This is a genomic window from Brachybacterium hainanense (assembly GCF_042434575.1).
Lineage (GTDB): Bacteria > Actinomycetota > Actinomycetes > Actinomycetales > Dermabacteraceae > Brachybacterium > Brachybacterium hainanense.
Genome location: NZ_JBHLSV010000006.1, coordinates 54193 through 108431 on the forward strand (window position 1 = coordinate 54193; position 54239 = coordinate 108431).

The 54239-nt window shown below is 73.0% G+C and carries 60 protein-coding genes (2 of these 60 only partly in view); 40 read left to right on the plus strand and 20 right to left on the minus strand.

Annotation, left to right across the window (positions count from 1 at the left end; all coding sequences use genetic code 11):
- The 5 genes in view from ACFFF6_RS06870 to ACFFF6_RS06890 are tightly spaced (at most 31 nt apart) and all read left to right on the plus strand, a layout consistent with a single transcriptional unit that may run on beyond the window.
- A protein-coding gene (locus ACFFF6_RS06870) for a DUF1048 domain-containing protein (protein WP_376979431.1) crosses the window boundary here: on the plus strand, positions 1-6 show its final stretch. The gene continues 354 nt to the left of window position 1, outside the view; the window shows 6 of its 360 coding nt (coding positions 355-360); its start codon lies beyond the left edge, outside the window; the stop codon is at positions 4-6.
- Positions 3-779: an ABC transporter ATP-binding protein gene (locus tag ACFFF6_RS06875; protein WP_376979433.1), complete on the plus strand. Its 777-nt coding sequence runs from the start codon at positions 3-5 to the stop codon at positions 777-779. The genes ACFFF6_RS06870 and ACFFF6_RS06875 overlap by 4 nt, the downstream gene beginning before the upstream one ends.
- Positions 776-1600 (plus strand): ABC transporter permease, encoded by an 825-nt coding sequence (locus ACFFF6_RS06880; protein ID WP_376979435.1) that lies wholly within the window; start codon positions 776-778, stop codon positions 1598-1600. Before ACFFF6_RS06875 ends, ACFFF6_RS06880 begins: the two co-directional genes overlap by 4 nt.
- Positions 1601-1631: 31 nt before the next feature.
- Positions 1632-1997 carry a serine/threonine protein phosphatase gene (locus ACFFF6_RS06885; RefSeq protein ID WP_376979437.1) on the plus strand — a complete coding sequence of 122 codons (366 nt, stop codon included), beginning with the start codon at positions 1632-1634 and terminating at the stop codon, positions 1995-1997.
- Between the two features lie 15 nt (positions 1998-2012).
- Positions 2013-2879: a CorA family divalent cation transporter gene (locus ACFFF6_RS06890; protein WP_376979439.1), complete on the plus strand. Its 867-nt coding sequence runs from the start codon at positions 2013-2015 to the stop codon at positions 2877-2879.
- 15 nt (positions 2880-2894) lie between these two features.
- Here the strand turns inward: ACFFF6_RS06890 and ACFFF6_RS06895 are convergent, their stop codons facing one another.
- Positions 2895-3116 carry a hypothetical protein gene (locus ACFFF6_RS06895; RefSeq protein WP_376979440.1) on the minus strand — a complete coding sequence of 74 codons (222 nt, stop codon included), beginning with the start codon at positions 3114-3116 and terminating at the stop codon, positions 2895-2897.
- Between the two features lie 35 nt (positions 3117-3151).
- Here ACFFF6_RS06895 and ACFFF6_RS06900 point away from each other — a divergent pair, with 35 nt between their 5' ends.
- The 4 genes from ACFFF6_RS06900 (at position 3152) to gdhA (ending at position 8497) form a co-directional block, all read left to right on the plus strand.
- Positions 3152-3730, plus strand: coding sequence for a TetR/AcrR family transcriptional regulator (locus ACFFF6_RS06900; RefSeq protein WP_376979441.1), 579 nt, complete (start codon positions 3152-3154; stop codon positions 3728-3730).
- 510 nt (positions 3731-4240) lie between these two features.
- Positions 4241-6550 carry a 13E12 repeat family protein gene (locus ACFFF6_RS06905; protein ID WP_376979442.1) on the plus strand — a complete coding sequence of 770 codons (2310 nt, stop codon included), beginning with the start codon at positions 4241-4243 and terminating at the stop codon, positions 6548-6550.
- A gap of 59 nt (positions 6551-6609) precedes the next feature.
- Positions 6610-6915, plus strand: coding sequence for a hypothetical protein (locus ACFFF6_RS06910; protein ID WP_376979443.1), 306 nt, complete (start codon positions 6610-6612; stop codon positions 6913-6915).
- 238 nt (positions 6916-7153) lie between these two features.
- Positions 7154-8497 (plus strand): NADP-specific glutamate dehydrogenase, encoded by a 1344-nt coding sequence (gene gdhA / locus ACFFF6_RS06915; protein ID WP_376979444.1) that lies wholly within the window; start codon positions 7154-7156, stop codon positions 8495-8497.
- A gap of 58 nt (positions 8498-8555) precedes the next feature.
- Here the strand turns inward: gdhA and ACFFF6_RS06920 are convergent, their stop codons facing one another.
- Positions 8556-9527, minus strand: coding sequence for an aminoglycoside phosphotransferase family protein (locus ACFFF6_RS06920; protein WP_376979445.1), 972 nt, complete (start codon positions 9525-9527; stop codon positions 8556-8558).
- Positions 9524-11242, minus strand: coding sequence for a lipase family protein (locus tag ACFFF6_RS06925; RefSeq protein WP_376979446.1), 1719 nt, complete (start codon positions 11240-11242; stop codon positions 9524-9526). Before ACFFF6_RS06925 ends, ACFFF6_RS06920 begins: the two co-directional genes overlap by 4 nt.
- Before the next feature lie 90 nt (positions 11243-11332).
- Here ACFFF6_RS06925 and ACFFF6_RS06930 point away from each other — a divergent pair, with 90 nt between their 5' ends.
- Positions 11333-12751 (plus strand): hypothetical protein, encoded by a 1419-nt coding sequence (locus ACFFF6_RS06930; RefSeq protein ID WP_376979447.1) that lies wholly within the window; start codon positions 11333-11335, stop codon positions 12749-12751.
- 76 nt (positions 12752-12827) lie between these two features.
- On the opposite strand, the gene ACFFF6_RS06935 is transcribed toward ACFFF6_RS06930, so the two are convergent.
- The 4 genes from ACFFF6_RS06935 to ACFFF6_RS06950 are packed head-to-tail and all read right to left on the minus strand — an operon-like array spanning position 12828 to position 16454.
- Positions 12828-13274: a pyrimidine dimer DNA glycosylase/endonuclease V gene (locus ACFFF6_RS06935; RefSeq protein WP_376979449.1), complete on the minus strand. Its 447-nt coding sequence runs from the start codon at positions 13272-13274 to the stop codon at positions 12828-12830.
- 7 nt (positions 13275-13281) lie between these two features.
- Entirely contained in the window at positions 13282-14784 is a 1503-nt protein-coding gene (locus tag ACFFF6_RS06940; RefSeq protein WP_376979450.1) for an APC family permease, read from the minus strand.
- A 39-nt stretch (positions 14785-14823) separates the two neighbouring features.
- Entirely contained in the window at positions 14824-15675 is an 852-nt protein-coding gene (locus tag ACFFF6_RS06945) for an aminoglycoside phosphotransferase family protein (RefSeq protein WP_376979451.1), read from the minus strand.
- Positions 15675-16454, minus strand: coding sequence for an SDR family oxidoreductase (locus ACFFF6_RS06950; protein WP_376979452.1), 780 nt, complete (start codon positions 16452-16454; stop codon positions 15675-15677). The genes ACFFF6_RS06945 and ACFFF6_RS06950 overlap by 1 nt, the downstream gene beginning before the upstream one ends.
- Positions 16455-16508: 54 nt before the next feature.
- Between ACFFF6_RS06950 and ACFFF6_RS06955 the strand changes: the two genes are divergently transcribed.
- The 4 genes from ACFFF6_RS06955 to ACFFF6_RS06970 all read left to right on the plus strand — a co-directional run bounded on the left by ACFFF6_RS06955 (position 16509) and on the right by ACFFF6_RS06970 (position 20414).
- A complete protein-coding gene (locus tag ACFFF6_RS06955) occupies positions 16509-17801 on the plus strand; it encodes a CoA transferase (RefSeq protein ID WP_376979454.1) in 1293 nt (430 codons plus the stop codon).
- Positions 17802-18015: 214 nt separating this feature from the next.
- The gene (locus tag ACFFF6_RS06960) at positions 18016-19182 is read left to right on the plus strand and encodes a Fic family protein (protein WP_376979455.1); all 1167 of its coding nucleotides are present in this window, start codon (positions 18016-18018) and stop codon (positions 19180-19182) included.
- A gap of 49 nt (positions 19183-19231) precedes the next feature.
- Positions 19232-19780 carry a DinB family protein gene (locus tag ACFFF6_RS06965; RefSeq protein WP_376979457.1) on the plus strand — a complete coding sequence of 183 codons (549 nt, stop codon included), beginning with the start codon at positions 19232-19234 and terminating at the stop codon, positions 19778-19780.
- A 1-nt stretch (position 19781) separates the two neighbouring features.
- The gene (locus ACFFF6_RS06970; RefSeq protein ID WP_376979459.1) at positions 19782-20414 is read left to right on the plus strand and encodes a Type 1 glutamine amidotransferase-like domain-containing protein; all 633 of its coding nucleotides are present in this window, start codon (positions 19782-19784) and stop codon (positions 20412-20414) included.
- A 25-nt stretch (positions 20415-20439) separates the two neighbouring features.
- Here ACFFF6_RS06970 and ACFFF6_RS06975 read toward each other — a convergent pair whose 3' ends face one another.
- The 6 genes from ACFFF6_RS06975 to ACFFF6_RS07000 are packed head-to-tail and all read right to left on the minus strand — an operon-like array spanning position 20440 to position 24483.
- Entirely contained in the window at positions 20440-20997 is a 558-nt protein-coding gene (locus ACFFF6_RS06975; protein ID WP_376979605.1) for a 2'-5' RNA ligase family protein, read from the minus strand.
- Between the two features lie 33 nt (positions 20998-21030).
- Positions 21031-21498 (minus strand): P-loop nucleotide/nucleoside kinase family protein, encoded by a 468-nt coding sequence (locus tag ACFFF6_RS06980; protein ID WP_376979461.1) that lies wholly within the window; start codon positions 21496-21498, stop codon positions 21031-21033.
- Positions 21495-22106 carry a class I SAM-dependent methyltransferase gene (locus ACFFF6_RS06985; protein WP_376979463.1) on the minus strand — a complete coding sequence of 204 codons (612 nt, stop codon included), beginning with the start codon at positions 22104-22106 and terminating at the stop codon, positions 21495-21497. The genes ACFFF6_RS06980 and ACFFF6_RS06985 overlap by 4 nt, the downstream gene beginning before the upstream one ends.
- Before the next feature lie 8 nt (positions 22107-22114).
- Positions 22115-23176 (minus strand): metallophosphoesterase family protein, encoded by a 1062-nt coding sequence (locus tag ACFFF6_RS06990; RefSeq protein WP_376979465.1) that lies wholly within the window; start codon positions 23174-23176, stop codon positions 22115-22117.
- A gap of 43 nt (positions 23177-23219) precedes the next feature.
- A complete protein-coding gene (locus ACFFF6_RS06995) occupies positions 23220-24053 on the minus strand; it encodes a hypothetical protein (RefSeq protein WP_376979467.1) in 834 nt (277 codons plus the stop codon).
- A gap of 7 nt (positions 24054-24060) precedes the next feature.
- Positions 24061-24483: a YccF domain-containing protein gene (locus ACFFF6_RS07000; protein WP_376979469.1), complete on the minus strand. Its 423-nt coding sequence runs from the start codon at positions 24481-24483 to the stop codon at positions 24061-24063.
- Between the two features lie 80 nt (positions 24484-24563).
- Here ACFFF6_RS07000 and ACFFF6_RS07005 point away from each other — a divergent pair, with 80 nt between their 5' ends.
- From ACFFF6_RS07005 to ACFFF6_RS07020, 4 genes are read left to right on the plus strand one after another with little or no spacing between them, the layout of a single operon-like run.
- Complete coding sequence (locus ACFFF6_RS07005) at positions 24564-25097, plus strand: GNAT family N-acetyltransferase (RefSeq protein WP_376979471.1); 534 nt, start codon at positions 24564-24566, stop codon at positions 25095-25097.
- A gap of 57 nt (positions 25098-25154) precedes the next feature.
- Positions 25155-25502 carry a YciI family protein gene (locus tag ACFFF6_RS07010; protein ID WP_376979473.1) on the plus strand — a complete coding sequence of 116 codons (348 nt, stop codon included), beginning with the start codon at positions 25155-25157 and terminating at the stop codon, positions 25500-25502.
- A gap of 7 nt (positions 25503-25509) precedes the next feature.
- Positions 25510-26778 (plus strand): RNA polymerase sigma factor, encoded by a 1269-nt coding sequence (locus ACFFF6_RS07015; protein WP_376979474.1) that lies wholly within the window; start codon positions 25510-25512, stop codon positions 26776-26778.
- A gap of 40 nt (positions 26779-26818) precedes the next feature.
- Positions 26819-27763: an aminoglycoside phosphotransferase family protein gene (locus ACFFF6_RS07020; protein ID WP_376979476.1), complete on the plus strand. Its 945-nt coding sequence runs from the start codon at positions 26819-26821 to the stop codon at positions 27761-27763.
- Positions 27764-27774: 11 nt separating this feature from the next.
- On the opposite strand, the gene ACFFF6_RS07025 is transcribed toward ACFFF6_RS07020, so the two are convergent.
- Together ACFFF6_RS07025 and ACFFF6_RS07030 are read right to left on the minus strand one after the other, a co-directional pair.
- Complete coding sequence (locus ACFFF6_RS07025) at positions 27775-28539, minus strand: ABC transporter ATP-binding protein (RefSeq protein WP_376979477.1); 765 nt, start codon at positions 28537-28539, stop codon at positions 27775-27777.
- A 102-nt stretch (positions 28540-28641) separates the two neighbouring features.
- A complete protein-coding gene (locus ACFFF6_RS07030; protein WP_376979479.1) occupies positions 28642-29469 on the minus strand; it encodes an HAD hydrolase family protein in 828 nt (275 codons plus the stop codon).
- Positions 29470-29531: 62 nt separating this feature from the next.
- Between ACFFF6_RS07030 and ACFFF6_RS07035 the strand changes: the two genes are divergently transcribed.
- Together ACFFF6_RS07035 and ACFFF6_RS07040 are read left to right on the plus strand one after the other, a co-directional pair.
- Positions 29532-30542, plus strand: a complete 1011-nt coding sequence (locus tag ACFFF6_RS07035; protein WP_376979481.1) for a GNAT family N-acetyltransferase — start codon at positions 29532-29534, stop codon at positions 30540-30542.
- A 355-nt stretch (positions 30543-30897) separates the two neighbouring features.
- Positions 30898-31668 carry an SDR family oxidoreductase gene (locus tag ACFFF6_RS07040; RefSeq protein ID WP_376979483.1) on the plus strand — a complete coding sequence of 257 codons (771 nt, stop codon included), beginning with the start codon at positions 30898-30900 and terminating at the stop codon, positions 31666-31668.
- On the opposite strand, the gene hutG is transcribed toward ACFFF6_RS07040, so the two are convergent.
- Positions 31637-32644: a formimidoylglutamase gene (gene hutG, locus ACFFF6_RS07045; protein WP_376979484.1), complete on the minus strand. Its 1008-nt coding sequence runs from the start codon at positions 32642-32644 to the stop codon at positions 31637-31639. The genes ACFFF6_RS07040 and hutG overlap by 32 nt on opposite strands.
- Positions 32645-32715: 71 nt before the next feature.
- Between hutG and ACFFF6_RS07050 the strand changes: the two genes are divergently transcribed.
- The 10 genes from ACFFF6_RS07050 (at position 32716) to ACFFF6_RS07095 (ending at position 44035) form a co-directional block, all read left to right on the plus strand.
- Positions 32716-33486 carry an IclR family transcriptional regulator gene (locus tag ACFFF6_RS07050; RefSeq protein ID WP_376979486.1) on the plus strand — a complete coding sequence of 257 codons (771 nt, stop codon included), beginning with the start codon at positions 32716-32718 and terminating at the stop codon, positions 33484-33486.
- Positions 33487-33509: 23 nt separating this feature from the next.
- Positions 33510-34376: an alpha/beta fold hydrolase gene (locus tag ACFFF6_RS07055; protein ID WP_376979487.1), complete on the plus strand. Its 867-nt coding sequence runs from the start codon at positions 33510-33512 to the stop codon at positions 34374-34376.
- Positions 34377-34567: 191 nt separating this feature from the next.
- The gene (gene hutU / locus ACFFF6_RS07060; protein WP_376979489.1) at positions 34568-36262 is read left to right on the plus strand and encodes a urocanate hydratase; all 1695 of its coding nucleotides are present in this window, start codon (positions 34568-34570) and stop codon (positions 36260-36262) included.
- 2 nt (positions 36263-36264) lie between these two features.
- The gene (locus ACFFF6_RS07065; protein WP_376979491.1) at positions 36265-37539 is read left to right on the plus strand and encodes an amidohydrolase family protein; all 1275 of its coding nucleotides are present in this window, start codon (positions 36265-36267) and stop codon (positions 37537-37539) included.
- Between the two features lie 47 nt (positions 37540-37586).
- Positions 37587-38303, plus strand: a complete 717-nt coding sequence (locus ACFFF6_RS07070; RefSeq protein ID WP_376979493.1) for a hypothetical protein — start codon at positions 37587-37589, stop codon at positions 38301-38303.
- Between the two features lie 115 nt (positions 38304-38418).
- Complete coding sequence (gene hutH / locus ACFFF6_RS07075) at positions 38419-39960, plus strand: histidine ammonia-lyase (protein WP_376979495.1); 1542 nt, start codon at positions 38419-38421, stop codon at positions 39958-39960.
- 170 nt (positions 39961-40130) lie between these two features.
- Entirely contained in the window at positions 40131-40808 is a 678-nt protein-coding gene (locus ACFFF6_RS07080; RefSeq protein ID WP_376979496.1) for a response regulator transcription factor, read from the plus strand.
- A 94-nt stretch (positions 40809-40902) separates the two neighbouring features.
- The gene (locus tag ACFFF6_RS07085; RefSeq protein ID WP_376979498.1) at positions 40903-42168 is read left to right on the plus strand and encodes a sensor histidine kinase; all 1266 of its coding nucleotides are present in this window, start codon (positions 40903-40905) and stop codon (positions 42166-42168) included.
- Positions 42169-42229: 61 nt separating this feature from the next.
- A complete protein-coding gene (locus tag ACFFF6_RS07090) occupies positions 42230-43039 on the plus strand; it encodes a hypothetical protein (RefSeq protein WP_376979500.1) in 810 nt (269 codons plus the stop codon).
- A 117-nt stretch (positions 43040-43156) separates the two neighbouring features.
- The gene (locus ACFFF6_RS07095) at positions 43157-44035 is read left to right on the plus strand and encodes a hypothetical protein (RefSeq protein ID WP_376979502.1); all 879 of its coding nucleotides are present in this window, start codon (positions 43157-43159) and stop codon (positions 44033-44035) included.
- Positions 44036-44073: 38 nt separating this feature from the next.
- Here ACFFF6_RS07095 and ACFFF6_RS07100 read toward each other — a convergent pair whose 3' ends face one another.
- On the minus strand, positions 44074-44736 hold the full coding sequence (locus ACFFF6_RS07100; protein WP_376979504.1) for a hypothetical protein: 663 nt from the start codon (positions 44734-44736) through the stop codon (positions 44074-44076).
- 233 nt (positions 44737-44969) lie between these two features.
- Here ACFFF6_RS07100 and ACFFF6_RS07105 point away from each other — a divergent pair, with 233 nt between their 5' ends.
- From ACFFF6_RS07105 to ACFFF6_RS07115, 3 genes are read left to right on the plus strand one after another with little or no spacing between them, the layout of a single operon-like run.
- Positions 44970-45242, plus strand: coding sequence for a hypothetical protein (locus tag ACFFF6_RS07105; protein ID WP_376979506.1), 273 nt, complete (start codon positions 44970-44972; stop codon positions 45240-45242).
- A gap of 41 nt (positions 45243-45283) precedes the next feature.
- Complete coding sequence (locus tag ACFFF6_RS07110) at positions 45284-46516, plus strand: sensor histidine kinase (protein WP_376979507.1); 1233 nt, start codon at positions 45284-45286, stop codon at positions 46514-46516.
- Entirely contained in the window at positions 46516-47151 is a 636-nt protein-coding gene (locus ACFFF6_RS07115; protein WP_376979509.1) for a response regulator transcription factor, read from the plus strand. The genes ACFFF6_RS07110 and ACFFF6_RS07115 overlap by 1 nt, the downstream gene beginning before the upstream one ends.
- Before the next feature lie 16 nt (positions 47152-47167).
- Here the strand turns inward: ACFFF6_RS07115 and fdxA are convergent, their stop codons facing one another.
- Complete coding sequence (gene fdxA, locus ACFFF6_RS07120; RefSeq protein WP_376979510.1) at positions 47168-47488, minus strand: ferredoxin; 321 nt, start codon at positions 47486-47488, stop codon at positions 47168-47170.
- Between the two features lie 139 nt (positions 47489-47627).
- Between fdxA and ACFFF6_RS07125 the strand changes: the two genes are divergently transcribed.
- The 3 genes from ACFFF6_RS07125 (at position 47628) to ACFFF6_RS07135 (ending at position 49670) form a co-directional block, all read left to right on the plus strand.
- Complete coding sequence (locus ACFFF6_RS07125; RefSeq protein WP_376979512.1) at positions 47628-48227, plus strand: superoxide dismutase; 600 nt, start codon at positions 47628-47630, stop codon at positions 48225-48227.
- Positions 48224-48748, plus strand: coding sequence for a flavin reductase family protein (locus ACFFF6_RS07130; protein WP_376979513.1), 525 nt, complete (start codon positions 48224-48226; stop codon positions 48746-48748). The genes ACFFF6_RS07125 and ACFFF6_RS07130 overlap by 4 nt, the downstream gene beginning before the upstream one ends.
- 88 nt (positions 48749-48836) lie before the next feature.
- A complete protein-coding gene (locus ACFFF6_RS07135; RefSeq protein WP_376979515.1) occupies positions 48837-49670 on the plus strand; it encodes a sulfurtransferase in 834 nt (277 codons plus the stop codon).
- 105 nt (positions 49671-49775) lie between these two features.
- On the opposite strand, the gene ACFFF6_RS07140 is transcribed toward ACFFF6_RS07135, so the two are convergent.
- Positions 49776-50207, minus strand: coding sequence for an Hsp20/alpha crystallin family protein (locus ACFFF6_RS07140; RefSeq protein WP_376979517.1), 432 nt, complete (start codon positions 50205-50207; stop codon positions 49776-49778).
- Positions 50208-50380: 173 nt separating this feature from the next.
- On the opposite strand from ACFFF6_RS07140, the gene ACFFF6_RS07145 reads away from it, so the two are divergent.
- The gene (locus ACFFF6_RS07145) at positions 50381-51358 is read left to right on the plus strand and encodes a phosphotransferase family protein (protein WP_376979519.1); all 978 of its coding nucleotides are present in this window, start codon (positions 50381-50383) and stop codon (positions 51356-51358) included.
- Between the two features lie 72 nt (positions 51359-51430).
- Here ACFFF6_RS07145 and ACFFF6_RS07150 read toward each other — a convergent pair whose 3' ends face one another.
- Complete coding sequence (locus ACFFF6_RS07150; RefSeq protein ID WP_376979607.1) at positions 51431-52444, minus strand: sugar-binding transcriptional regulator; 1014 nt, start codon at positions 52442-52444, stop codon at positions 51431-51433.
- 294 nt (positions 52445-52738) lie between these two features.
- On the opposite strand from ACFFF6_RS07150, the gene ACFFF6_RS07155 reads away from it, so the two are divergent.
- The 3 genes in view from ACFFF6_RS07155 to ACFFF6_RS07165 are tightly spaced (at most 31 nt apart) and all read left to right on the plus strand, a layout consistent with a single transcriptional unit that may run on beyond the window.
- Positions 52739-53200 (plus strand): PTS sugar transporter subunit IIA, encoded by a 462-nt coding sequence (locus tag ACFFF6_RS07155; RefSeq protein ID WP_376979521.1) that lies wholly within the window; start codon positions 52739-52741, stop codon positions 53198-53200.
- A 31-nt stretch (positions 53201-53231) separates the two neighbouring features.
- Complete coding sequence (locus ACFFF6_RS07160; RefSeq protein WP_376979523.1) at positions 53232-53522, plus strand: PTS sugar transporter subunit IIB; 291 nt, start codon at positions 53232-53234, stop codon at positions 53520-53522.
- A 27-nt stretch (positions 53523-53549) separates the two neighbouring features.
- Positions 53550-54239, plus strand: partial view of a PTS galactitol transporter subunit IIC gene (locus ACFFF6_RS07165; RefSeq protein ID WP_376979525.1) — the 5' portion only. Its footprint extends 687 nt past the window's final position; the window shows 690 of its 1377 coding nt (coding positions 1-690); its start codon is at positions 53550-53552; its stop codon lies beyond the right edge, outside the window.

Sequence of the window (54239 nt, forward strand, 5' to 3'; positions counted from 1 at the left end):
TCATGAGCGCCGCACCCGTCCTCGCCCCGCCCGCGGTCCGGGTCCGGGGCATCGCCAGGTCCTTCGGCGACCTCGAGGTCCTGCGGGGCGTCGACCTCGATGTCGCTCCCGGGACCGTGCTCGCCCTGCTCGGCTCCAACGGGGCCGGCAAGACCACGCTCGTGCGCATCCTCGCGACCCTCCTCGCCCCCGATGCCGGAACCGCTCAGGTCGGCGGCCACGACGTGGTCTCCCAGGGTCGTGAGGTCCGCGAGACGCTGAGCCTGACCGGTCAGTTCACCGCGGTCGACGACGTCCTCACGGGCCGCGAGAACCTCGTGCTCATGGCGCGGCTGCGCCACCTGCCCCGCCCGGGGGACGTGGCCGATGCGATGCTCGCCCGCTTCTCGCTCGCCGATGCCGGCCGCCGTCGCGTCGGCACCTGGTCCGGCGGCATGCGACGACGCCTCGACATCGCCATGAGCCTCGTGGGGGACCCGGCCGTCATCATCCTCGACGAGCCGACCACGGGCCTGGACCCCCAGTCGCGGATCGAGGTCTGGGCGTGCATCCGCGAGCTCGTCGCGGGCGGCACGACCGTCCTGCTCACCACGCAGTACCTCGACGAGGCCGAGCAGCTCGCCGACCGCATCGCGATCCTGCACGAGGGCCGGATCCTGCACGAGGGCACCCTCGCCGAGCTGCAGGCCCTGCTGCCCGCCGCCCAGGTCGAGATGGTCGCCAAGCAGCCCACCCTCGAGGACGTGTTCCTCACCCTGATCGGAGAACCGGTCCGATGACCGCCGCAGCCCACGCCACCTCCCATGCCTCCGCCCCCATCTCCCACGCCTCCGCCCCCACCTCCCGCCCTGTCGTCGACACCGCGGTGCTCACCGGCCGCTCCCTGCGCCACATCCTGCGCAGCCCCGACACCATCATCACCACGGCGATCACGCCGATCGCGATGATGCTCCTGTTCGTGTACGTGCTGGGCGGGGCGATCCGCACCGGCGCCGAGGGCTCCTACCTCGCCTACATGCTGCCGGGGATCCTGCTCATCACGATCGCCTCCGGCATCGCCTACACCTCCTACCGCCTGTTCACCGACAAGCAGGGCGGGGTCTTCGAACGTCTGCGGTCCCTGCCGATCGCCCGCTCCTCCGTGCTGTGGGCGCACGTGGTCACCTCGGTCCTCGCGAACCTCGTCTCCGTCGGAGTCGTCGTCGCGGTCGCCCTGCTGATGGGCTTCCGCAGCGGCGCGGGGATCGGCGCCTGGCTCGCCGTGACCGGGATCCTCGCCCTTTTCACCCTGGCCCTGACCTGGGTCGCGGTCATCGCCGGCCTCACGGCGGGCAGCGTCGAGGGTGCGAGCGCCTTCAGCTACCCGCTCATCTTCCTGCCCTTCATCAGCTCCGCCTTCGTGCCCACCGACACGATGCCCGGCCCCGTCGCCTGGTTCGCGCAGCACCAGCCGGTCACCGCGATCGTCGATGCGATCCGCGCCCTCCTCACCCGGCAGGACCCGGGCACGGACGTCTGGATCGCGCTCGCCTGGATGCTCGGCCTGCTGGTCCTCGCCTGGAGCGGTGCGGCCCTCGTGCAGCGGCGCGGCGTCCGCTGATCCGATGGAGACAGGGCGGTACCGTCGGGACATGACCACGATCTTCGATCACCTGCGCAGCGACGACGGCGAGCACGTCGGCTACCTCGAGATCACCGAGGACGACCAGTTCATCCCCTACGACCTGCTGCGCGAGCGACGCGGAGAGCCGATGGACCTCGACGAGGCGGAGGCCGTGCTGGACGCCATCGGCCTGCGCATGCTCGCCGAGGACTGGCTGCTCACGACCCCCGGCGAGGAGTCGGTGCGCGTCCGCATCCAGGAGGTCACGCGCGAGGCCGTCACCGTCGCCCCCACCCTCGACGGAGGCTCGATCCACGTGGCGAAGACGGTCGACCTCACCGCCACCCTCCGCCTGTCCTTGCCGACCGACCGGCTGCAGCCCCTGCCCCGCTGAACGAGGCGGACACCGATGCTGATCGCCGAACGGAGCGAGGACGTGCAGCAGCCCGTGGACGGGCCGCTGTGCGTCCTCGCCGCATCGCTCGAGGACCCGCAGGCCGTCGCCGCCGCGGCGCTGCTGGCTCTCGAGCTGCCCCGCCACCCCTCGGCGCCCCGGCGGCCGAGCGCCGCCGTGCTCGGCGAGCAGATCGACCTCGCCCTGTTCGTGCTCGGCCCGGATCAGAGGGTTCAGGGCCTGCAGCTGTTCGCCCGACCAGCAGGCCTCCTGGTCGTCGGTCCGGCGGAGGCGGTCGACCAGATCCGCGCGCCGCTCGGCCTCGAGCACGAGGACGCGATGTCCGCCCTGGTCGCGGTGACCCTCGCGGTCGCCCGCCGCGGCGAGCAGGCGCTGGACCAGCTCGACGACGAATGCCGCGTGCTCCAGGAGGGCACGGCGGGCTACACCTCCTCGCCCGAGCGCCGCACCATGGGCCGCATGCGCGCCCATCTGTTCCACCTCGAGCAGATCCAGGCGGCCCAGGCGGCTCTCCTCGCCCCGGACGAGGAGCTCGCGCAGTCCCTCGGGGCGCCGCATCGGCGCCTGCTGCGGCGCGCGGCGACGGTCTTCGACGCGAACCGCGCGCTCGTCGCCCGGCTGTACGCGATGCTCGGGGACGTGCTGGCGGAGCAGGACACGATCGTCTCCGAGCGTCTCACCCTCGTCGCGACGATCTTCCTGCCGCTGACGCTCGCGACCGGCTTCTTCGGCATGAACTTCGGCTGGCTGACGGAGCGGATCGGCGGCACCTGGGCGTTCCTCGGCCTCGGGGTCGTGGGGCCGGGCCTGCTCACGCTGCTGACGCTCCTCCTGGTCCGGCGCCTGACCCGTTCCTCGTGACCGCGACGCAGGGGATCAGCGGTGCTGGTTGCGGGGATGATGCCGGGCCGTCCGCTCGTTCCCGCGCCGATAGTTCCCCGTCATCCGGGCCATGATCTCCTGGGGATCGCCGTCCTCGACGTCCTCGAGGAAGTCGGCCGCCCGCCGCCCCCGCAGAGTCCCTGCGGGCCGGCCATGATGCGTGATCACGACCTCGTCGCCGCGGACGGTGTAGTCGAAGCCCTGGGGTGCCGGCATGCGGTGAGGATACGGGATCCCGCTACCCTCGCAGGGTGAGCACTCCCCGGACCCGACGCCACGACCCCGATCGCCGAGGCCGCATCATCGACGCCTGCCTCGACGTCATCGCCGAACGCGGGGTCGCGGGCACCTCGCACCGCCGGGTCGCGGCCGCGGCCGATGTCCCGCTGGGCTCGATGACCTACCACTTCGCGGGGATGGACGAGCTGCTGCGCGAGGCGTTCACCCGCTTCGCCGACGAGGGCGCGGCCCGTGCGGAGCGCCGCATGGCCGCGGCCCGCACCCCGGAGGAGGCGATGGACGCCTTCGCCGCGAACATCGACGAGGATGTGTTCGGCACCCAGCGCGACCTGGTGATCTCCCTCGAGCTGTACACGCTCGCCGCCCGCCGTCCCGAGTACAGGGACATCACGAGCAGGTGGATGGCACGGACCCGCGCGACCCTCGCGCATGTGGCCGACGAGCGCACCGCGGCCATGCTCGATGCGATGAACGAAGGGCTCAGCATCCACCGGGCTCTGCATCAGGAGCCGCCCGGTCCGGGCCTCGCGCGCGAGGCGATCGACCGGCTCGTCCCCGCGTCGCGCCGGAACCGCCCGCCGGCGGACTGAGCGGAAGAGCGGCTCGGCCTGCGATCCGTGGTTCCGATGCTGCGCAGAGGGGGCGGGGGATCGGCGGCACCCCCGGGTGGTCGTCGGGAGATTCCCGGGTGGCGACGGGGTGATTCCCGGATGGTCGCGGATGGATCCCCGCTGCGCTAGCGGCGCCCATCACTGTCCCCTTCCCCGACCCCTTTTCCGGCCTCTTCTCTCGGGTCCCCTTTCGGCCCCTTCCTCGTGCGTTGCGATGATGGAGGGGAGCCCCCCTTCCGTGCCGGCTGCGAGCGCGAGAATGCGAGGTCGCGGCGCTATCACGAGGGTCTGACATGCGAGGGGAGTCCTCCACATATCCACAGGGAGGGGCGGATCTCGTAGGGGAGGGGCGTGATCGTCGTGTCTTGGCGGACATATTGCGCCCTGTTCTCGAGGCGCTTGTCCTCCCCATGTGCACGTTGTCCACATATCGGCATGGATATCCTGAGGGGTCTGGTTGTTCGGGTGTTCTGGGGGTATTCTTGGGGTATGGATTTCGTCGGGGATGAGCAGTGGACCGGCGGTGGCGAGGAGGCCTCCGCCGGAGCTGACGCGCCCACGGGGCCCGCACGGGGCGAGGGTGCTCCTGGCGACACCTCCAGAGACAGCCGCGGAGACGGCAGCGGGGATGGCTGGGGGATGGGGGCGGAGGCGTCCACCGCAGTACGTGCCGGGCAGGAGCCGCTCGCGGTACGGGAGCTGCGGGCTCGCCTCGACGCGGTCTCGAGCGTGCTCGGATCCTCGAAGCCCGTGCTGGGAGTCCTGGTCGAGCTGGCGGAGGCGTTCAAGGCCTCGATCCTCCAGCCGCCCGGGGCCGCGACGAGCGTTCTGGACGCGCCCGCGGACACGCCGGAGCAGGCGCTGGGCCTCCTCGCGGCCCTGGGGCGGACCCGTGTCATGCTCGGCGCCCTCGAGGACCAGGTCATGCTCGAGGCGGAGTCGAGGATCCGCGCAGCCCGCGCGCAGCGGCTCGACGCGGACAGCGAGCGACCCGGGAACGACCGGTCTGCCGACCACCCCGTCGTCGCGGACATCGCGCTCGCGCGGAGGACCTCGCGGGAGAAGACCAGCCGGGATCTCGCCGCCGCGCGGAGGATGGCACGGCACCTGCCGCGGCTTCGCGAGGCCAAGCGGACCGGTCGGCTCCCCGAGGTCAGCGCCGCCGCGATCGCGAGCAGCCTGGGCGCGGAGGCCGCGGAGGTGTGCGAGAGGGTGGACCGGATCCTCGCGGAGGACGACTACGCGAGCATTGAGGGTGCAGGCAGCATCCGTGTGAAGGTGCGTGTGCGCGAGGTCATCGCGCAGAGCACGCCGCGATCCGTCGCCATCGACCGGGCCCTCCGCGCCGTCCGCGACCGGTACGTGAAGCTGACGCCGATGAAGGACGGGATGGCGCGCCTCACCGCCGTCCTCCCCGCCTACCAGGGCGCACAGATCCATCAGGTCGTCCAGGCCGCCGCAGAGTCCGCACGCGCGGCCGGGGCCCGGATCCCGATGGGTGCGGCACGAGCGGACGCCCTGGTCGAGGCCGTGAACACGTTCTGCGACCTCGCCTGCTATCAGCCGTCCGAGGACGACGACACCTTCGTCCAGGCCGCCATGCGCGGTCTCGTCGACCAGGACGGGATCACCCTTCGGCCGGTGATCCCCACCGGCTACGGCATCACCACCGCTCGTCGGCCGGGGTCCGGCATCTCCGACGTGCGACCCGTCGCGGACGCGCCACCCGTCGTGGACGTCCGTCCTGGCCTCGTGCCCCCGCCCCCTCGGATCATCATGCGCGAGGAGCGTGCCCGCGACCTCCAGCTCGGGTGTCACGGGCAGGAGGGCGAAGAGTTCCTCGAAGAGCCCGAGGAGCAGGTGCAGAAACACGGCCTCCACCGCGAGCCCTCGGCCAGGGCTCCCGCGGAGGCCGTGCGCCTCCTCGCGATCCCGCCGGAGGTCACCGGGCCCGTCCGGGATCGGCTCGCCGAGGTCCTCGCCCACCTCGCCCAGGTCGCTCGGGGCGCCACGTCGGCCCAGGGGTGCGGCGACCGGGGTATTGAGGCGGTGCAGGCGCAGGCAGCGCTCGCCGCGGTCCGTGCGATCCACACCGCCGCTCCACCCGGGAAGTTCGGGGCCCTCTGCTCCGCGAGCGGCCCCGACCCCACAGGGCCGCAGCCCCGGCTCCGCCCGCTGCGGCGACGCGCGCACGGGCCCCGGGTCATGGTCCACGTCATCGCGACCGACTCCGCCCTCCTCTGTCCCGACGAGCGGACCGAGCTCGCCTCCCTGTCCGGGTACGGGACCCTGCCCGCCCACGGAATCCGCGACGTCCTCATGGGCGAGGACCCTCGTTTCCCGGGGCCCGCATCGGAGCGTGAGGCCCAGCAGCGGGCCGTCGAGGCGGTCGCGACCGCGGAGCTGCGTCGCCTGTTCACCTACCCCGCGTCGGGGCAGATCCAGGCGGTCGAGTCGAGCTCCCGGGCGTTCCCCGTCTCGCTGCGGGAGCTGGCGCTCACCCGCCAGGCCATCAGCGCCGCCCCCTACTCCAACGCGAGCGCGAACCAGGTCGACCACATCCGTCGCTCGGCCGACGGCGGTCCCTCCATCCTCGACAACGCCCAGGGCCTCGACGCCGCCGCGAACTACACCAAGGAAGCCGGGGGCTGGGTCACGACCGTGCAGGGCGACCCCACCAGCGAGGCCGGCACCTCCGTCCGCTGGACGAACCCCTGGGGGTTCAGCATCGACATCCGCGCACCGCGCCACCACCCGCCCCGGCCTGCCTCCGGCGAGGGGGAGCGGTCGTGCCCGTGACGCAGCCGTACCATCGGACAGCGTCACGCCCGTTCGCGCCCGAGGGAGGAGAGCTCGCGATGAGGACCTCGCCCCGCGGCCGCGCCGCCGATCGCGACCGACGCGCGGCGGAGGCGCGCTCGGCGCGGATCGGGCGGGAGGCGCTCGCCGTGGGCGTCCTCGCGAACCTGTGCGCCGTGGTCCCGGTGATCGGCGACCTGATCACGATCCCGCTGGCCCTGCTCGCGATCGGCCTCGGCGCCTGGGGGCTCGGGCGCGAGAGCCGGGGTCTGGCCGCGGGCGCCGGGCTCGCGACCGCCGGTCTCGTGCTCGGTGTGCTCGCGGTCTTCGTGGTCGTCGCGCTGTACCTCGTCGTCCACGTGTAGGCCCGCGGGGGACGGGAGCGGCCCCCTCTGCGTGCCGTCCCTGCCCTCGGGGCCCTGTGCGCCGCTGACCGCTGTTTCGCGCCGCGGCCCGCTGTGTGAGACGCTCGGGGAGCGGTGCCGCGCCGATGCGTGCGCGCACGCTCCTGCGCGCCCTGGCGACCACATGGTGGGCTCTCCTGTCCCGAAAGACGGACGCCCCGCTACCGTGCAGAGGTACCGCATACAGAAAGGGCGTCATATGTCCGCATCGACCCTCAAGGACACCTACGACCAGGTGCTCCGCCGCAACCAGGGAGAGCCTGAGTTCCACCAGGCCGTGCGCGAGGTCTTCGACTCGCTCGAGGTCCTCGAGGAGGCAGGCAGCGAGTACGCCGACCTGAGCATCCTGTCCCGCCTGTGCGAGCCGGAGCGTCAGATCATCTTCCGCGTCCCGTGGGTCGACGACCAGGGCAACGTCCAGGTCAACCGCGGCTTCCGCGTCGAGTACAACTCCGCCCTCGGCCCGTACAAGGGCGGTCTGCGCTTCCACCCGAGCGTCAACCTCGGCATCGTGAAGTTCCTCGGCTTCGAGCAGATCTTCAAGAACTCCCTGACCGGTCTGCCCATCGGGGGCGGCAAGGGCGGCTCCGACTTCGATCCGCACGGCCGCAGCGACGGCGAGGTCATGCGCTTCTGCCAGTCCTTCATGACCGAGCTGCACCGCCACATCGGCGAGTACACCGACGTCCCCGCGGGCGACATCGGTGTGGGCGGCCGCGAGATCGGCTACCTGTTCGGCCAGTACAAGCGCCTGACCAACCGCTACGAGGCGGGCGTCCTCACCGGCAAGGGCCTGACCTGGGGCGGCTCGCTCGTCCGCACCGAGGCCACCGGCTACGGCGCCACGATCTTCGCCGATGAGATGCTGAAGGCCCGCGGCTCCGGCCTCGAGGGCCGCACGGTCTCCGTGTCCGGCTCCGGCAACGTCGCGATCTACGCGATCGAGAAGATCCAGCAGCTGGGCGGCACCCCCGTGACCGCCTCCGACTCGAGCGGCTACGTCGTCGACGAGGCCGGCATCGACCTCGCCCTGCTCAAGCAGATCAAGGAGGTCGAGCGCGGTCGCATCGCCGAGTACGCCGAGCGTCGCGGCGGCTCCGCGACCTTCGTCGCCGGCGGCAGCGTCTGGGACGTCCCCGTGCAGGTGGCCCTGCCCTCCGCCACCCAGAACGAGCTCGACGAGAACGCGGCGCGCACCCTCGTCAAGAACGGCGTCCTGGCCGTCTCCGAGGGCGCGAACATGCCCGCGACCCCCGAGGCGACCTCCGTGTTCCGCGAGGCCGGCGTCGCCTTCGGCCCCGGCAAGGCCGCGAACGCCGGCGGCGTCGCGACCTCCGCGCTCGAGATGCAGCAGAACGCCGCGCGCGATGCCTGGAGCTTCGAGCACACCGAGGAGCGCCTCACGCAGATCATGCGCGACATCCACGCGACGTGCCTGCAGACCGCGGAGGAGGTCGGCCGCCCCGGCGACTACATCGTCGGCGCGAACGTCGCCGGCTTCAAGAAGGTCGCCGATGCGATGAGCGCCTTCGGCGTCATCTGATCGAGTCCCCAGCACAGGCGGAGGGCCGCCGACCACGAGGTCGGCGGCCCTCCGCTCATCAGCGCACCCCGCCGCCCTCGAGCTCCGCCGTCAGACGATCCCGCAGGCCCGGCAGCACCCCGGCATGGAACGCGCTCTCCCCGGCTCGCTCCGCGAGATGCATGAGCATCGCGCTGCGCTCATAGGCGGTCCACGCCCGCATGCGCCCGCGCAGACCGTCCTCGTCCTCCGCCGATCCGCCGAGCGCACGCAGGTGCTCGCGCACGAAGCCGATGGTGCGGTCCTCGTCCATCGGCACGTACCAGGGGCCGCCGTGCACGCGCCCGCCGATGATCGCGAGGTCCCGCGCGGGATCGTCCACCATGGCCCACTCGAAGTCGATGTAGGCGCAGCGCTCGCCGTCCCACACGATGTTCGTGGCGCACAGGTCTCCGTGGCACAGCGCCCGGCGGGGCGCGGCGTCGATCATCGGCGCGGCCCGCGCGCAGATCTCCTGCGCGAGGGTGAGGACCGGCGCGAGAGCGTGCGGGTCCTCAGCGGCGAGCTGCGCAGACCAGCCCGCGAACAGGGAGGACGTCTCCTCGGACCAGGATGGGCTGCGCGGCGCCGCCTGCGGCTCCCGATGCAGCCGGGCGAGCAGCCGCGCGTGGGTGTGCAGATGCTCCTCGGACCAGTCCCTCGGGGCGAGGACGCGACCCGGGACGTGCGTGGTGACCAGGCACGGCGCGCCGATCGGACTGCGTGCGGCCTCCGCGTGCAGGGCGAGCGCACGCGGCCCGATCCCTGCGGGGACGTATCGCAGCATCTGCTGCTCGCGGGCCATCGCGGCGACCTGCTGCTGCGGATCCCGCCATGGGACGCGCACGGTCAGCGCGGGCCCGTGCTCGGGCCGGATCTCCCAGGCCTCGAAGGACTCCCCGCGTCCGAGCCGGCCGATGCGGACCCGCGCCTGCGCCCCGGGAGCGGCGGCGCCGGGGATCAGGACGCCGCTGCGCCAGGCCTGCTCGAGCGCCTGGGCCGATGTGCTCATCGGGCGCCGCAGGTCGGCGTCGCGGCGTCACCGTCCCACCGATCGAGCGTCCAGGCGACGAGCGGGTCGTTGATCGGGGAATCCGCGGCGACCCGCTCGACGTGGCCGCGCCCGGGCACGGCCCGGTAGTCGATCGGGATCCCGTCGGCGCAGCGCCGCATGACCCAGTCCTCCTGCATGCGGGGCCGCACGAGCGGGTCCGCGTCCCCCTGGGCGACGAGGACCGGGGCGGGGAAGGGGCCGGTCGGCGTGTTCTCGCGCAGCAGGTCGCCGAGCGGGCCCTGCAGCTGCGCATCGGGCAGGACCTGCACGGGGATCTGACTGCCGCGTAGCAGCGCCGCGATCGCATCGTGATCGGTGAAGCACAGCTGAGCGATCCGGTCGACGTCGCCGGCGGTCCCCGGCGTGAGCCGGTCGCGCAGCCCGAGCTCCGGATGGACGGCGTCCCAGGAGCTCGCGATGTAGGGGGCGATGGTCCGGCCCCCCATGTCGTTCTTCGACGCCTCCGCGAGCGCTTCCAGATCGGTCGCGGGGGCGAGCGCGGCGATCCCGGCGATCTGCAGGTCCGGGGCGTACTCCGGCGCGATCTGCCCTGCCCAGAGGGCGGCGTGGCCTCCCTGCGAGTGCCCCCAGAGGACGGTGGTGCTGCTGAGGTCGAGATGCGTGAGCTCGCGGGCGGCGCGGGAGGCGTCCAGCACGCTGCGGCCCTCGGCCGGGCCGATCAGGTAGGGGTGGGGTCCTGCGGTGCCGAGGCCGACGTAGTCGGTGAGCACTCCCGCCCAGCCGTGCTCGGTCACCATCGCGAACAGCGCCTCCTGGGCACCGTCGCCGAAGGGAGCGGTGCTCAGCGACGGGGCGCATCGGGAAGAGACGCCCGTCGTTCCGTGGGCGATGCTGAGCAGGGGCAGCGGCTGCGCGCCGCGGTCCTCCGGAGCGAGGACGAGGCCGGTCGCGAGCGCCGGGGCGCCGTCCTGCGTCGTGGTCGTGTACAGGATCCGCCAGGCCTCGGCTCCTGCGGGCACCGCGGTCGTGAACGGCTCGACCCGCAGGAGCCGCCCGGGCTCGGCGGGGACGTCCTGGGGCGCGGCGGCGAAGGCGTCGGGGGCGGGACGCGGCCCGGCCCCCAGCAACGCGGTGCTGGTGACGGCGAGGCCGACGGCGCAGAGCAGGGCCGTGCAGGCCGCGGTCAGGCGCAGCCGTCCCCTGGCCGCGTTCGGCTGTTCCCGGGATGTGCGCTTGCTCCGCAGCGCGAGCAGGCCCAGGACCGCGAGCCCCGCGCCGATGACCAGGCGGCCCGCGGCGACCGCGAGAACCGGCCAGCTGTCGATCGCGAGCAGGCCGAGGATCCCGCACGCCGCCAGGAGCAGCAGATCCGAGGCGCGGCGGAGCCGGGTTCCGCCGCGCCAGCGACGTCGGGCCGTATCGGCGCCGAGGAGCAGGAGCCCGGCGGCGACGATCCCGACGAGGACACGTATGCCGATTCCGGGGCCCAGGAGGGCCGCCCCGCCGCCGAGGAGGACCGTGAGCCCGGCGCCGATCCGGATGCCGATGCGGCCGGATGCTCCCGGCACGGTCACGACGCCCAGCAGCACGAGCGCTCCGAGCAGGACGAGCCCCGTCCCGCCGAGCATGACCGTGGTCGCGGTCGAGAACCCTCCGAGGAGGAGGGTCAGACCCAGGGCGATCGTCGCGATCGCGGTGATCACAGGGAGCATGGGCTCCTCCTCTCGACCCGCTCACGCTACCTGGTGAGACGACCCCTCCCGATGATGAGAAAGGTTCTCAGGCTGTGCTAGGTTCTCTCCATGCATACGATGAGAACCATTCTCGTGAAGAAGTCGGCACTCGCCCTGCTCGGCGTCCTCGCCCTCGCCGCATGCGGCGGGACCTCCGCCCCCGACGAGGCCGGCGCCGGGGACGCCACGGCGGCCGATGCGACGCAGAAGGCGGAGCCCGTCGAGGTCGGAGCGCTCACGCCGCGGATCACCCTCGCCCACGACGGCGGGATCACCACCATCGACTCCGCAGACGGCGCCGTCCTCGGCTCCGCGGAGCTCGAGGGGTACACGCGTCTGGGCCCGGCCGGGGACGGACGCCACGTCGTCACCGCCGGGGCAGGCGGCTTCCGGATCTACGACACCGGCCTGTACGCGCAGGCCCACGGCGACCACTCCCACTACTTCACCGTCGACCCCGCCCTCACCGGCCTCCAGGTCGAGGCCTCCGAGCCCGGACACATCGTCCCCCACGGCGCGCGGACCTCTCTGTTCGCTGACGGCACCGGCGAGATCACGACCTTCGACCCGGCGGGTCTCGCCGAGGGCACGCTCGGCGAGGTCCAGACCACCGCCTCCGACGCCCCGCACCACGGGGTCGCGGTGCCCCTCGAGGACGGCGGCATGCTCCGCACGGAAGGCACCGCCGACTCCCGCACGACCGTCCTCGTCGAGGACGCCGAGGGGAACGAGATCGCCCGCACCGACGACTGCCCGGGCGTCCACGGGGAGGCCGCCGCCCAGCCCACCGAGTCCGGGGACGTCGTCACGCTGGGCTGCGAGAACGGTCCGGTCGTCTACCGCGACGGCGCTTTCCACAAGGTCGCCGTCGACGGCGACTACCAGCGCTCCGGCAACCAGAAGGGCTCCGAGGCATCGCCCGTCGTGCTGGCCGACAACAAGGTCGAGGCCGAGCCCGCGGGCGGGACCGAGCACCCCACCTCGATCGCGCTGATCGACACGCGGGCCGACACGATGCGGACCGTCGAGCTCGGTTCGACCTACTGGTTCCGTTCCCTGGATCGCGGGCCCGCCGGGGAGGCGCTCGTCCTCACCGCTGACGGCGAGCTGAACATCATCGATCCCGACACCGGCGCCATCATCCACGAGGTCCCCGTCATGGGCGCGTGGGAGGAGCCGGAGGAGTGGCAGACCCCGGGGCCGATGCTCGCCGTCGCCGACGGCACCGCCTTCGTCGTCGACCCCGCGACGAAGAAGCTGTCCATGGTCGACGTGGCCAGCGGCGAGATCTACCGCGAGCTCGACCTCCCCGTCGTCCCCCATGAGATCCAGGTGACCACCGGGACCGCCTCCGGGGAGTACGACGTCGCCGGGGAGCATGCGGAGGGCGAGGGGCATGACCACGAGGGTCACGACCACGCGTCCGATGCCGGCGGCGCCGAGGAGCATGACCACGAGGGCCACGACCACGAGGGTCACGACCACTGACCCGCAGCCGAGGGGCAGGACGCGCCGCATCGATGCTCGTGATGCGGCGCGATCCTGCCCCGCGCCGCATCCGGGTTCAGGGAGCCACGACCTCCCAGTCCTCGACGGGGCCGGGCACGGTCTCCAGCAGCGGATGAGCCGGGACGGGCGCACCGTCCGCCGGCAGGCGCGGCAGCCAGCCCGGCTCGCGCACGCTCACCTTGGCGCGCAGATGCTCCCGCTCGTAGGCGAGCTGCCCTGCGGTGACCGGGATCCTCGGGACGTCGTCGGCGTGCTCCGGGCGCAGGATCCGCGTCGCGTCGAAGCGGTACCCGCGGGCTGTCGCCGCCCGCTGCAGCCCCACGAGGTAGGCGCCGACCGATGCGAGCGGATCGTCCTGCTCCTGGAAGCGGCGCAGCTGGGGATGATGCCGGTAGCCGCGGGTGCCCCCGGCCAGCACCTTCTGCGCGAGCAGCGCCTCGCGCCAGCCCGCGACGAGCGCGGCGCGGTCGAGGATCGCAGGGTCGAGGCTCCACAGGCGCATGCGGCGATCATCCCACCCGGTCCGTCGGGGAGGCCATGTCCCCCCGCAGCCGTCGCCCGGCGACATAGCCGATGAGCGCGATCGCGATGATGAAGCCGAGCGTGCCCAGGGTGAGCGCCTCGAACGCGGCGTACGGCACCCCCATCGCGGTCGAGAAGTCGACCGGCAGGCCCAGCAGCGCCTCGAGGGTTCCCGGGAAGATCGACACCCAGGACCCGAGCGCCACGAAACCGGTCGTGACCACGCCGAAGGCGACGAACACCGCATTCGGGCCGGGCACGCGGAAGGGCCGCGGCACCTCCGGATGACGCAGCCGCAGCCGGACCGCGGCCGGGATGACGATCAGATAGCTGAACAGGTACGTCGTGATCGCGACGGACAGGACCACGTCGAACAGCGCCGCGCTCGATCCGGTCAGCTGCATCGCCGCGATCATGAACACCGTCGAGATGACCCCCGACAGCAGGTTCACGCGGATCGGCGTGCCCAGCGTCCGATGGAACTTCCCGAAGAAGCCGCCGAAGAAGGAGCCGTCCGCCGCGGCGATCGCCTGCATGCGGTCGGACATGATCATCCACGCCGCGCCCTGGCCGATGTTCGCCAGCAGGAACAGCACCACGGCGGCGGTGAGCACCGCCGGTGCCGCGCCCCCGTACACCGAGAACACGGTCGCGACGGCCGTGATCAGGCCGGAGACCCCGTCGATATCCGAATGCGGGATGACCAGCAGGATCGTGAACACCGGGATCAGGTAGAGCACGCCGGCCATCGCAGAGGAGCGCAGCACCGAGAAGGCGACGTCCCTCGTCGCGTCCTTCATCTCCCCCGAGGCGCTGGACCCGGACTCGAAGCCCAGGAACGCGAACAGCAGCAGCGGGATGAGGGTGATGAAGCCCGTCAGCGTCGGCGCGAAGCCGCCCAGCGGCAGGTCCTGGATGCCATGGCGGGCCGCGTACACCACGGCCGTGAGCACGAACAGCAGCAGGAACACGATCTTGCAGACCGCGCCCATCGTCGGGATCCATTTCGCACGGCGCAGCGAGAGCACGGCCGCGAGCACCGTCAGCCAGATGAACAGGATCTTGAAGGCGTAGTCGGTCGCCGAGCCCTCCGCGAAGGGCACCAGATGCTCGCGCGCCGCCTCCGCGTTCAGGAACGCCATCGAGCCGCCCACCCACACCGGCTGCGTGATCCAGGTGAACGCCGAGGCCACGGCTGCCGCGGGGCGTCCGAAGGCCTGCCGCACCCACAGGTACACGCCGCCTTCGCCGATGAACGCCGACCCGGTCTCCGCGAAGATCAGCGCATACGGGACGAGGAACACGATGATCAGGAAGACCAGCCACGTGAACGTCTCGGCGCCCTGCGCCGAGACCGAGCCGAGCATCTCGAGCCCCACCACGGCGGAGACGACGATGAAGATGATGTCGAAGCGCCCCAGGGTCCTGTGGAGCACCGCGTTCTGCTGCTGCGCGTACTGCGTGCTTCCGGAAGCGCCGGGATCGGGCATGCGGGAACTCTTCTCGAGGAGGTGCGGGACCCCAGGATCCTAGTCCCCGACGGCCGCGAGGGTCTCCGCCATCCACGTCAGCGCCCCCGTGAGGGCGGCGGGGCCGTGCACGGCCTCGTGCAGCGCGGAGCTGACCGCCCGCGCCTGGCACAGCCGGCGCGCGAGCGCGGCGTCGACCCCGGCGACCTCCGCGAACAGGTCCAGCCGCCGCCGCAGCTCCGCGGGCCCGGCGGAGATCAGCTCCTCGAAGCGGTCCCGCTCGAGGACCACCGTATGGCTCTCGTGGGCGATCGTGCCCCGGCGCGGTGTCGGATCGAGCGCTCGCCAGCATCCGTCGTCGTCGAGGTGGACGTTGCGGGCATGCAGGTCGCCGTGGGTCATCGTCGGGCAGGGCTCCTCGTCCAGGCTCGTGATCGCCTCGCGGGCGGCCCCGAGAGCGCGAGCGGAGAGGACCCGAGGGGCTTCTGCGCGCTGCGACGCGAGATGCGCGAGCCAGGCATCGGCGCTCAGCGGCGGGATCTCCTCGGCGCCGGGCACAGCAGGGGCGGCGACCGCGAGGCGCCGTGCGAGATCGGCCTGCACGGTGATCGACAGGTCCGTCGCCTCCCCGGCGAGGGAGCGGGCGGAGAGCCGCTCGAGCAGCAGGGCGCCGAGCTCGGCATCGTGCGCGAGGCACTCCACCGCGGCGTCCCGAGGGAACGCCGCCAGGGCGAGGGCCTCGAGGCGCGCCGCCTCCGCGGGGAGGAGCTTCAGCATGAGGGGCTCGTCGCCGCGGCGCACCGGCAGCACGACGGACATGCCGCCGCGCAGCAGATCGCCATCGGCCCGGCAGTCCCAGCGGAGCAGGGCCTCCGCCGCCCCGGCAGGGAGCTGCGCGGCAGGGCCGGGCATCAGAGCGCGGGCGTCGCGAAGCCGCCGTTGGAGTAGAGCAGCTGCCCGCGCATCCAGGACCCCTGCTCGGAGAGGAGGAAGCGCACCAGGTCCGCGACCGTGGAGGTCTCCCCGAGGCGCCCGGCGGGCGTCTGCGCCGTCCCGGCGGCCCGGACCTCATCGCTCATCCAGCCGGTGTCGATGGGACCGGGGTTGATGACGTTGGTGCGGATCCCGCGATCGGCGAGCTCATGCGTGCCGGCGAGCACCAGGCGGTCCAGCGCCCCCTTCGTCGCCCCGTAGGGCAGGTTGTGGACGGTGTGGTCGCTGGTCAGCGCGATGGCGGCGCCGCCAGGGGTGTCGCGGCCAGATGCGACCTGCTCCGCGAAGGCCTTCAGCAGCAGCCACGTCGCGCGCACGTTCACGGCGTAGTGCCGGTCGAAGCTCTCCACGCTCGTGTCGAGGATCGAGGAGTTCACCGACTCGCAGTGCGCCATGACGAGCGCTCCCAGCGGTCCCAGCTCCGCCCTCGCGCGGTCCACGGCGTCCGCAGGATGCGCGGGATCCGACAGGTCCCCGGGGATGAGGACGACGCGGCGGCCCAGGTCGCGCAGCTCCGCGGCGAGCTCCTCGACATCGGAGGGCTCGTCGTTGACGCGCACGTCATAGGCGGGGGAGTACGACAGGGCGAGGTCGACGCCGTCCTCGGCGAGACCGCGCGCGATCGCGGCGCCGATCCCTCGGCGGCGTCCCACGCCGGTCAGGAGGGCGGCGGGCGGCAGAGCAGGATCCAGGTGCATGGCCCCGACGCTAGGAGCCGGGCGGGGCTCGGGGCAACGGAATATCCTGCCGGGATGGGAGCGACGACGGATCGGCTCTGGGACGGGCCCCTCGATGTGGACGGCCTCGCGCTCGGCGCCGTGCATGAGGCGGCCCGGGCGGTGCGGGCGCTTGCGGCGGTGCGCGGAGCCGACCTCGACGTGGCCGTGCCGCCGGAGGCCGTGGGCCGGTCCTTTGCGGCGATCGACCATCTGCGCATCGACGGCGAACCGGCGCAGGCATGGGCGCCGCTGTCCGGATTCCTGCCCGCACGGGACGGGTGGGTGCGGCTGCACGGCAACTATCCCCACCACGCCGCGGCGATCCGTACGGCCCTCGGCCTGGGGGCGGCGGCGGGACGGGACGTGGTGGCACGGGTGATCTCCCGCCTGCCCGCGCTCGAGACGGAGGAGCGCGTGATCGCGGCCGGAGGCGTGGCCGCCGCCGTCCGCACGCCGGAGCAGTGGCGGGTGCATCCACAGGCCCGGGCGATGGCCGACGAGCACTGGGTGCAGGTCACCGCGGGCGCTGCTGCGGCTCGACCGGCGCAGCCGCTCCGCCGCGGCCCCGACGGCTCCCGCGCCGCGACCCCGCTCGCGGGCATCCGCGTCCTCGACCTGACCCGGGTGATCGCCGGCCCCACCGCGTCCCAGCTGCTCGGATGCCTCGGGGCGGAGGTGCTGCGGATCGATCCCCCGCACCGCCCCGAGATCCTCGACCAGCACCTGTCCACCGGGATGGGCAAGCGCTCCGCGCTCCTCGACCTCCGCGTCGATGCCGCGCTCCTGCACGAGCAGCTGCTGCCGGACGCCGATGTCGTGCTGCTCGGGTACAGGCCCGGGACGCTCGACCGGTTCGGCCTCGCCCCGGACGCGCTCGCCGCCGCGCACCCCGGCCTCGTGGTCGGGACGCTGTCCGCCTGGGGGAGCCGCGGTCCGTGGGGCGGGCATGCCGGCTTCGACTCGATCGTGCAGGCCGCGACCGGGATCGCGGTGATCTGCGGCGAGGACGGCAGGCCGGGAGCGCTTCCCGTGCAGGCCCTCGACCACGCCACCGGGTTCCGCCTCGCCGCCGCCGTCCTGGACCTGCTCGCCGCCGGCCGCGGCGGGATCATCCGGGCGAGCCTGCTGGGCGCCGCGACCGATCTGCTGGGCCGGGGCGGCGCGGGTGGCGCCGCCCCGGAGACCGCCGGGACCGGCGCGGGGCTGATCGAGCTCGAGACCCCGCACGGCCGCGTGCGGGCGGTCCCGCCGCCGATCCTGATCGACGGCGCGCAGGTCAGCGGGCCCATCGGCCGATACGGGGCGTCCTCGCCCCGCTGGCGCTGATCTCTCCTAAGGTGTGAAGCCTCTCGATTGATCCCACTACAGAGCTTATAGTGGGCGCACTTGAAGGAACGAGCCACTCTAGGAGCTTGCGATGGGTCGTTGGGATCAGCGCTACTGGTCGAACCCTCACGAGTCCGGCATCCCTCGACGTGAGCGGCGTTCCGGGGAGTACCGGACGTACACGCCGACGCTTCTCGGAGACGTCGCCCTGTCTGTGAGCCCGGAGACCGATGCGACCGTCGCGAGCGCTGAGCGCGCCGTACTCGCGCTCAACCGCAGCGCGCACAAGGATCTCGGACTCGTCGCACGATTCCTCCTCCGCTCCGAAGCGATCGCATCCTCGTACATCGAAGGCATCGCTCCGAGCCCCCGCAACGTCGCCCTTGCCGAGCTGGGCCAGGACGAGGAGGTGCGGGGATTGTCGGAGGCGGCCCAGGAGGTCGCGCGGAATATGACCATCGTCCGGGAGGCATCGGACTCGATGGCGGGCGAGGAGATCGTGAGCGTCGCCGACGTCGAACGGCTCCAACGGACGCTGGTGGCGGTCCCGGATCTCCAAGGAATCCGGGGGATGCAGAACTGGATCGGCGGATCTGCCTACCACCCTTTGGAAGCCGCGCATGTCCCCCCGGCCCCGGAGGACGTCCCAGAGCTCCTCGATGATCTCGTCCGCTACATGAACGGCGCCGCGCACTCGCCGATCATCCAAGCTGCCCTGGTGCACGCTCAGTTCGAGACGATCCATCCGTTCCCGGACGGAAACGGGAGAGTCGGACGTGCGCTGATCCATACCGTGCTCACGCGCAGAGGGCTCACGGCGGACGCGATCCTCCCCGTCAGCCTCGTGCTCGCGACGCTCCACGAGAGGTACATCGAGGGCCTCACAGCGTTTCGGTGGGACGGAACTGCGAATGTCCCCGAGGCACAGGTCGGGCTCGATGCATGGATCCGCGTCTTCGCAGAAGCGGTGACCATCGCCGCGCAGCAGGCGGCGAAGCTGGAGCAGCGGCTCGGAGAGCTCCGCAGCGATTGGGAGGCGACGGTCACAACCGGCCGACAGCGCGATGGAAAGGTGCGAGCGACGCGGAGGGACTCCGCGCTGTCGATGATCCTCGATGCCCTTCCGGGGACGCCTGTGCTCACCACGGCGACCGTCACCCGTATGCACGGTGTGAACACGACAGCCGCGCAGAACGCGCTCCAGCAGTTGACGGACTACGGATTGCTCGAGACGCTCTCCATCGGGAGGAATCGCCGCGCCTATGTGTCGCTCGACGTGCTGGATCTGATCACGATGGGCGAGCGGGCCATGGCCAGCAAGGACTTCGACACCGCAGTCTCGCTGCCGAGCCGACCGGTGCCGGTGAGACCGGCGCGCTGACCGGGAATTCCCCTCGCCCGCGGCCTCCCCGCCATGGCACCCTCGAGGCATGGACACCACCGCACCCGTGCTTCCCGTCTACGAGGACACCCGCCCGATGAGCGCGACCATGCCGCTGCTGGGAGGGGAGCGGGAGCTCCTCGACGCCTGGCTCGACATGTACCGCGAGACGGCCCTGATCAAGGTCGCGGGCCTCACCGCCGAGCAGCTGTGCCGGCGCGCCGTCCCGCCCTCGAACCTCAGCCTGATGGGGATCCTCCGCCACCTCACCGAGGTCGAGGCGTACTGGCTGCGGGAGGTCCTGCACGGCGAGGACGTGGCGGACCTGTACAGCACGCGGGAGGACCCCGACGGCGACATCGAGCAGGCCTCCGCGCAGACCGCCGCCGAGGACCTCGCCGCCTACCGCGCGGAGGTCGCCCGCTCCCGCGAGGCGGCCGCCTCCTGGGGCGACCTCGCCGGCCCCGTCCGCGGCCTGCGCCGCGGCGAGCAGCTGAACCTCCGCTGGATCCTCACCCACCTCATCGAGGAGTACGCCCGCCACCTGGGTCATATGGACCTGCTGCGCGAGGCGACCGATGGGAGCACGGGGTACTGAGATGCGCCTGCACCTGTCCTCGTACCAGCTCGGGAACCGCCCGGACCTGCTCGCGGGGGCCGTGGGCGGCGAGCGGCGCGGATTCGTCATCGCGAACGCCCTCGACGGCGGGGACCAGGAGCGGCGCGCCGCGGACACGGTGCGGCAGATCGCCGCGCTCGCGGAGCTGGGGTTGCACGCGGTCGAGCTCGACCTGCGCGAGCACGACCCCACCACGATCGGCGAGGCCCTCGGGCAGCCCGACTTCCTGTGGGTCCGCGGCGGGAACGTGTTCACTCTGCGCATGGCGCTCGCCCGATCCGGGCTGGACGCCCTGATCGTCGAGGGCCTGCGGCGCGACGCATTCCTCTACGGCGGGTTCAGCGCAGGACCCTGCGTGCTCGCCCCGTCGCTGCGCGGCCTCGAGCACTGCGACCCGATCGAGGATGCCCTCGAGGTCCACGGCGAGGTGCGCCGCGACGGCCTCGGCGTGCTCGACCGGCCCGTCGTCCCGCACCTCGACTCCCCGGGTCATCCCGAGACCGCGCTGCTCGGCGAGGTCGCCGCCCGCTACGCCGAGGCGGGCCAGCCGTTCTGGGCCCTGCGCGACGGCGAGACGCTCATCCACGACGAGGACGGCTTCCGGGTCGTGTGACCCGCGGGGCGGTGCCGAGGATTGATCAGCGGCCCAGACTGTAGCTCTGCTGCACGGACCATGCCGCTGGAGCAGTGCGACCCGCGACAGGCGGGCCCGCCCAGAGCTCGACGCGGTCGAGGACCTGGGACCAGGGGAGCTGAGTTTCCACGTCGTGGGCCGCCCGCTCCAGCTCCTCGAGAGGTCGATCCTGGCCGATGGTCACGTGCGGCACGATGTCTTCGACCGCTATGCGCCCGGCGAATGGTGGAGCGTCGGGGAACGCGTCAGCCAGGCGGGTGATCAGCGCATGTACCGGTCCTGGCCGGTCGAGTTCCAGGTAGAGGACCTGGTCTCCGAACCAGGCCGTCCGTGCGTCCGAGATGGGAATGGTCGGGACGGCGCCGATTACGTGTTCCAGCTCTGCGTGGTCCCGCGCGGTGATGCGCTCCAGGGGAATGAAAGGGTAGAGCGCCGTGACATGCGCAGGAATCCCATCGGCTGCGGCCGGATCGAGGGCGCGGCGATGCTCCCCGACGATGGGGTCGACATGCGGGACAGGGATGAGGAGCGCCGTCTCGGTCCACGGCAGGGAGGGGGGAATCCATGCCGGTACGGTACCGAGCCGAAGCGCCGCTCACCCCGTCCGCACCACCACGACCGGGCCCTCATCGGGTTCGGGCGGCTCGAAGCCGTCGTAGTAGGCGGCCGCGAGGGCGGGTGCGAGCGGGAAGTCGTCGGCGTGCCCGGTGGAGCGCGCCGCGACCCGGGCGAGGGCCGTCGAGCGCTCCGCGACGAGGTGGACGAGCTCGGGGACCGTCCCCGTCGGGGCGAGCAGGGCGCGCCACTCATCCCGCATCGCCCGCGACCAGAAGGACATGTCCAGCACCGCGTCCCGACCCTCGCGGATCAGCGCCAGCAGCCGATCCTGCAGGTCGGCGACGATCTCCGCCTGCGCCTCCGGAGGGATCGGCATGCCCCGGTGCCCCCGCGCCCAGGCCTCCGCATCGATCGAGAGCCGCACGCAGCCCTCCGCCTCGAGCTGCCGCGCGAGCGTCGACTTCCCGGCGCCCGCCGGCCCGCACAGCATCACGACCCGGCTCATCGGCCCATGCGCCGGGCGCGGATCGCGGCATGCGGGCGCACGCCCGGATCGGTGCGGCGCTCGACATGTTCGACGGCGAGACCGGCCTGCGCGAGCAGCTCCGCCATCATCGCCGCAGGCCAGCGGTGGGCGGTCGTGATCGCATGGTCGAAGGGCTCCGACTCCCCGCATCCCGCCTCCGCGGCGTCGAAGAAGCCGATCAGGAGCTCGCCGCTCGGCCTCAGACATGCCCGCAGGAGCGCGAGGTCGCCCGGCAGCTGCCCCGGATCCCGGTGGATGAGCGAGTACCAGGCGAGGATCCCGCCCCATCGGCGCCGCCCCGGATCGAGATCCTCGAGCCCGCCGTCCTCGAAGCGCACCTGCGGGTGGGCCTGCCGGGCATGGGCGAGGAAGGCCGGCGCCGGATCCATGCCGAGGATGTCATGCCCCCGGCCCGCCAGATGCGCGGTCCAGTGGCCCGGCCCGCAGCCCAGATCCAGCAGCGGCCCCTCGGCCTCCGCGGCCCAGGCCTCCACGAGCCGGCGGTCCTCCGGCGAGGTCGCCTCCATCGTCCCCAGCAGCTGCGCGTACTCCGCGGCGCGGGCGTCATAGGCTGCGGCCGCCCGCACCGCGGAGCTCATCGGACCCCGGCGGGGAAGGGCGCGGGCTGCGAGGGTTGGTAGCCGGCCGTGAGATCGATGCCGTAGGAGCTCGCGAACACCGCCTCCGTGTCGATCGCGACGTCTGCGGCGTCCCCGGCGGACTGCGTCAGGCGGAACACGCGGGCGCCGCGCAGCCGATGATCGTCCTCGCCGCCCAGGCCGTAGGTGCCGAAGCCGGTCCCCGGCCCGTAGCCCAGGGTGACCCCGTAGTAGTCCGCGCTGTACGTGTTCGTGTGGTCGTGGCCCACGAAGACCCCGCGCACGTCGCCGCGGTGCAGCAGCGCGCTGAACAGGCCCGAGTTGAAGGGGCCCGGGCACTCCTCCTCGTTGCGCTCGCCGATGATCCCGTGCCGCCGCCGCGCCCGCGCATGGTCCTCCTCGGTGCGGCGGTCCACCCCGCCGAACCACGCGAAGCGGTGCTCCCACAGCGCGATGTGCTGGAAGATCAGACCCGGCACGAGGGCGCCGTTGCGCTGCTCGAGCTCCCGGGAGGTCCGTGCGTACCACTCGACCTGGTCGAATCGGAGCCAGTCCCAGGACGGGTAGCCCTCCAGGTCCTGGCCCGCGATCCGCTCCGGGGCGTACCGTCCCGAGTCCAGCAGCCAGACGGCGAAGGCATCGCGGTCCCCGGCCGCGGAGCGGACCGGCAGCACCTGGTTGCCGGTGCCGGTGACCGCGGCCCCCGGAGCGTTCGCGCAGCAGGAGTACTGGGACAGGAACTCGAGGTAGGCGGTCTCGTCGAGGCCGGTCAGCGGCGTCGAGTCCTCGTCGTGGTTGCCGAAGGTGACCGCGAAGGGGATGCCGCGCTCCTGCATCGGCAGCACCACGTTGTTGAGGGCCTGCTTGACCTCGAGCTCCGTCGTGGGACCACCGCTGATGACGTCCCCGTTGATGACCACGAGGTCCGGGTCGGCGTCCTCGAGCACCGCGTGCATCAGCGCGATCGTGCGGCGGTCGGTGGTGTGGGTGTCCTGGGTGTCGTTGAACTGCACGATGGTGAAGGTGCCATCGGCGTCGAAGGCGAGCTGATTCGTCACCGGTCCATCCTGGTGCATCGGGAGCGGCCGATGGGGGAACGGCTCACCGGGGCGGGTTGACCGTGTCTCCTTCCCAGGTCAGGTCCGCATCGGGCGGGACCTCGACCGCCTCGAGGCGTGGATCGGCGAGGACCGCGTCGACGAGCGCGCGGGGCCCGGCCACGATCGTGGAGTCCCAGTCGATCTCCGAGGCGAGCACCCATTCGCGGCCCTGCGGCCACAGCATCTGCGGGGTGATCCCCTCGAGGTGCGCCGCATGCCCCATGAGCTCGGCGGAGCTCGTGGCGAACAGGAGCATCTCCCGGCCGGGCCAGGCGAACCAGGGTCCGCGCCGCAGGCGGCGGCGCAGCCTCTTCCGCTCCGCTCCGGTCTCCCGCTCCTCGCGGGTCATGGCGGCGGCGCGGATGTGCGCCCAGGCCCGCTGCCCCGGCACTCGCGGGGGCCAGCCGGTGGAGGCCTGCACATACGGACGGGCCGAGCCGTGCAGCTCTCCGTGCCCCACCCAGATCGCGGCGATCAGCTCCTGCGGCGTGCGCGTCGCGGCCGCGAGGTGCTCGCCGATCGCGGCCAGCACGTCCAGGGGCAGGCGCCCCTCCTCGAGCTGGTCGATCCGCCAGCCGTCCTCGAACTCGAGGAGCGTCTCGTCCTCGGTCAGGCGTCGCCACTGCACGAGCGGATGCATCGTCCGCCTGTTCCGGCGGGCGACCTCCGCCCACGTCCAGCGGGCCTCCTCATGGTCCCCTCGCTCGGCCCGGACGGGGTGGAGGACCCGGGCGTAGGCCTCGAAGCCGGTCCCGGCCGCGCCGTCCACCCGCGCCCAGTCCCCGGCGCGGGCCAGGAGCCAGGTGCCGGCGGAGGTGCCGTCGAGCAGCCGCATCGGCCGCTCAGGAATGCGCGGTCGGGAACATGGCGGCGCGGGCGTCGTCGGAGGAGACGACCTCCTTGCCGAAGGGGAAGCAGGTCACGGGGATGAGCTTCAGGTTCGCCCAGGCCAGCGGGATGCCGATGATCGTGACGGCCTGTGCGACTGCGGTCAGCACATGGCCGAGCGCCAGCCACCAGCCGGCCACGACGAACCAGATCACGTTGCCGATGGTGCCCACGGCGCTGGGGCGGTGGCGGTCCACGACCTCGCGGCCGAAGGGCCACAGCACGAAGCCGGCGATGCGGAAGGACGCGACGCCGAAGGGGATCGTGACGATGAAGATGCAGGCGAGGACGCCGGCGATGACGTAGGCCAGGAACAGCGACCAGCCCGCGGTCACCAGCCAGATGATGTTCAGGATCAGGGTGATGAGGGAGCGCATGCCCCGATGCTAGGCGCCTGGTCCGACGGTCCGCCATGCAGGAATCCCCCGGATCCGGGGCTGTCACGTACCGTCGGGTCATGGAGATCTCCCTGGCCCCGCTGCGTCCCGCGGACGCGCCCGCGATCGTCGAGGCGGAGGACGCGCTGACGGTGCGCTGGCTCAGCGGCGGCGAGAGCACCGTCGAGGGCACCGCCGCCTATATCGACCGGCTCGCGCGGGACGCCGAGGCCGGCCGGGCCAAGCGGGCCTTCGGGATCTGGGCCGAGGGGTGCTGCGTCGGCACCATCGACTACGACCCCGAGGTCGCCGACGGCCTCGATGCGGGGGACGTCAACATCGCCTACGGCGTCGCGCCCTGGATGCGCGGACGCGGCGTGGCCGTCCGGGCGGTCGAGCTGATCTGCGCGGTCATCCGCGAGCGCGGCATCGGCACGCGGGCCGTGATCCGCGCCGATGCGCGCAACCCGGCCTCGGCGCGGGTCGCGGAGAAGGCCGGCTTCGTGCATCTGCGGGATGTGGAGAGCACCGAGGAGACCCGCGAGGACGGATCCCCGGTCGTGCTGAAGATCTTCGGGCGGCCTGTCGATCCGGAGTCGGCTGCTTCGTCATAGTGGTGATCGAGGCATCCGGCCCGGTCGCCGATGAAGGACCGATGAAGGAGATGGACCATGAAGTACGTGCTGCTGATGATGGGGAACCTGGACGGGCCCAGCTGCGGGGAGGACGACGCCCCGGGCCCTGAGGAGTTCATGGCCTTCGACGCCGAGCTGCAGAGGGCCGGTGTGCTCGCCGGCGGCGACGCGCTCGACGGCCCCGAGACCGGCACGAGCGTCACCCGCGCCTCCCGGGACGCGGAGCCGGTCGTGACGGCCGGCCCCTATGCGGAGAGCCGGGAGTTCGTGGGCGGGACGTTCGTGCTCGACGTCGCTGATCTCGACGAGGCCCTGCGCTGGGCGCGCCGCTGCCCCGGCGCGATCGGCGGCCGCGTCGAGGTCCGGCCCGTCGTGGAGTTCTGAGCCGCCGATGGACGCGGCGGCGCCCCCGGATGCCGTCCTCGTCGGCCTCCACCGCGAGGAGCACACCCGGCTGCTCGCCCTGCTGGTGCGGCGCTTCGGCGATCTCGACCTCGCCGAGGACGCCGCCCAGGAGGCGATGGAGGCGGCGCTGCGCACCTGGCCCCGCGACGGGGTGCCCGCGAGCCCTCTCGCCTGGCTGACCCGGACGGCGCAGAACCGGGCGCTGGACCGGGTGCGCAGCGATGCCGCGGCCGCGCGCCGCCTCGCGCGGCTGCGGATCGAGCACGGGGAGCGGGCCGCTCCGCCGGCCGATGCGGCGATGCTCGCGGCGGGAGACCTGCCCGATGACCGCCTCGCGATGCTCATGGGGTCCTGCCATCCGGCGCTCGCCCCCGCGGACCGGATCGCGCTCATGCTGCGGTTCGTCGGCGGCCTGACCACGGCCGAGGTCGCCGAGGCGCTGCTCATCCCGGTGCCGACGCTCCAGGCGCGCATCACGAGGGCCAAGGCGCGGATCCGCCGGGCCGGGATCCCGCTGCGCGTGCCCGAGGACCCGGCGGAGCGGGCGGGCCGTCTGCCGCTGGTGCTCACCGCGATCTCGCTCGTGTTCACCGAGGGCTATGCCGCGAGCTCCGGCGATTCCCCGCTGCGGGCGGAGCTGACCGGGGAGGCGATCCGGCTCGCCCGGATCCTCCACCGCCTCGAGCCCGGATCGGCGGAGGCGACGGGTCTGCTCGCCCTGCTGCTGCTCACCGAGGCGCGGGCGCCGGCGCGGCTCGCGGACGGCCTCCCGGTCCCGCTCGAGGAGCAGGACCGCAGCCGATGGGACCGCGACCTGCTCGCCGAGGGCATCGGCCTCGCCGAGCGGGCAGCCGCCGCTCCCGGCGCCGGCCGCTGGACGATCCAGGCGGCGATCGCCGCCGTCCACGGCGAGGCCGCCGACTTCGCGCAGACGGACTGGGCGCAGATCGTCGCCCTCTACGACCTGCTGCTGCACCACGATTCCGGGCCCGTCGTGCGCATGAACCGTGCTGTCGCCGTGGGGCGGCGCGACGGGATGGCGGCCGGGCTCGTGCTGCTGGACGGGCTCGGCCGGGAGCCCGAGCTCGCCCGCCACCACCCCTACCATCTGGCGCGGGCGATCACGCTCGAGGAGCTGGGGCGGAGGGCGGATGCGGCGGAGGCGTACCGAGCGGCCCTCGCCCTGGTCGGGAACGCGGGGGAGCGGGAGCTCATCCGGCGTCGCCTCGGAGGGGTCGAGGACGAGCTCGAGTGAGCTGCTGGTCACAGCGGCGCCGGGGTGGGACCATGGGGCCATGAGCACACGGCTGCGATGGAGCGACCTTCCCGAGACCGTCCGCGGACGCATCGAGCATCGCCTGGGCGGCGAGGTCGCCTGGACCGTGCCCTGCAGCGGCGGCTTCTCCCCGTCGACGGCGGAGGTCGTCGGCGCCGACAACGGCAGGCGCCTGTTCGTGAAGGCCGTCCGCGCCGAGGACAATCCGGCATCGGTGACGATGAACCGTCGCGAGGCCGCGACCCTCGCCCGGATCCCCAGCGCCGCCCCCGTCCCCGCTTATGTCGACGCGTTCGAGGACGGCGACTGGTTCGTGCTGGTCACCGAGGTGGGGGCGGGGGCCACGCCCTCGCTGCCCTGGGACGTGCAGGACCTCGAGCACGTCCTCGAGGCGCTCGACGTGCTCCGTTCGGAGGCGACGCCCTGTCCCGTCCCGGGGCTGGGGACGGCCTCCGAGTCGCTGGCCCATGACTTCCACGGCTTCGCACGCGTGGATGCGGACCCGCCGGCGGGCCTGGACCCGTGGCTCGCGGAGCACCTGCCGCAGCTGGTCGAGGCGGAGCGCCGCGCGATCGCCGCCGTCGACGGCGAGACCCTCTGCCACCTGGACCTGCGCTCCGACAACCTGCTCATCGCGCCCGGCGGCGGCGTGAGCGTCATCGACTGGGCGCACGCCTGCCGCGGTGCGGCCTGGCTCGACGCGCTGCTGCTGCTGGGCACCGTCGACGACCGCGACGGGGCGCTCGGAGTCTCCGGCCGCATCGACGAGCTGATGGACCACCACGGCGTGCCGCGCTCCGTCGCGACCGACGTGCTCACCGCATTCCTCGGCTTCTTCGTCGACGGCGCCCGCCGCCCCGACCCGCCGCAGGTGCCGGGCCTTGCGGCGCACCGGGCCCGCTACGCGGGATGGCTGGTGCCGCTGCTGCGCCTGCGCCGCTACGAGCACGCCCACCACCGCTGAGCGGGCCTGCGTCAGCGGAAGCGGGAGACGGCCAGGGGCGCGGCGGCGGCGAGCTCGGCGAGGTCGGGGTGCTCGGGATCGCGCAGCACCTCGCGCAGCGGGGCGGCCGGCAGCAGCTGACCGCCCACGAGGGCGTGCACGGTGGGGCACAGGCGCTCGACCAGCTCGAGGTCGTGGGAGGCGATGAGCACGCCGATGCCCAGGCGCTCGATCAGCTCTCGCAGATGCGTGGTCATCGAGGTCCGGCTGTGCGGGTCCAGCGCCGTCAGCGGCTCGTCCAGCAGCAGGATCTCGGGCCGGGTCGCGAGCGCCGCGGCGAGGGCGACGCGCTGGCGCTCCCCGCCGGACAGCGTCGACATCGGCCGGCGTGCGGCGCTCATGTCCAGCCCGACGGCGGCGAGCATGTCCTCGATGCTGGTGCCGTGGGTGCGTCCGCCCTTGCGGGCCGTCTTGAGCGCCTGACGCAGACGGATCTCCGCGGTCTCCCGCGGATCGGTGATCGTCATCGAGTACTGCGAGACGGCGCGCACCCGGGCGGAGAACTCGCTCTTGGAGCGCAGACGCAGCTTCGCGACCGAGCGGCCCTCGAAGGTGACGGAGCCGCGGATCAGCTTCTGCGTGCCCGCGAGGATGTGCAGCAGCGTCGTCTTCCCGCCGCCCGAGGGGCCGATCAGCCCGACCGGCGCAGCGCCGCTGGTCACCTCGATGCTCACGTTCTCGAGGACGTCAGGTCCTCCGAAGCCGAGGGAGACGCCGGTGGCCTTCAGGACTGACACGTGTGCTCCTCGCGGACGTGCGGCGGCCGGGCGGCCGCCGGGGTGCGGCACCACGGTACCCGCGGCGGCTGAGGGACCGCGGGGCCGCTCGGATGCCGTCCCTCAGATGAGACCCAGACGCGAGAAGGCCGCGACGATGCCGTGCTCGCGCGGCCCGGGGACCAGCAGGTCCGCGGCCGCGAGGACCGCGGGCGCGGAGCCCCCGATCCCGACGCCGGTGCCGGCCGCACGCAGCATGCCCACGTCGTTCATGCCGTCGCCGATCCCGACCGTCGCCGCCATGTCGACGCCCAGATGCGCGGCGACCTGGCGGATCCCATCGGCCTTGTCGATCGCGAGCAGGTGCAGCTCCCCGGAGTGCATGCCGTCGTCGGAGATCGAGTTCGGCAGTGCGCCGACCAGCTCTCCCGCGCGATCCGCGATCTCGGAGACCGGCACGGGGGAGCCCCATACGGAGATCTTCGCGTAGGAGCACGAGGTGAGGTCATCGGGCAGGACGACGGCGTCGAGGATGTCCCGCGGACCGCGCCCGAACCCGCCCCGCGGCTCCTGCACACCGCCGTCCACGCGCTCCTGGATCTCCGCGGCGATGTCCGGCGTGCAGTAGATCGCCTCCGGGGCCTCGAGCGCGAAGGTCGCCCCGGCCTCGAGCAGAAGCTGCGTCGTCGTCCGTGCGAGCTCCGCGGGGAAGCGGTCGTCGCGCAGCAGCTCCGCTCCGACGCGTACATGCGCCCCCGCGGAGGCGACGAGCCCGTCGAAGAGCTCCTGCACATCGGCCGCGACGATCGAGGCGGGCCGGCCCGTGCACAGCAGCACCGTGTGCCCGTTCGCGCGGGCCCGCAGCACGGCCTCGCCGTGCTCGCGCGGGGCGACGCCGTGCTCGGCGAACGTCCCGTCGAAGTCGATGAACACGCAAGCCCGCTCGGACACGGCAGCTCCAGATCTGTCGGGGACGGTCCTGCCAGCCTATCGGCCGGTGGCACGATGGGCAGGTGACCTCGCCCGCCGATCGCTCCGATCCCACCGTCCGCCTGCGGCCCCTTGAGCTCGCCGATGCCCCGCGGCTGGTCGATCTCGAGCGCCGCAACCGTGCGGAGCTCCTGGTCGGGGCCCCGGTGCGCGGCGAGGACTGGTTCACCGAGACCGGCCAGCGCACCATGATCGCCGGGGCCCTCTCCGCCGCGGAAGCCGGGCAGGGCGCGCCGCTGGGAATCCTGCTCGAGGAGGCCGGCGAGGAGGTGCTCGTCGGGCGGCTCAGCATCAACGGGGTGGTCCGCGGCGCCTTCTCCTCCGCCTCCCTCGGGTACTGGGTCGACCGCGCGCACACCGGTCGCGGCGTCGCGACGGCGGCGGTGCGTGCCGCCGTCGGCATCGCCTTCGGCGGGTTCGGCCTGCATCGTCTGCAGGCGGAGGTGCAGGTCGGCAACACGGCGAGCGTGCGCGTGCTCGAGCGCTGCGGCTTCGCGGAGTACGGCCTCGCCCCGCAGTACCTGCGCCTGGGCGGCCGGTGGGCGGACTGCCGCCTCTTCCAGCTCGTGAACGCCGACTGGCGCGAGAGCGCACCGGCCGCGGCACCGACGGGCGACGGCGCATCGGTCCGGATCAGCGCGGAGATCCCGGCGCTCCCGGACGTGCTCGCCCTCTACGACGCGGTCGGCTGGAGCAGCTACACGCAGGAGCCGCAGACCCTCGACGCGGCGCTCGCCGGCAGCACCCGCGTGGTCACCGCACGTCGGGACGGGCAGCTGATCGGCCTCGCCCGCGTCCTCAGCGACCGCGCCACGATCGCCTACCTGCAGGACGTGCTCGTGCGTCCCTCCGAACAGGGCCGGGGCGTCGGACGCGATCTCGTGGAGGCGGCCCTCGCCCCCTTCGCGCAGCTGCGCCAGCACGTCCTGCTGACCGATGCCGAGCCCGGCCAGCGCGCCTTCTACGAGGCCCTCGGCCTCACGGAGGTCCACGACCATCCCGCAGGGCTCCGCGCCTTCGTGCGCCTGGGGTGAGGGACGGGACTCGGAGCTCGCCCCGGCATTCGGAGGCGTGCTCCGGCAGCGATGAGCAGCGGAGACGGTGAGGGGCCGGTACGCTCGGGAGGTGGATCGACAGCTGTGCGGTGAGCGCATGGGGGAGGGTTCGACGCCATGGATATCGAACGTGCCATCATGCTCGCCATCCTGTTCATCGGGGTACCGATCGCCGCGTACTGGGGAAAGCGGAAGCGCGCCCGGCGAAGCGAGACGCCGGACCGAGGCATCGGAGGCGAGGTCGGGCTCGGAGGGGAGCTTTCAGCTCCCCCGCCGCCCGATGATACGGCGGGGCCCCCTGGCCCTCGCACGGGAACCGGCCTACGGTGAAGCCATGGACATCGCTGTGCTCGGAGCCACGGGAACCATCGGACGCCTGATCGTCCAGGAGCTCGAGCGGGCCGGGCACACGGTCCGCCGCCTGAGCCGTGCCGCTGGGGTCGACGCCCGCAGCGGAGAGGGCCTCGACGTCGCGCTCACGGGCGCGCAGATCGTGGTCGACGCGATGAACATCGCCACCATGAACGGGGACGCGGCGGTCTCCTACTTCACGCGCACCGCGCAGAACGTCGCCCGGGCCGCGGAGCGCGCCGGGGTGCGTCGCATCGTCTGCGTGTCCATCCACGGGGTCACCGATCCCGCCGTGTCCCGCGGCCACGGCTACTACCGTGGCAAGGGCGCGCAGGAGCGTGCCTACCTCGCGGCACGGGTGCCCGTGACCGTGATCCGCTCCGCCCAGTGGTTCGAGCTCGCCGAGGCGATCGTGCCGCGCGGCGGGATCGGTCCGGTCGCCGTCGTGCCGAACATGCGCATGGCGCCGCTCGCCGCCTCCTCCGCCGCCCGGCTGATCGGCGAGGAGATCGGACGTGAGGACGGAGCCGATGCGCACGGCGACGAGGTCCTCTCCCTGCGCGGGCCCGAGGAGATGACCATGGTGCAGCTCGCCCGGCGGACCGTCGCCCGCCGCGGTGGTATCGGAGGCCGCCGTCCTCGCCTCTACCTGCAGCTCCCCCTGTTCGGGAGGGCGATCGCCCGTGGCGGCCTGATCCCGCGCGAGGGCGCCGTCGACCCGCTCACCCTCGAGGAGTGGCTCGAGCGGAGCTGAGCGGCATCGTGCGCACCGCCGTGTCGATCAACCGCGCCGCCGCCTTCGCCGTGCGCCCGTCCACGTCCAGCGACGGGTTCAGCTCCACCACATCGAGCAGGGCGAGCTTCCCGGTGCCGGCGGCGGCCCGCACCGCCGCCTCGATCAGCGGCAGCGGCACCCCGAAGGCCGCGGGGGCGGAGACCCCGGGCGCCGTCTGGGCCGGCAGCACGTCCAGGTCGATGGTCAGGTAGAGGACGTCCAGGTCCGCGGCGAAGTCCGCGACCGTGCGACGCATCCCCTCGGCGCCCGCCTCGAGGCACTGCACATCGGTCCACCAGGACACCCCCAGCTCCCGGGCCCGGTCGAACAGGACGCCCGTGTTGGAGGGCTCCGCGATCCCGAGCACCCGGTAGTGCAGCTCGCGTCCCGCGGCGGCCTCCGCCGCGGCCATCTGCGCGAAGGGCGTGCCCGATGTCGGGCGCGGCTCCTCGCGCAGGTCGAAGTGCGCGTCGAGGTTCAGCACGCCCCAGCGCGGCGGCTCCTCCGACGAGCTCATCGCGGTGGAGTCCTGGAGCCCCAGGTAGGAGGCCCAGGCGGTCTCGTGCCCGCCGCCGAGCACGACCGTCAGCACGCTCCCCGGCCGGTCCAGGGCCGAGGCGATCAGATGCCCGGCCGCGGCCTGCCCGGTCTCCAGGGCCTCGCCGACGGTGCGGGCGTCGCCCAGGTCGTGGATGCCGGTCTCGCCGCGGGCGATCGCCCCGTGCACCGCCATCGGCGCGAGCGCGCGGCGCAGGGCATCGGGAGCCTCCGCGGCGCCGACGCGCCCGCGGTTGCGGCGCACCCCCTCGTCCGAGCGGAAGCCGAGGACCGCCACGTGCGGGTCGGCAGGATCCCCGGGCGTCGCCGCGGTGCGGACCACCTGGTGCCAGCGGGCGTGCTCGGGGCCCTCGCCGTCGATGCGGCCGGACCAGGGGCTGGGTGCGGGATCGGTCATGGGGCACCTCCTCCCCTCCCATGATGCCCCCTGCCCGGGCCGGTGCGGACGGGCACGGATAGGATCCGCGCATGGGAACGCCCGCATCCCCCAAGGTCCCGGCGGCCGATGCGACGCTGCGTCTGCTCACGTTCCTGGCGGCGCAGCGGGCACCGGTCCCGGCGGCGCGCATCGCCGAAGTCCTCGAGCTTCCGCGCTCGAGCGTCTACGACCTGCTGGCCGCCCTGGTCGCCCACGGCTACGCCCTGCACCTCGTCGAGGAGCGGCGCTACGCCCTGGGGCCGGCGGCCTATGAGCTCGCCGCCGGCTATGCGCGGCACGACCCGCTCGCCCGCATCGGCCGCCGCGCGGTCGCCCGGATGGTCGACGCGGCCGGGGAGTCCGGGCACCTCGCGGTGCTGCGGGGACGCGACGCCCTGTACCTCGTCGAGGAGCGGGCGCGCATGCGACCCAGCCTCGTCACCGACACGGGCGTGCGCCTGCCCGCGCATCTCGCCGCGAGCGGGAGGGCGATGCTCGCCGCGCTCAGCCCCACGCAGCTGAGAAGCCTCTATCCGCGGGGAACCCCCTTCGAGAGCCGCACGGGCGCCCGGACCATCGGCAGCCGGCCCGAGCTCGTCGCGGCCCTCGGGCAGGTGCGGGGCGAAGGCGTCGCCTGGGAGGACGGCGAGGTCACCGAGGGCTTCGCCTCCGTCGCCGCCGCGGTCCTGGACGCCGCGGGCTGGCCGATCGCGGCGGTCGCGCTGACCTGGGAGTCCGCCCGGGCGGATCGGGGCCTGGCCGCCAGCTGCGAGGCCGCGGTCCGGGCGACCGCCGCGGAGCTGGAGAAGGCGCTGCGGTGAGCGGGGCGCGATAGCGTCGGGCCATGGACTTCGTGGAGATGAGCGACGGCGCGCGCCTGGCGACCTGGACGGAGCCGGGACCGGCGGGCGCTCCGGCCGTGATCCTCGTGCACGGCGGGCCGGGCCTGTGGGACTACCTCGAGCCTCTGGGGGCCCTGCTCGCCGGGCGCGCGACCGTGCACCGCTACGACCAGCGCGGCTGCGGCTCCTCGACGCGCGCACCCGGAGTGCCGGACGCGGAGCAGCTGAGCATGGACCGCTTCGTCGCCGACCTGGAGGAGCTGCGGATCGCCTTCGGGCACGAGCGGATCGTGCTGGTGGGTCACTCCTTCGGCGCGACCCTCGCCCTCGCCCATGCCGGTGCGCATCCGGAGCGGGTGCGCGGCCTCGCCTATGTCGACGGCGTCGGCATCGGGGACTGGCGCGCCCAGTACCGGCCCGAGCGTGCCCGCCGCCTCGCCCCCTGGGCGCAGGAGCGCGCGCTGCTGGACGCCCTCGGCGCGGAGGGGCGCAGCCGTGCGCAGGAGACGCAGTGGCGGCGCATCCAGTGGGCCGCGGACTACGCCGACCCGGTTGCCGGCTACGACCTCGCCCTGCCGATGGCGCAGTCCCCGCACCGCATCGACCAGCAGGTCAACCGGGCTCTCATGGGCTGGTCCGATGCGGATCAGATCGGCTGGGCAGCTGCCGTGACCTGCCCGATCTTCTTCGTCCACGGCACCGCCGATCCGCGGCCCGTCGGCCCCGTGATGGAGCTCGCCGCCCGCGCCCGCCTGCCGCGCAAGCGCGCGGTCACCGGTGCCGGCCACCTGCCGTGGATCGAGCAGCCCGAGCAGGTCCGCGAGATCCTCGCCGAGCTGGTGGTCGCGGCGGGGGCGCGGCCTGTCTGATCCCTGCTCGCGGACCCGTCCGGCCCGCTCCTCCCCAGGCTGTCCGGGATCCCGGACGGGATCGGCGCCGGGGCCGGGACGCGCCCGCCCGGGGCGTGGTGTGCTGGCACGGACGGCCTCGCAGGAGAGGCCACGTCCCGTGAACCGCCGCAGCCCGCGCCCCGAGCGCCCCACCTCGACCAGGAGACACCATGGCCCTCCCCGGAGCCCGTCCCGTCCGCGCCCCCCGCGGCACCGACCTCAGCGCCAAGTCCTGGCAGACCGAGGCGCCGCTGCGCATGCTCATGAACAACCTCGACCCCGAGGTCGCCGAGCGCCCCGACGACCTCGTCGTCTACGGCGGCACCGGCCGCGCCGCCCGCTCCTGGGAGGCCTTCGACGCGATCGTCGAGACCTTGCGCGACCTCGAGGAGGACGAGACGCTGCTGGTGCAGTCCGGCAAGCCCGTCGGCGTGCTGCGCACCAACCGCTGGGCCCCGCGCGTGCTGCTGGCGAACTCCAACCTCGTGGGCGACTGGGCGACCTGGCCCGAGTTCCGCCGCCTCGAGGCCGAGGGCCTCATGATGTACGGGCAGATGACCGCCGGCTCCTGGATCTACATCGCCACCCAGGGCATCCTCCAGGGCACCTTCGAGACCTTCGCGGCCGTGGCCCGCAAGCGCTTCGGCGGCACCCTGAAGGGCACCATCACCCTCACCGGCGGCTGCGGCGGCATGGGCGGCGCCCAGCCGCTCGCCGTCACCCTGAACGACGGCGTGTGCCTGATCGCGGACGTGGACCGCAGCCGCCTCGAGCGCCGCGTCGCCAAGCGCTATCTCACCGAGATCGCCGATGACCTTGAGGACGCGATCGCCCGCGCGAACGCCGCGAAGGCCGAGGGCCGCGCCGTCTCCATCGGCATCGTCGGCAACGCCGCCGAGGTCTTCCCGGCGCTGCTCGCGCGCCACCGCGCCGGCGACATCACCATCGACGTCGTCACCGACCAGACCAGCGCTCACGACCCGCTGTCCTACCTCCCGCTCGAGCACACCATGGAGGACTGGAGCGCCGAGGCGGAGGCCGATCCCGAGGGCTTCACCAAGAAGTCCCGCGAGTCCATGGCCGCGCAGGTGAGGGCCATGGTCGAGTTCCAGGACGAGGGCGCCGAGGTCTTCGACTACGGCAACTCGATCCGGGACGAGGCCCGCCACGCCGGCTACGACCGCGCCTTCGCGTTCCCCGGCTTCGTACCCGCCTACATCCGCCCCCTGTTCTGCGAGGGCCTCGGCCCGTTCCGCTGGGTCGCGCTCTCGGGCGACCCGGAGGACATCGCCGTCACCGACGCCGCGCTGAAGGAGCTCTTCCCCGAGAACGAGCACCTGCACCGCTGGCTGGACGCCGCCGGCGAGCACGTCGAGTTCGAGGGCCTGCCCGCGCGCATCTGCTGGCTCGGCTACGGCGAGCGCCACCAGGCCGGGCTCCTGCTGAACCGCCTCGTCGCCGAGGGCAGGGTCAAGGCCCCCATCGTCATCGGCCGCGACCACCTCGACTCCGGCTCCGTGGCCTCGCCCTACCGCGAGACCGAGGCGATGCTCGACGGCTCCGACGCGATCGCCGACTGGCCGCTGCTGAACGCCCTGACCGCGACCTCCTCCGGCGCCACCTGGGTGTCCATCCACCACGGCGGCGGCGTGGGCATCGGCCGCTCGATCCACGCCGGGCAGGTGGGCCTCGCCGACGGCACCGAGCTCGCGGCCGCGAAGCTCGAGGCGCTGCTGACCAACGACCCGGCGATGGGCGTGATCCGCCACGTCGACGCCGGCTACTCCCGGGCCGCCCAGGTCGCCGCCGAGCGCGGCGTCCGCGTGCCCATGGCCCCGGTGATCCGCGACGGCGAGCAGGCGTGAGCATGCCCGCGAGCACCCTGATCACGAACATCGGGGAGCTGTGGACCCTGGACCCGGCCCTCGACGACGCCCCGCAGCAGCAGGTGCTGCGGGGCGCCGCCCTGCTCCTGGAGGGGGAGCGCGTGGCCTGGTACGGGCCGATGAGCCAGACGCCCGCGGCCGACGTCCAGGTCGACGCGGGCGGCCGCGCCGTCCTGCCCGGATGGGTCGACTCCCACTCCCACCTGCTGTTCGACGGCGACCGCTCGGCCGAGTTCGAGGCCCGCATGGCCGGGCGCGCCTACGCAGCCGGCGGCATCCAGGTGACGACCGATGCCACCCGCTCCGCCCTCGCAGGCGACCTGCTCGAGCCGCTCGTGCGGGCCCGCATCGCCGAGGCCTGGGCAGGCGGCACCACCTGCCTGGAGACCAAGACCGGCTACGGCCTCAGCCTCGAGGGCGAGGCGCTCTCCGCGCGGCTCGCCGGGCGCCTCGTCGCCGACGGCACCCTCGAGGAGGCCACCTACCTGGGCGCGCACCTCGTGCCGCGCGAGTACGCGCAGGACCCCGACGCCTACGTCGACCTCGCCGCCGGGGCGATGCTCGAGGCCGCGCTCGCCGCCGCGGGCGGGCGGATGCGATGGGCCGATGTGTTCTGCGAGGACGGCGCCTTCGACGAGGACGCCTCCCGGCGCGTCCTCGAGGCGGCACGGCAGGCGGGCCTGGGCCTGCGGGTCCACGGCCACCAGCTGGGCCGCAGCGGGGGAGTGGCGCTCGCCTGTGAGCTCGGCGCCGCGAGCGTCGACCACGTCAACCACATGAGCGCCGCGGACATCGAGGCGCTCGCCGCGACGGCGGACCGTCCTGTGCGGGACGCGGGAGCGGGGACGCTCGCCGTCGACGCCGGCCCCACGGTCGCGACCGTCCTCCCGGCCTGCGATCTGTCCACCCGCGCCCCGCTCGCCCCCGCGCGTGCCCTGCTCGACGCGGGTGCGCGCATCGCGCTCGCGAGCAACTGCAACCCGGGCACCAGCTACACGAGCGCCATGGGCTTCTGCGTCGCGACCGCTGTGCTGCAGATGCACCTCACCCTCGACGAGGCCATCCGCGCCGCGACCCGCGGCGGCGCCCTCGCCCTGCGCCGCCGCGACGTGGGCCACCTCGGCGTGGGCGCCCGCGCGGACGTGCACCTGCTCGAGGCGCCCACCGCCATCCATCTGGCCTATCGGCCGGGCATGCCCCTGACCCGCGCCGTCTGGCGGCGCGGGCGGCCGATCATCACCGCTCGACGCCCTTGACCAGGCGCTTCAGCACCGCTTCAGCGCCTCGTGCCTACGGTGGGAGCATGATCGATCCGGTGAATCCCCGCACTCCTCAGATCCTCCTCCCGACCCCGTCCCGCGGCTCGCATCGCCTGCGCGGCGCGCTCCTGGCAGGCGTCGCGGCCGCCCTCCTCGCCGCGTGCGGAAGCGGCGCCCCCGGCGACGAGGGCGACATCCCCGCCGAGGGCCCGCAGACGACCGTCTCGAGCCCGGCCGCCTCGGACGGCGGGGGCGAGGACGCGACCGCATCGGCCCAGGCCTCGGACGGCGGCGGGACGGAGACCGCCGCGCCGGGCGCCGGCACGGCCGCGCCCGCTGCCGGCGACATCGAGGCTCTGCGCACCGCCGCGGAGACCGCGACCGCTGAGGCCGGCGGCGAGGGCGCCCTCTCGATCGACGTCGAGCGCGACGGCATCGAGGTCGAGGTGCTTCTGGCCGACGGCTCCGACGTCGACGTGCGCATCGCCTCCGACGGTACCGCCACGGTCGGCACCCCCGACGCGCCCGATGCCGACGACGTGCCCCGCGCCCCGCTGGACCTCGCGACGCTCCCCGACATCGCCGCCGCCGCCCAGGAGGCCGTCACCGCGGAGACGGGGCAGGAGGGCACGATCGATGCGATCTCGTCCTCCGACGACACGGGCGTCGCCTACGAGGTCGGCCTCCAGGTGCCCGGCGGGGACGACGTCGACGTCGATCTCGCCGAGGACCTGAGCGTCGTGCGCGTCGACCTCAGCTGACCCCTCCGCACCGCCCCTCCTTCTCCCGCGGCGCCGCCGTCCCCGTCCGGAATCCCGGACACGGACTGCGGCGCCGCCCCGTGCCGAGGGCCCGCCCGCGCCTAGCCTCGGTCGTATGACCACCACCATCGTCCTGTCCACCTCCGGCCTCACCCCCGCGGACGTGCTCGCGGTCGCCCGTCACGGCGCGGAGCTGCGCCTGGACCCCGCGGCGCGCGAGGAGATCGCCCGCGTCCGCGCCCACATCGACGCGCTCGCCGGCGGCACCGTCCCCGTCTACGGCGTGTCCACCGGCTTCGGCGCCCTCGCCGACACCTCCATCCCGCCCAGCATGCGCCACGCCCTGCAGCGCTCCCTCATCCGCTCCCACGCCGCCGGCACCGGTCCCGAGGTCGAGACCGAGGTCGTCCGCGCCCTCATGCTGCTGCGCGCCAAGACCCTCGCCTCCGGGCGCACCGGAGTGCGCCCCCTCGTCGTGGAGACGATGATCGCCCTGCTCAACGCAGGGATCACGCCCATCGTCCACGAGTACGGCTCGCTGGGCTGCTCGGGCGACCTCGCGCCGCTCGCGCACTGCGCGATCGTCCTCATGGGCGAGGGCCGCGCCCGCGACCGCCACGGCGTCGAGCGCCCCGTGCCCGAGCTGCTCGCCGAGGCCGGCATCGCCCCCGTCCTGCTCGAGGAGAAGGAGGGCCTGGCCCTCATCAACGGCACCGACGGCATGCTCGGCATGCTGCTGATGGCGCTCGCCGACCTCGAGGACCTGGTACGGACCGCGGACCTCACGACGTCCCTGTCGGTGCAGGGCCTGCGCGGCCGCGACACCGTCTTCCGCCCCGAGCTGCATGCCCCGCTGCGGCCGCATCCCGGCCAGGCCGCATCGGCCGGGAACATCCTCGCGCTCCTCGAGGGGTCGGGGATCATCGCCGATGTCGCCGCGGAGGGCTCCCGCGTGCAGGACGCGTACTCGCTGCGCTGCGCCCCCCAGGTCGCCGGCGGCGTCCGCGACACCATCGCCCACGCCCGCACCGTCGCCGAGCGCGAGCTCGCGAGCGCGATCGACAACCCCGTCGTCCTCGAGGACGGCACCGTCACCTCCAACGGCAACTTCCACGGCGCCCCGGTCGCCTACGTCCTCGACTTCCTCGCCGTGGTCGCCGCGGACCTCGCCTCGATCGCGGAGCGCCGCACCGACCGGATGCTCGACAAGTCCCGCTCCCACGGCCTGCCGCCCTTCCTGGCCGATGACCCGGGCGTCGACTCCGGCTTCATGATCGTGCAGTACACGCAGGCCGGCCTCGTCTCCGAGATGAAGCGCCTGGCCGCCCCCGCGAGCGTCGACTCCATCCCGTCCTCCGCGATGCAGGAGGACCATGTGTCGATGGGGTGGCATGCGGCACGGAAGCTGCGCACCGCCGTCGACTGCCTGCGCCGCGTCCTCGCGATCGAGCTGATCACCGCCGCCCGGGCGATCGACCTGCGCGCCCCGCTCGCGCCCTCGCCCGCCGCGTCCGCCGTGCTCGCGGTGCTGCGCGAGCGCGTCGAGGGCCCCGGCCCCGATCGCTTCCTCGCACCCGAGATCGCCGCCGCCGAGGAGCTCCTGAAGGACGGCAGCATCCTCGCGGCCGCACAGGAGGTCAGCGGCCGCCTCGCCTGATCCGGCCCGAAGCGCCGGGGCTGGCGGCCGCGACCGGAGACTTCTGGAGCCCCAGGGCGGGACAGCGCTTCCTCGTCCGCGCCATGTCTCCCAGGCTCCAGAAGTCTTCGCTCCTCCGCCGCCCGCACCGCTTCAGCCCCGCTTCAGCGCGGTGCGGGCACACTGGGGACATGCGGATCCTGATCGTGGACGACGAGGTGCGCCTCGCGGACGGCGTGCGCCGCGGCCTCGAGGCCGAGGGCATGGCCGTGGATGTCGCGCACGACGGCCTGGGCGGCCTCGACCTCGCCGCAGACCACGACTACGACGCGATCGTGCTGGACGTGATGATGCCCGGCATGAACGGCTACCGGGTGTGCCGGGAGCTGCGCGCCGCCGGGGACTGGACGCCGGTGCTGTTCCTCACCGCCAAGGACGGCGAGTGGGACGAGGTCGAGGGGCTCGACACCGGCGGCGACGACTGGCTGACCAAGCCGTTCTCCTATCCCGTGCTCGTGGCGCGGCTGCGCGCCCTCGTCCGTCGCGGAGCCCGCGACCGGCCCGCCGCCCTCGAAGCCGGCGACCTCCGCCTGGACCCCGCGGCACGTCAGGTGTTCCGCGGCGAGACCGAGGTGACGCTCACCGCCCGCGAGATCGCGGTCCTCGACTTCCTGCTGCGCCGCCGCGGCGAGGTCGTCACCAAGGCGGAGGTCATCGCCAACGTCTGGGGCGCCGACTTCGTCGGCGACCCGAACATCGTCGAGGTGTACATCGGCCACCTGCGCCGCAAGATCGACCGACCCTTCGGGCGGGAGGCCATCGAGACCGTGCGCGGCGCCGGTTACCGCCTCTCCGCGACGGGCGGCTGAGATGCCGGAGGCCCGCCCGCGCTCTGCCTCTCCCGCCCGCCCGCGCTCTGCGTCTCCCGCCCGCCCGCGCCTGTCCCGCTCGATCCGGGCCCGGGTGACCGCCTGGGCGCTCCTCGTCGTGGCGCTCGTGCTGGCGGTCGGCTCCTTCGCCGCCGTGAGCATCCTCGCCCGCGCGCTGGCCGACGGGGTCGCCGTCGCCGCGGAACAGGATCTCGAGACCCTGGGCGACCAGGCCGAGTCGGCCCCGGCCGCGCTCGCGGAGATCGACGACGACCTGCTGGTGCGGCTGGCCGGGACCGAGGGCGGCGCCGGCACGATCAACGACGACGCCGCGGCACGGCTGCCCGAGCTCGCCCCGGGAGAGAGCCGCCGCGTCGTCATCGACGGCGAGCCCTATCTGGTGCTCGCCGAGGACACCGATGCAGGGATGCTCACCGTCGGGCGCTCCCTCGAGCACGTCGACGAGGCCGTCGCCACCTCGCGCACCCTCCTGATCATCGCCGTGCCGCTCATGGTCCTGCTCGTGGGCGGGGTGGTGTGGGTCGTGACCGGCCGCGCGCTCGCCCCTGTCGAGGAGCTGCGGCGCCAGGTCGACGCGATCGACGCGGCAGAACCCTCCGCCCGGGTCGATGCCGGCGGCAACGACGAGCTCGGCGCCCTCGCCGCGACCATGAACCGGATGCTCGAGCGGATCGAGCGGGCTCAGGCCACGCAGCGCCGCTTCGTCAGCGACGCCTCCCACGAGCTGCGCTCGCCGCTCGCGACGATCCGCCAGCACGCCGAGCTCGCCCGCGCCCACCCCGAGGCGATGGACGCCCGCGCCCTCGGGGACGTGGTCCTCGCCGAAGGCGCTCGCATGCAGGACCTCGTCGAGGGCATGCTGCTGCTCGCCCGTCTCGACGAGCGCCGCGAGCGCGCCGCGACGGAGGTCGACCTGGACGATCTCGCGCTCGCCGAGGCCGAGCGGCTGCGGCCGATGGGCGTGCAGGTCGATGCCCGCGGGATCGGACCGGGCCGCGTCATCGGAGACCCCGTGCTGCTGGGCCGCCTGCTGCGGAACCTCGTCGACAACGCCGCGCGGCACGCCGACGGCACGGTCGCGCTGCGGGTCCGCGGCGAGGGGAGCCGGGTGCTGCTCGAGGTCGAGGACGACGGATCCGGCATCCCCGAAGATGAACGTGCCGCCGTGTTCGACCGCTTCGCGCGCCTCGACGAGGGACGCGCCCGCGACGAAGGCGGCAGCGGCCTGGGCCTCGCGATCGTCCGCGAGGTCGCGACCTCCCATGGCGGCAGCGTCACCGCAGGCCAGGGCACTCTCGGCGGGGCCCTCCTGCGGGTCGAGCTGCCCGCGGCACCCTGACCTGAAACGAGCTTCAGCTCGCTTCAGAACGGCTTCAGCGCCCGCTGGGCACAGTGGAGCCATGACCACGAACAAGAAGACCACCGCCCCCTCCGAGACCACCGCCGCGCCCGCGGCCCGCCCCACCCGTCGCCTGCGCACCGTGCTCACCGGCGGCATCGCCGCAGCCGCCGCGCTCCTCGTGATCGGCGGGAGCGCCTACGCCCTCGGCGGCTCCGACGACGGCGGCGACGAGAGCGGTGACGGCACCATGACCACCACCCCCGCCGGCTCCGGCTCCGACGCGGGCTCCGATGCGGATGACGAGGACCGCGACGACGAGGACGACCGGGATGACGAGGATGATCGAGATGACGAGGAAGACGCGGACGATCAGGGCGACGCAGACGATGACGCGGACGATCAGGGCGGGGCCGCGGACCAGGGCGCGGAGCGCCCCGCCGCCGATCTCGCCTCCCTGCGCTCCGCCGCGGAGGCCGCGCAGTCCGAGGCCTCCGGCACCGGGGTGAGCAGCATCGACGTCGAGAACGGCGGCTATGAGGTCGAGGTCGTCCTGGCCGACGGGACCTCCGTCGACGTCTTCATCGCCCAGGACGGCACCGCCTCGCAGGATCGTGAGGACACCGACGACGAGGATGATGCCGACGGGGCCGATCCCGTCCTCGACCTGTCCCAGCTCGAGGCGCTCGAATCCGCGGCGGTCACCGCCTCGACCGACGCCGGCCACGACGCGGGCACCATCGGCGCGATCGAGACCTCCGACCACCGCGGCACCGCCTTCGAGGTGACGCTGCTGCAGGAGGGCGGCTCCGAGGTCGAGGTCGCGCTCGATGCCGACCTGGCCGTGACGGACGTCGAGCTGGACCGCTGACGCCGCGACCCGGCCCGGAGGACGGCGCATGATCATGACCGTCGTCATGGGACGGGTCGCGTGCCCCGCCCCTACCCTCGTGCCGTTGCCGTGCGAGCACCGACGAGGGGGAGCATCATGCCGCAGCCGGCCGGAGAGTTCTCCGCACGACTTCGCAGAGCGCTGGATTCTCGGGGCCGCAGCCTGTCGTGGGTCCATGAGCAGCTGCATGCGATGGGGCACCCCATCGGGCGGACCACGCTGACCTACTGGAAGAACGGGGAGCGCACGCCGCACGGCGGACGATCCCTGCAGATCGTCGACGTGCTGGAGGATCTCCTCGATCTCACCCCGGGGACCCTGGCCGAGGCGCTCGCCCCGGTCCCGCGGCTGGGACGCGTATCGGACATCGCGAAGCCGTACCAGGACGAGGAGCTCTGCGCGCTGGTGGAGTCCGTCGTGGCCCGTCACCAGCCCGGCGCGCTCGAGAACCTTCGACAGATCCAGTTCCACGCGGCGGCGGAGGCGGGGCCGTCCGGGGAGGTCCGTCGCCTCCGCGTGGACACCGTGATCCAGGTGCTCCGCACCCCGACCGACGCCTCGATCGGACTGAGCCTGCCGCCGGTGCCGACGGAGGTCGTGCCCGAGCTGACGGTGCTCGCCGGGGCCGCGGACATGTGGCTCGAGCCCGTCCTGGGAGGGCGGGTGCACGTCATCCGGGCGAGGCTGGAGCGGACCTACGACCCGGGCGAGGAGTTCGCCGTCTCCTTCCTGCGCACGTTCCCTGCTGCGCATCCCCGGGACATGAAGATCGAGCAGAGCTTCGTGCGACGGGTGAGGAGCGTCAGCCTGATGGCGACCTTCGCCGAGGCGCCCGTCCCCGACTGGATCGAGTCCTACGAGACGGGCGGTGGTCCCGATCGGGTCACGGACATCCGTGCGCAGCGCACCGTCCATGTCGCCCGCGGTTCGTTCGGTCCGGGAGTCATCGGGCTGCGATGGGGATCCGACCTGTGATCGCCCCCGTCCGCACACGGCTGACCGGCCGGGGCCGGTCAGAGGGCGGTGACGGCGGGGGCCTGCACCCCGATGTCGTTCGTCGCGCCGACGCTCCCGGCCGGGAAGCCGATGACGTAGCGGACGGCGATCGCGGCGGTCCGCGGGAGGGTGATCCGGAAGCTCCGGGTCCCGGAGACGTGCGCGCTCCGCGCCGGGACCGTGACCTGGTCCTTCGCTGCGAGTCCGCCGATGTTCGCCCCGGTCTCCGCGTCCAGGACCGCTGCTGTGAGCCAGATGCCGCGATTGTTCCGGCCGAACGCCGTCCAGCGGAAGCTGAGCTCGTAGGTGCCGGCGGCCAGGCAGACGCTCTCCCGCGTCAGCTGCACCGTGACCGCGCCGGAGGTGACCGGGTCGAGGCTGAGCACGGCGACATCGCCGAGCTCGTTCGCTCCGCCGGGGGCGTAGCGCGCGGAGAACTGCACCGGCGTCGAGGTGCGGAAGGATCCGGGCGTGGCCACCTGCGTCCAGGCGGAGAGGCTCCCGTCGTAGGCGAGAGCGGCCGTGGGATCGGGTTCGGGAGAGCAGGTGGGGGAGGCGGCCACCGCCGGCATCGCGACCGAGGCCACGGCCACGGGAGCCGCCCAGACCGTGCTGCGGATCAGGGCTCGGCGGGTGCTCGGCGATGCGGGCGGCGCACCGCGGTCGGTCCGGTCTCTCATCATGCTCCCTCGGGTGCGACAGGTCTGCCGACGGATCGGCATGGTGAACGATAGGGCCGCCCTGTCACACGCCAGAAGCGGCTCGTGACGGTCCCCTGCCACGCTCGCGGTCAGGGGCGGAGAGCCGTGCTGCTGCCCGCGCCCACGCTATTGTTGGACTGTTGTCGGAAAAACACGCTCCTCGTACGTCGTCGGTCCGGGTCGCTCGTGCGGGTGTGGGGCAGGGGAGTGGCATGACGCGGCTTTTCGAGCTCGGGACGGGAGACGGGCCGGAACCCGCCGGGGTGTATCGCGCCGTGCGCATCGACGACGCCGCCTTCGCGTCCGGCCTTCCCGCGGGAACGGTCGCGCAGCTCTCGGGCGGAGACGGCAGCCTCTTCACGGCCGCGCTGTCCCTGCGACGCGGTGAGCGGGTCTGGGAGTCGGTGGACGCAGGGGACCGGACCGATGCCCAGATGATCGGCTGGACGGCGCTCGTGCCCGTCATCCAGCAGGCGTCCCCGTGACGGGTGCCGCTCCGCCGCCGAGTGGGAACTACGCTGTGCCCATGTCCGACTCCCTCGCGAGCTCGTCCTTCTCGAGCACGGTCACGGGAGGTCCCGCCGGGCACCGGCGGATCCTCCCCGCCCTGCAGCTGCTCGTCCTGCTCAGCCTCGGGTTCTCGGCCTACGGACTGGTCCCTCGGGTGCGCACGGACGCATCGCATGCGGCTCTCCTGGTGGGCTGGGCGCTGCTCGTCGTGCTGCTCGCCGCGGCGTGGGCGGTCCGTGCCCGGGCCCGCCGGCCTCAGGTGCGCGCGGCCGTCTCCCTCCTCGTGATCGCCCTGGCCACCCCGGTGGCGCTGCTCGGGACAGTCGGCTTCACCGCGCCCGTGCTCATCCTCGCGGTCGCGCTCACCGTCCTGGACATCAACGCGAGCGCGGGATACGTGGCGACCGCGTGCATCAGCGTGCTGGGCCTCGTCCTCGTGCTGGTCAGCGGTGCCCCGGCTCCGGACGTCGTCGACGCCGTCCTCATGGTCGCCCCGCTCGCGGTCCTGCTCCTCTTCGGCGTGGCGCTGGGTCTGGCGCTGCGCGGCTACGAGGAGCGTCTCGCCCAGGACGCCGAGGTCATCGCCCGGCTGCGCCACGCCGCGGAGACGGAGAAGGAGCTCCTGCTGGCCGACGAGCGGACCCGCAGCGCCCGTGACCTGCACGACGGCCTCGGGCATCGGCTCACGCTCGTGTCCATGAGCCTCGAGTACGCCGAGCGGATCCGCGTGCGCGATCCGCAGGCGGCCTGGACGGAGATCGGGGAGGCGCGTGACGCCGCGCACGGCGCCCTCACGGAGATGCGCACCTGGGTGCGGGCCCTCAGCCCGGTGCGGGACCCCTCGGCCCGCGGTGCCGCGGCCCTCGAGGCGATCGCGGAGTCATTCCGGGGGACGGGTCTCGCGGTCCAGGTGACGGTGGCCGACTGCGCCGATGCACGGCTCACGGCGGACGAGGTTCTGTCCCTGCAGGTCTACCGCACCGTCCAGGAGGGGCTGACCAACGCCCTGCGGCACTCCCGTGCGCGCACGGTCGACATCCGCGCGGATCTCGCCGACGGCGACGTCATCCTCTCGATGAGCAACGACATGGACGAGCTGGCGCGGGCCCGGGTGCCGCAGGGGCCGGCGGAGCCCGGCTTCGGGCTGCGGAGCATCGCCGACCGCGCCGAGCTGTGCGGCGGGAGCTTGCGCGCCGACCGCGAAGGGGACCGCTTCGTCCTCGAGCTGCGGCTGCGGGGGGTGTGCTGATGGACGTGCTGACGGTGCTCGTGGTCGATGACCAGCAGCTGCTGCGGCGCGGCCTCGCGATGCTGCTGTCCACCGTCGAGGGCATCGAGATCGGCGCCTCGGCGGTGGACGGCGCCGAGGCGCTCGCCGTCCTCCGCCGGGGCGGGATCGACGTGGTCGTCACCGATGCGCGGATGCCGGGCATGGACGGGGTGGAGCTGGTCGCGCGCTGCGCCGCGGAGCATCCGGGCCTGCCCGTCCTGCTGCTCACCACCTTCGACGAGGATGCGCTCGTGCAGAGCGCGCTGGCCGCCGGAGCCGCGGGATTCCTGCTCAAGGACACCTCGACGGATGCGCTCGCGGCGGCGATCCGCACGGCCGCGCAGGGCGGACGGGTCGTGGATCCTCGGGTGGCGCGGGCGGCGGTCGGGGAGCGCGCGTCGGCTCCGCAGGACGATCCGCTCGGCGTGCTCACCCGCACGGAGCGCCTGGTCGCGGAGCAGGTGGCCCAGGGCCGGACGAACACCGAGATCGCGGAGGAGCTGGTGCTGGCCGAGGGCACGGTGAAGAACCACGTGAGCGCCCTGCTGCGGAAGCTCGGGGCGCGCGACCGGACGGCGCTCGCGCTGCAGCTCTACAAGATCCTGCACCGCTGAGGCGCGGAGGGCCTGCTCAGGGCTTCTGCGGCGGGAGAGCGGCGATGAGCGGATGGTCCTTGTCGATCACGCCCAGCTTCGCGGCACCGCCGGGCATGCCCAGGTCGTCGAAGAACTCGACGTTCGCGGCGTAGTAGTCCGTCCAGGCATCGGGCAGGTCGTCCTCGTAGTAGATGGCCTCGACCGGGCAGACGGGCTCGCAGGCGCCGCAGTCCACGCACTCGTCCGGCTGGATGTACAGCGAACGGGTCCCCTCGTAGATGCAGTCCACGGGGCATTCGTCCACGCAGGCGCGGTCCTTCACGTCCACGCAGGGCAGGGCGATCACGTAGGTCATGGGCTCCTCGGTTCCTCCGATGCGCGAGCTGGCCTCTCGAGGCTACGACTTCATGTGCGCTCGAGGTCAACCGGGCCCGTCTTGACCTCAAGCGCACATGAGGTCCTAGGGTCGGGGCATCGACCCGAGAGGACGCGACATGCCCGTCTACACCCTGCCCGACCTGCCTTACGACTACTCCGCTCTCGCCCCGCACATCTCCGCCCGCATCATGGAGCTGCACCACTCCAAGCACCATCAGGCCTACGTCACCGGAGCGAACACGGCCCTCGAGAAGCTGGCGGAGGCCCGTGAGACGGGTGACTTCGCGAACGTCAACAAGCTCGAGAAGGACCTCGCCTTCAACCTGGGCGGGCATGTGAACCACAGCGTGTTCTGGCAGAACCTCTCGCCCGAGGGCGGCGGCGAGCCGACGAGGGAGCTCGCCGAGGCCATCGGCGAGCACTTCGGCTCCTTCGATCGGCTGAAGAGCCACTTCACCGCGACCGCGCTCGGCGTCCAGGGATCCGGCTGGTCCGTGCTCGGCTGGGACACGACCGGACAGCGTCCGCTGATCTTCCAGCTGTATGACCAGCAGGGCAACATCCCCGTCGGGATCGTCCCGCTGCTGCAGCTGGACGTGTGGGAGCACGCCTACTACCTCGACTACGCGAACGTGCGCGCCGACTACGTGAAGGCCTTCTGGAACATCGTGAACTGGGACGATGTCGCACGCCGTCTGGAGGCCGCCCGCTCGTGACCGCGACGCAGCACCCCCATGTCCGCGAGGCGCCGGCGCTGTACGACAGCTTCGCGCAGTACGGCAGCGGCGTCACCCTCGTGACGACGCGGGACGGCGGCGAGGACCTGTTCTTCATCGCCGCCTCCGTGCTGACCGCCTCCGTGGATCCCTTCACGATCGCCGTGTCGATGGGGCGCACCCGCGCGGGCGCCGCCGCGATCGCCGCCGGCGCGCCCTGGGCCGTGTCGATCCTCGCAGCCGATCACCTGGGCCTGGTCCGCACCCTCACCGGCCCCACCACGCGCGAGGAGCGCCTGGCCGCGCTCGCGGCCGCGGGGGCGGAGCGCACGGACGAGGGGCCGGTGGTCCTGCCCGATGCGCTCGTCGCCCTCGCGTGCACGACGCACGCAGTGACGCCGGTGGCCGACCAGCTGCTCGTCGTCGGCGAGGTGCGTCGCGGCAGCGCTCATCGGGAGAGCCCGCCGCTGCTGCGCTGGAACCGCGGGTTCGTCACAGGGGCGCAGACCCTGGAGGGCTGACGGGGCCCCGGCGGCGGAGCTGTCCGCAGGCTGTTCCGTCATGCGAGACTCGGCTCTCGACATGTGGACGACCCTCTAGGCTCGAGCGATGGATGCACAGCGAAAGCGGCCAGGGGTGATGCGCCCGTTCGTCGACGACGCCTGGCTGCAGGCGCATCGGGACGAGGTCGTCCTCGCCGATGTGCGCTGGTACCTGGACGGGACGTCCGGGGAGGCGGCGTACCGGAGCGGGCACATCCCCGGGGCGGTCTTCGTGGACCTGGACCGGTGGCTGTCCGGCGACGCCGGACCGGCGGGGCTCAACCCGTTGCCCGATCCCGCCGTGTTCGCGCGCGGCCTGGGCGGTCTCGGCATCGGAGAGGACACCGCCGTCGTCGCCTACGACGATGCCGGCGGCGTCATCGCGGCGCGCCTGGTGTGGATGCTGCGGGCCATCGGAGGGAGCGCCGCTCTGCTCGACGGAGGGCTCGCCGCATGGTCCGGGGATCTCGGGACCGACCTCGTGCGGCTCGCGCCGCAGGAGCGCCCGGTGATCCCGTGGCCGGCGGAGCTGCTCGCGGACGCCGATGAGGTCGACGCCTGGCCGGGCCTCGTCCTGGATGCCCGCAACCCCGACCGCTTCGACGGGAGCCTGCAGGTACCCAGCGATCCGCTGCCGGGGCACATCCCGGGCGCCGTCAACATCCCCTGTCGTCGGAACCTCGACGCCGAGGGCCGGCTGCTGTCGGCCGCGACGCTGCGGGAGACGTTCCGGCGAGCGGGTGTCGAGGACGGTGCGGAGGTCATCTCCTCCTGCGGCTCGGGGGTCACCGCGTGCCACACTCTGCTGACCCTGGAGCACATCGGTCTCGGTCGGGGACGCCTGTATCCCGGAGGCTGGTCCGAGTACGCGGCGATCCCGGGGCGCTCGGCGCAGAGGTGACCTCGCCGGTGCGCGCGGGCCCGGCGCCGTGGAAGGCCCCCGGCTCGCGACGGCGCGGGCTCGCCGCGGGAGGGGCTCGGCGTCGCCCCTCCCGCGGCGGACTGCTCAGCTCGAGCTCGCCTCGATCTGCTGGGGATCATCGGCGGTGCGGACCTCGATCTTGCGAGGCTTCGCCTTCTCGCTGACGGGGATCGTCACCGTGAGCACGCCGTTGCGGTAGCTCGCGGCGATGCCGTCGGTGTCGAGCCCCTGTCCGAGGCTCAGCTGGCGCAGGAAGGTACCTCCCGTGCGCTCGCGCGTGATCCACTGCGCGTTCTCCTCCGGGGCGATCGTCCTCTCGGCCCGGATGGTGAGCAGCTGCCCGTCGACGTCGACGTCGACGGACTCGGGGTCGATCCCGGGCAGATCCGCGCTCAGGACGTATCCCTCCTGGGTGCGGTACAGATCCATCGGGATCTGACGCAGGCCTCGACGGCCCGGGTCGAGGATCGAGTGGGTGAAGCGCTCCAGGTCCCGGAGCGGATCGTAGGGTGCCATCGCTTCTCCTTCCTGAGGGCCACCTCGGGTGGCCGCGGCTTTCGGGGGTGCGGGGCTCGTCCTGCCCCCGCTGAGCAGAAAATTAGCACTCTCCCCATGAGAGTGCCAGAGTTCGTTCGCCGGCGGCGAACGCCGCGAGGGCCGCGCGGCGGAGCCCGTGAGAGGGTGACCGGATGAGCTCGGAGCCCGATGCGACCGTCCACCCGCTCGACCGCCGCCGCGACCCGTCCCGTGTCGCGCTGGTCCGGCGCCTGGCGGCCGAGGTCGCCGCCCGTCACGGCGCCGACCTCGCACGGATGCGGCGCGCGAACGGGTACTCCCATGCGACCTGGGTGGGCGAGGGCATCGCGGTGCGGATCGCGCACGACCCCGGCGACATGGCCCGCGAGGTGGCGCTCGTCCGCGCCCTGCCGCGGGAGGTCGGGCACCCCGAGATCCTCGGCGCGGGCACCGTCGAGGGGCACGGCTGGATCGTGACTCGAGAGGTCCGGGGCCGGAACCTGCAGGACGTGTGGCGGGCGCTGACGTCCTCGCAGCAGAGACAGGCCGTCCAGCAGCTGTGGGAGCGGGCCCGGGCCGCGCATCGGGCGACGCCCGCGCTGCAGGCGCACGTGGAGTCGCACGGGGGATACGTCCCGGAGACGCTCGAGGACGCCCTGGCGGCGGCGGGGCGGGCCGAGGGCGCGCTGGACCTGCCCGAAGGGCGGCGCTCCCGGCTCCGCAGGATCATCGGCGAGTACTTCCGGGCGGCCCCGGACGCCGCGCAGGTCGTGGCCCACGGCGACCTCGCGTTGATGAACGCGCTCTGGGACGACGAGGTCGTCGCCCTGCTGGACTTCGAGTTCGCCGTGCGCGGACCGGTCGAGATCGACCTCGCCCGGCTGATGTGCGAGGCGCGGGTGAGCGAGGACGGCGACCACGTGGACTCCGCGGCGGGCGACGCCGCGGCAGGCATCGCCGCCCGGGGCATGGACCCTGTCCGCGGCCGCGTGCTCCTCCACGGGGCCGCGGTCCTCGACCAGCTGCGGGACCTGGACATCTGGCTCGGGCACGACGACATCCGGGAATCGGCGCAGCTGTGGCGCCCGGGCCGGCTGCTCTCCGGGCTGCTCGATCCCGAGGGCGGATATCTCGCCCCCGTGCTCCGGTGAGCTGTCCGGCGACGGGACGATGGCACGGCCCGGTGCGCTCAGCCGCCGGTCCCGGGCCGTGGCGAACGGGCATCAGACAGGCCGGACACGTCCTGATCTGTGCGTGCCGAGCGCGCGATCGGTCCGGGTCGTTCCCTCGAGCCGGTCGAGGATCCCCTCCGCGGTCGCCTCGTCGGTCACCAGGGCGTCGAGGATCCCGCCGCGGACGGCCGCGATGATCGCCTCCTCCTTCTCGGGGCCGCAGGCGACGCCGACCACCGTCGGGATCCGGCGCAGCTCCTCGAGGGAGAGTGCGAGCGTCCGCTCCGAGAGCGGGGTGCGGACGTGGCGGCCTTCCGCGTCGAAGTGGTGGTCGAGGATGTGCCCGACCGCGGCGCCCCGGCTGATCGCGGCGGAGATCTCCGGGGTGAGGTACTCGGCCAGGACGTCGCCGTCCGCAGGTGCATGGATCCCGGCGACGCCGACGAGGGCGATGTCGGCGCGGGCCGCGAGGGCCATGGTGGTGGCGACCCTCTCCTCCCGCAGCAGCGCCCGAGCGAGCCCCGGGTCGTCGACGAAGAGGGGGATCGGGATGCGTGCGCTGGTCGCCCCGAGCTGCTTCGCGATCTGATGGCAGATGGTGGGGGAGTCGCGACCCCATTCGGGGCGCCCTCCGGGGAGGGAGCCGAGCATCTGCACGATCGTCGTGCGGGGCAGAGGGGTGAGTGGAACGTGGCGGGCGGCGGCGGCGACCGTCCGGCCGTTGCCCACCGCGATGACGCTGCGCTCCTCGGCGAGGTCCAGGAGGAGGTCCGAAGCCATGCGTCCCACGTCGTCGATCGGATCCGGCCCGGCGTTCTCGGCGACCCGGATCGCCTCGAGCTGCAGAGCCCGTCGCAGCCGTCCCTCGATCGCGAGGATCCGCTCGAGCGGATGGCTGATCGTCACGCGGACGACGCCGATCTGCTGCGCACGGGCGAGCATCCGGGACACGGTCGGCCGGGAGTAGCCGACCTCCTGGGCGATCTGGGCCTGGGTGCGGCGCTCCTCGAAGTAGAGACGCGCGACGCACAGGAGCGTCGTGATGTCGTCGCGTTCACGCTGCATGGTCACGGCGTCAGGCTATGCGCTCGGGCCCGCGAGCGGGTGCGGACACCGGATCTCCGAGGAGCCGGGCGATGAACAGATGCTCGTTCTTTCTGCCTCGCTCCATGAGGGGATGGCGATGACCTGCCTGCTACGTGCAGGGACAGCGCCACTCTCTGCATCGATGAACATCTGTTCAGTTTCGCTGTTGCTGGGGGTGTTCCGCGGCGGTAGCGTCCAGGGCACCGCATCGGCACACGGGGTACGTCGGCAGCTCGCAGCGGAGCGCGCAGCCGGCCCGATCAAGGAGACGGAATGAGCGACGGACTCGTCACAAAGGACCTCGTGCAGGTCGACCTGGAGGTCGCGAGCACCGGAGAGCTCTTCGCGCACATGTCCCACATGCTGCAGGAGGCCGGCTACGTGAAGGAGAGCTTCGGAGACGCTCTCGCGCTGCGGGAGGCGACGTACCCCACGGCGCTGCCCACGCAGCCGGAGGCCATGGCGATCCCCCACGCCGATGCGGTGCACATCCTCGAGCCGTTCATCGCCCCGATCCGGCTCGCGAGCCCCATTCCCTGGCACGAGATGGGCAACGACGACGTGACCCACCCCGTCCGGTTCGTCTTCCTGCTCGGATTCACCAAGGCCGATGGTCACGTGAAGGTCCTCCAGGACCTCATGATCGCCAGCCAGGACCCCGAATTCTTCCCGCGGCTCGCGTCCGCGGGATCGGCCGAGGAGTACTTCTCGGCGGTTCAGTCCATCCAGGGCTGAGCACCCTCACGGATACGAAGGAGTAACCATCATGAGCGCGAAGGTCATCGTCGCCTGCGGCAGCGGAGTCGCCACCTCCCAGACGGTTGCGAGCAAGGTCAACCGCCTGCTCAAGGAGGCCAAGGTCGATGCCGAGGTCACGGCCGTCGACCTGAAGTCCGTCGACCGTCACCTGCAGGGTGCGGCCGCTTACATCACCATCGTCCGCGAGAACACCCAGCGCACGGTGCCGGTCATCAACGGGATCGCATTCCTCACCGGGATGGGCCAGGACGAGGAGTTCGAGAAGCTCCTCGCCGCGATCCGCCAGAACCAGTCCTGATCCACCCCATTCGCTCGGAGGGATGTCATGAACTTCCTGCAAGACGGCGTCAACTTCTTCCTCTCGCTGGGTGCTGCGGTCTTCGTCCCGATCATCATCATCATCGCCGGCCTGGTCGTGCGCATGAAGGTGAAGGACGCCGTCTCGGCCGGGATCACGCTCGGCGTGGCCTTCTCCGGGATGCTCATGCTCATCTCCTTCATGACCGGCGCGATCACGCCGGCAGCGCAGGCGATGGCGGAGACGATCGGCGTCAACCTCCCGATCGTCGACGGCGGCTGGACCACCATGTCCACGATCTCGTGGTCGTGGCCGTGGGCCTTCCTCATGTTCCCGCTGGTCGTCGGCGTGAACATCGTGCTGATCGTCATCAACCGCACGAAGACCTTCAACGCGGACCTGTGGAACGTGTGGGGGAAGATCTTCACCGCCGTCGCGGTCTACGCGATCACGGGCAACCTCGTCCTCGCGTTCCTGGTCGCGGCCGTGCAGGTCGTGTTCGAGCTGAAGGCCGCCGACTTCCACCAGCACCGGGTCGAGAAGATGTCCGGCATCCCCGGCGTCACCATCACCCACCGCATGGTCTTCATGGCCGCGCCGATGCACATCCTGGACCTGGTGCTGCGCCGGATCCCGGGCCTCGATCGCTCCTTCAACGCGGAGGATCTGCGCAACAAGCTGGGGATCTTCGCGGAGAACCATGTCCTCGGCTTCATC

Bases quoted from the DNA above. Each gene is read 5' to 3' on its own strand.
- ACFFF6_RS06935 (WP_376979449.1), bottom strand. From the start codon at position 13,274: ATGCGCCTGTGGAGCCTCGACCCTGCGATCCTCGACCGCGCCGCGCTC.
- ACFFF6_RS07145 (WP_376979519.1), top strand. From the start codon at position 50,381: ATGAGCTCGGAGCCCGATGCGACCGTCCACCCGCTCGACCGCCGCCGC.
- ACFFF6_RS07050 (WP_376979486.1), top strand. From the start codon at position 32,716: ATGGGAACGCCCGCATCCCCCAAGGTCCCGGCGGCCGATGCGACGCTG.
- ACFFF6_RS07135 (WP_376979515.1), top strand. From the start codon at position 48,837: ATGGATGCACAGCGAAAGCGGCCAGGGGTGATGCGCCCGTTCGTCGAC.
- ACFFF6_RS06950 (WP_376979452.1), bottom strand. From the start codon at position 16,454: ATGCACCTGGATCCTGCTCTGCCGCCCGCCGCCCTCCTGACCGGCGTG.
- ACFFF6_RS06920 (WP_376979445.1), bottom strand. From the start codon at position 9,527: ATGAGCACATCGGCCCAGGCGCTCGAGCAGGCCTGGCGCAGCGGCGTC.
- hutG (WP_376979484.1), bottom strand. From the start codon at position 32,644: ATGACCGATCCCGCACCCAGCCCCTGGTCCGGCCGCATCGACGGCGAG.
- ACFFF6_RS07080 (WP_376979496.1), top strand. From the start codon at position 40,131: ATGCGGATCCTGATCGTGGACGACGAGGTGCGCCTCGCGGACGGCGTG.
- hutU (WP_376979489.1), top strand. From the start codon at position 34,568: ATGGCCCTCCCCGGAGCCCGTCCCGTCCGCGCCCCCCGCGGCACCGAC.
- ACFFF6_RS06905 (WP_376979442.1), top strand. From the start codon at position 4,241: ATGGATTTCGTCGGGGATGAGCAGTGGACCGGCGGTGGCGAGGAGGCC.
- ACFFF6_RS07040 (WP_376979483.1), top strand. From the start codon at position 30,898: ATGGACATCGCTGTGCTCGGAGCCACGGGAACCATCGGACGCCTGATC.
- ACFFF6_RS07005 (WP_376979471.1), top strand. From the start codon at position 24,564: ATGGAGATCTCCCTGGCCCCGCTGCGTCCCGCGGACGCGCCCGCGATC.
- fdxA (WP_376979510.1), bottom strand. From the start codon at position 47,488: ATGACCTACGTGATCGCCCTGCCCTGCGTGGACGTGAAGGACCGCGCC.
- ACFFF6_RS07015 (WP_376979474.1), top strand. From the start codon at position 25,510: ATGGACGCGGCGGCGCCCCCGGATGCCGTCCTCGTCGGCCTCCACCGC.
- ACFFF6_RS06885 (WP_376979437.1), top strand. From the start codon at position 1,632: ATGACCACGATCTTCGATCACCTGCGCAGCGACGACGGCGAGCACGTC.
- ACFFF6_RS06930 (WP_376979447.1), top strand. From the start codon at position 11,333: ATGCATACGATGAGAACCATTCTCGTGAAGAAGTCGGCACTCGCCCTG.
- ACFFF6_RS07110 (WP_376979507.1), top strand. From the start codon at position 45,284: ATGTCCGACTCCCTCGCGAGCTCGTCCTTCTCGAGCACGGTCACGGGA.
- ACFFF6_RS07020 (WP_376979476.1), top strand. From the start codon at position 26,819: ATGAGCACACGGCTGCGATGGAGCGACCTTCCCGAGACCGTCCGCGGA.
- ACFFF6_RS07105 (WP_376979506.1), top strand. From the start codon at position 44,970: ATGACGCGGCTTTTCGAGCTCGGGACGGGAGACGGGCCGGAACCCGCC.
- ACFFF6_RS07100 (WP_376979504.1), bottom strand. From the start codon at position 44,736: ATGAGAGACCGGACCGACCGCGGTGCGCCGCCCGCATCGCCGAGCACC.
- ACFFF6_RS06980 (WP_376979461.1), bottom strand. From the start codon at position 21,498: ATGAGCCGGGTCGTGATGCTGTGCGGGCCGGCGGGCGCCGGGAAGTCG.
- ACFFF6_RS06890 (WP_376979439.1), top strand. From the start codon at position 2,013: ATGCTGATCGCCGAACGGAGCGAGGACGTGCAGCAGCCCGTGGACGGG.
- ACFFF6_RS06875 (WP_376979433.1), top strand. From the start codon at position 3: ATGAGCGCCGCACCCGTCCTCGCCCCGCCCGCGGTCCGGGTCCGGGGC.
- ACFFF6_RS07155 (WP_376979521.1), top strand. From the start codon at position 52,739: ATGAGCGACGGACTCGTCACAAAGGACCTCGTGCAGGTCGACCTGGAG.
- ACFFF6_RS06880 (WP_376979435.1), top strand. From the start codon at position 776: ATGACCGCCGCAGCCCACGCCACCTCCCATGCCTCCGCCCCCATCTCC.
- ACFFF6_RS06895 (WP_376979440.1), bottom strand. From the start codon at position 3,116: ATGCCGGCACCCCAGGGCTTCGACTACACCGTCCGCGGCGACGAGGTC.
- ACFFF6_RS07095 (WP_376979502.1), top strand. From the start codon at position 43,157: ATGCCGCAGCCGGCCGGAGAGTTCTCCGCACGACTTCGCAGAGCGCTG.
- ACFFF6_RS07115 (WP_376979509.1), top strand. From the start codon at position 46,516: ATGGACGTGCTGACGGTGCTCGTGGTCGATGACCAGCAGCTGCTGCGG.
- ACFFF6_RS06995 (WP_376979467.1), bottom strand. From the start codon at position 24,053: ATGCGGCTGCTCGACGGCACCTCCGCCGGCACCTGGCTCCTGGCCCGC.
- ACFFF6_RS07000 (WP_376979469.1), bottom strand. From the start codon at position 24,483: ATGCGCTCCCTCATCACCCTGATCCTGAACATCATCTGGCTGGTGACC.
- ACFFF6_RS07125 (WP_376979512.1), top strand. From the start codon at position 47,628: ATGCCCGTCTACACCCTGCCCGACCTGCCTTACGACTACTCCGCTCTC.
- ACFFF6_RS06910 (WP_376979443.1), top strand. From the start codon at position 6,610: ATGAGGACCTCGCCCCGCGGCCGCGCCGCCGATCGCGACCGACGCGCG.
- ACFFF6_RS07055 (WP_376979487.1), top strand. From the start codon at position 33,510: ATGGACTTCGTGGAGATGAGCGACGGCGCGCGCCTGGCGACCTGGACG.
- ACFFF6_RS06965 (WP_376979457.1), top strand. From the start codon at position 19,232: ATGGACACCACCGCACCCGTGCTTCCCGTCTACGAGGACACCCGCCCG.
- hutH (WP_376979495.1), top strand. From the start codon at position 38,419: ATGACCACCACCATCGTCCTGTCCACCTCCGGCCTCACCCCCGCGGAC.
- ACFFF6_RS07140 (WP_376979517.1), bottom strand. From the start codon at position 50,207: ATGGCACCCTACGATCCGCTCCGGGACCTGGAGCGCTTCACCCACTCG.
- ACFFF6_RS07065 (WP_376979491.1), top strand. From the start codon at position 36,265: ATGCCCGCGAGCACCCTGATCACGAACATCGGGGAGCTGTGGACCCTG.
- ACFFF6_RS07070 (WP_376979493.1), top strand. From the start codon at position 37,587: ATGATCGATCCGGTGAATCCCCGCACTCCTCAGATCCTCCTCCCGACC.
- ACFFF6_RS07090 (WP_376979500.1), top strand. From the start codon at position 42,230: ATGACCACGAACAAGAAGACCACCGCCCCCTCCGAGACCACCGCCGCG.
- ACFFF6_RS07010 (WP_376979473.1), top strand. From the start codon at position 25,155: ATGAAGTACGTGCTGCTGATGATGGGGAACCTGGACGGGCCCAGCTGC.
- ACFFF6_RS06945 (WP_376979451.1), bottom strand. From the start codon at position 15,675: ATGCCCGGCCCTGCCGCGCAGCTCCCTGCCGGGGCGGCGGAGGCCCTG.
- ACFFF6_RS07150 (WP_376979607.1), bottom strand. From the start codon at position 52,444: ATGCAGCGTGAACGCGACGACATCACGACGCTCCTGTGCGTCGCGCGT.
- gdhA (WP_376979444.1), top strand. From the start codon at position 7,154: ATGTCCGCATCGACCCTCAAGGACACCTACGACCAGGTGCTCCGCCGC.
- ACFFF6_RS06970 (WP_376979459.1), top strand. From the start codon at position 19,782: ATGCGCCTGCACCTGTCCTCGTACCAGCTCGGGAACCGCCCGGACCTG.
- ACFFF6_RS06925 (WP_376979446.1), bottom strand. From the start codon at position 11,242: ATGCTCCCTGTGATCACCGCGATCGCGACGATCGCCCTGGGTCTGACC.
- ACFFF6_RS07160 (WP_376979523.1), top strand. From the start codon at position 53,232: ATGAGCGCGAAGGTCATCGTCGCCTGCGGCAGCGGAGTCGCCACCTCC.
- ACFFF6_RS06955 (WP_376979454.1), top strand. From the start codon at position 16,509: ATGGGAGCGACGACGGATCGGCTCTGGGACGGGCCCCTCGATGTGGAC.
- ACFFF6_RS06940 (WP_376979450.1), bottom strand. From the start codon at position 14,784: ATGCCCGATCCCGGCGCTTCCGGAAGCACGCAGTACGCGCAGCAGCAG.